46 protein-coding genes and 1 riboswitch (1 of these 47 only partly in view) are annotated in these 49889 nt (G+C 36.7%); of the genes, 25 read left to right on the forward strand and 21 right to left on the reverse strand.

The window, feature by feature from the left end; genetic code table 11:
• Positions 1 to 831 carry the 5' portion of a cytochrome ubiquinol oxidase subunit I gene (locus tag V0410_RS22760; RefSeq protein ID WP_227943934.1) on the reverse strand. The gene continues 513 nt to the left of window position 1, outside the view, so only the first 831 of its 1344 coding nucleotides appear in the window; it begins with the start codon at positions 829 to 831; the stop codon falls past the left edge of the window.
• A gap of 234 nt (positions 832 to 1065) precedes the next feature.
• Here V0410_RS22760 and gyrB point away from each other — a divergent pair, with 234 nt between their 5' ends.
• The 7 genes from gyrB to V0410_RS22795 all read left to right on the forward strand — a co-directional run bounded on the left by gyrB (position 1066) and on the right by V0410_RS22795 (position 10017).
• Positions 1066 to 3000, forward strand: coding sequence for a DNA topoisomerase (ATP-hydrolyzing) subunit B (gene gyrB / locus V0410_RS22765; RefSeq protein ID WP_227943933.1), 1935 nt, complete (start codon positions 1066 to 1068; stop codon positions 2998 to 3000).
• Between the two features lie 81 nt (positions 3001 to 3081).
• On the forward strand, positions 3082 to 3504 hold the full coding sequence (locus V0410_RS22770) for a DUF5684 domain-containing protein (RefSeq protein WP_330745753.1): 423 nt from the start codon (positions 3082 to 3084) through the stop codon (positions 3502 to 3504).
• Positions 3505 to 4011: 507 nt separating this feature from the next.
• Positions 4012 to 4323, forward strand: coding sequence for a hypothetical protein (locus tag V0410_RS22775; protein ID WP_330745754.1), 312 nt, complete (start codon positions 4012 to 4014; stop codon positions 4321 to 4323).
• Between the two features lie 50 nt (positions 4324 to 4373).
• Entirely contained in the window at positions 4374 to 6266 is a 1893-nt protein-coding gene (locus V0410_RS22780) for a DUF3857 domain-containing protein (RefSeq protein ID WP_330745755.1), read from the forward strand.
• Between the two features lie 2 nt (positions 6267 to 6268).
• Positions 6269 to 8206 (forward strand): DUF3857 domain-containing protein, encoded by a 1938-nt coding sequence (locus V0410_RS22785; RefSeq protein ID WP_330745756.1) that lies wholly within the window; start codon positions 6269 to 6271, stop codon positions 8204 to 8206.
• Positions 8207 to 8297: 91 nt separating this feature from the next.
• On the forward strand, positions 8298 to 9122 hold the full coding sequence (locus tag V0410_RS22790; protein ID WP_227943929.1) for an RsiV family protein: 825 nt from the start codon (positions 8298 to 8300) through the stop codon (positions 9120 to 9122).
• Positions 9123 to 9165: 43 nt separating this feature from the next.
• The gene (locus tag V0410_RS22795; RefSeq protein WP_110009412.1) at positions 9166 to 10017 is read left to right on the forward strand and encodes a diacylglycerol/lipid kinase family protein; all 852 of its coding nucleotides are present in this window, start codon (positions 9166 to 9168) and stop codon (positions 10015 to 10017) included.
• 158 nt (positions 10018 to 10175) lie between these two features.
• Here V0410_RS22795 and V0410_RS22800 read toward each other — a convergent pair whose 3' ends face one another.
• Together V0410_RS22800 and ggt are read right to left on the reverse strand one after the other, a co-directional pair.
• A complete protein-coding gene (locus tag V0410_RS22800) occupies positions 10176 to 11456 on the reverse strand; it encodes a dicarboxylate/amino acid:cation symporter (protein WP_330745757.1) in 1281 nt (426 codons plus the stop codon).
• Between the two features lie 170 nt (positions 11457 to 11626).
• On the reverse strand, positions 11627 to 13315 hold the full coding sequence (gene ggt / locus V0410_RS22805; protein WP_330745758.1) for a gamma-glutamyltransferase: 1689 nt from the start codon (positions 13313 to 13315) through the stop codon (positions 11627 to 11629).
• Between the two features lie 233 nt (positions 13316 to 13548).
• On the opposite strand from ggt, the gene V0410_RS22810 reads away from it, so the two are divergent.
• The 3 genes from V0410_RS22810 to V0410_RS22820 all read left to right on the forward strand — a co-directional run bounded on the left by V0410_RS22810 (position 13549) and on the right by V0410_RS22820 (position 18367).
• Positions 13549 to 16461 (forward strand): TonB-dependent receptor plug domain-containing protein, encoded by a 2913-nt coding sequence (locus V0410_RS22810; protein WP_330745759.1) that lies wholly within the window; start codon positions 13549 to 13551, stop codon positions 16459 to 16461.
• 103 nt (positions 16462 to 16564) lie between these two features.
• Positions 16565 to 17530: an NAD-dependent epimerase/dehydratase family protein gene (locus tag V0410_RS22815; RefSeq protein WP_110009408.1), complete on the forward strand. Its 966-nt coding sequence runs from the start codon at positions 16565 to 16567 to the stop codon at positions 17528 to 17530.
• 84 nt (positions 17531 to 17614) lie between these two features.
• Positions 17615 to 18367 carry a polysaccharide deacetylase gene (locus V0410_RS22820; RefSeq protein WP_330745760.1) on the forward strand — a complete coding sequence of 251 codons (753 nt, stop codon included), beginning with the start codon at positions 17615 to 17617 and terminating at the stop codon, positions 18365 to 18367.
• Positions 18368 to 18513: 146 nt separating this feature from the next.
• Here V0410_RS22820 and V0410_RS22825 read toward each other — a convergent pair whose 3' ends face one another.
• On the reverse strand, positions 18514 to 19719 hold the full coding sequence (locus tag V0410_RS22825; RefSeq protein ID WP_330745761.1) for a metallophosphoesterase: 1206 nt from the start codon (positions 19717 to 19719) through the stop codon (positions 18514 to 18516).
• Positions 19720 to 19786: 67 nt separating this feature from the next.
• A complete protein-coding gene (locus tag V0410_RS22830; RefSeq protein WP_110009405.1) occupies positions 19787 to 20860 on the reverse strand; it encodes a 3-oxoacyl-ACP synthase III family protein in 1074 nt (357 codons plus the stop codon).
• Between the two features lie 101 nt (positions 20861 to 20961).
• On the opposite strand from V0410_RS22830, the gene V0410_RS22835 reads away from it, so the two are divergent.
• From V0410_RS22835 to V0410_RS22870, 8 genes are all read left to right on the forward strand, one after another.
• Positions 20962 to 21531, forward strand: coding sequence for a hypothetical protein (locus tag V0410_RS22835; protein ID WP_034695976.1), 570 nt, complete (start codon positions 20962 to 20964; stop codon positions 21529 to 21531).
• 72 nt (positions 21532 to 21603) lie between these two features.
• Positions 21604 to 22266, forward strand: coding sequence for a bifunctional demethylmenaquinone methyltransferase/2-methoxy-6-polyprenyl-1,4-benzoquinol methylase UbiE (gene ubiE / locus V0410_RS22840; protein ID WP_232529200.1), 663 nt, complete (start codon positions 21604 to 21606; stop codon positions 22264 to 22266).
• A gap of 3 nt (positions 22267 to 22269) precedes the next feature.
• Positions 22270 to 23052 carry a type IX secretion/gliding motility protein PorT/SprT gene (gene porT, locus V0410_RS22845; RefSeq protein WP_110009404.1) on the forward strand — a complete coding sequence of 261 codons (783 nt, stop codon included), beginning with the start codon at positions 22270 to 22272 and terminating at the stop codon, positions 23050 to 23052.
• Positions 23045 to 23494 (forward strand): FlxA-like family protein, encoded by a 450-nt coding sequence (locus V0410_RS22850; RefSeq protein WP_227943922.1) that lies wholly within the window; start codon positions 23045 to 23047, stop codon positions 23492 to 23494. The genes porT and V0410_RS22850 overlap by 8 nt, the downstream gene beginning before the upstream one ends.
• Entirely contained in the window at positions 23494 to 23781 is a 288-nt protein-coding gene (locus tag V0410_RS22855; RefSeq protein WP_110009403.1) for a cell division protein ZapA, read from the forward strand. The genes V0410_RS22850 and V0410_RS22855 overlap by 1 nt, the downstream gene beginning before the upstream one ends.
• Before the next feature lie 233 nt (positions 23782 to 24014).
• Entirely contained in the window at positions 24015 to 25580 is a 1566-nt protein-coding gene (rny, locus tag V0410_RS22860) for a ribonuclease Y (RefSeq protein WP_171006220.1), read from the forward strand.
• 73 nt (positions 25581 to 25653) lie between these two features.
• Complete coding sequence (locus V0410_RS22865; protein ID WP_330745762.1) at positions 25654 to 26895, forward strand: MFS transporter; 1242 nt, start codon at positions 25654 to 25656, stop codon at positions 26893 to 26895.
• A 167-nt stretch (positions 26896 to 27062) separates the two neighbouring features.
• Complete coding sequence (locus tag V0410_RS22870) at positions 27063 to 27245, forward strand: hypothetical protein (protein ID WP_110009396.1); 183 nt, start codon at positions 27063 to 27065, stop codon at positions 27243 to 27245.
• Positions 27246 to 27324: 79 nt separating this feature from the next.
• Here V0410_RS22870 and V0410_RS22875 read toward each other — a convergent pair whose 3' ends face one another.
• The 5 genes from V0410_RS22875 to V0410_RS22895 all read right to left on the reverse strand — a co-directional run bounded on the left by V0410_RS22875 (position 27325) and on the right by V0410_RS22895 (position 32552).
• Positions 27325 to 28260: a YeiH family protein gene (locus V0410_RS22875; RefSeq protein ID WP_330745763.1), complete on the reverse strand. Its 936-nt coding sequence runs from the start codon at positions 28258 to 28260 to the stop codon at positions 27325 to 27327.
• Positions 28261 to 28414: 154 nt separating this feature from the next.
• A complete protein-coding gene (locus V0410_RS22880; protein WP_330745764.1) occupies positions 28415 to 29290 on the reverse strand; it encodes a LysR family transcriptional regulator in 876 nt (291 codons plus the stop codon).
• Positions 29291 to 29546: 256 nt separating this feature from the next.
• Positions 29547 to 30854 carry a voltage-gated chloride channel family protein gene (locus tag V0410_RS22885; protein WP_330745765.1) on the reverse strand — a complete coding sequence of 436 codons (1308 nt, stop codon included), beginning with the start codon at positions 30852 to 30854 and terminating at the stop codon, positions 29547 to 29549.
• 31 nt (positions 30855 to 30885) lie between these two features.
• Positions 30886 to 30953, reverse strand: a riboswitch (Fluoride riboswitch).
• A gap of 200 nt (positions 30954 to 31153) precedes the next feature.
• A complete protein-coding gene (locus V0410_RS22890) occupies positions 31154 to 31993 on the reverse strand; it encodes a GLPGLI family protein (RefSeq protein ID WP_330745766.1) in 840 nt (279 codons plus the stop codon).
• A 91-nt stretch (positions 31994 to 32084) separates the two neighbouring features.
• Complete coding sequence (locus V0410_RS22895; protein ID WP_002980508.1) at positions 32085 to 32552, reverse strand: acyl-CoA thioesterase; 468 nt, start codon at positions 32550 to 32552, stop codon at positions 32085 to 32087.
• A gap of 121 nt (positions 32553 to 32673) precedes the next feature.
• Between V0410_RS22895 and V0410_RS22900 the strand changes: the two genes are divergently transcribed.
• The 3 genes from V0410_RS22900 to V0410_RS22910 all read left to right on the forward strand — a co-directional run bounded on the left by V0410_RS22900 (position 32674) and on the right by V0410_RS22910 (position 34806).
• Positions 32674 to 33030: an arsenate reductase family protein gene (locus tag V0410_RS22900; RefSeq protein WP_330745767.1), complete on the forward strand. Its 357-nt coding sequence runs from the start codon at positions 32674 to 32676 to the stop codon at positions 33028 to 33030.
• Between the two features lie 146 nt (positions 33031 to 33176).
• Positions 33177 to 33365, forward strand: a complete 189-nt coding sequence (locus tag V0410_RS22905) for a hypothetical protein (RefSeq protein WP_330745768.1) — start codon at positions 33177 to 33179, stop codon at positions 33363 to 33365.
• Positions 33366 to 33468: 103 nt separating this feature from the next.
• Positions 33469 to 34806, forward strand: coding sequence for an IS1182 family transposase (locus V0410_RS22910; RefSeq protein WP_330743286.1), 1338 nt, complete (start codon positions 33469 to 33471; stop codon positions 34804 to 34806).
• 154 nt (positions 34807 to 34960) lie between these two features.
• Here V0410_RS22910 and gcvT read toward each other — a convergent pair whose 3' ends face one another.
• Genes gcvT through idi form a run of 3 tightly spaced genes read right to left on the reverse strand, consistent with a single transcriptional unit; the run spans position 34961 to position 37029 of the window.
• Complete coding sequence (gcvT, locus tag V0410_RS22915) at positions 34961 to 36037, reverse strand: glycine cleavage system aminomethyltransferase GcvT (protein ID WP_120230545.1); 1077 nt, start codon at positions 36035 to 36037, stop codon at positions 34961 to 34963.
• A gap of 9 nt (positions 36038 to 36046) precedes the next feature.
• On the reverse strand, positions 36047 to 36517 hold the full coding sequence (locus V0410_RS22920; protein ID WP_330745769.1) for a hypothetical protein: 471 nt from the start codon (positions 36515 to 36517) through the stop codon (positions 36047 to 36049).
• Positions 36518 to 36519: 2 nt separating this feature from the next.
• The gene (idi, locus tag V0410_RS22925) at positions 36520 to 37029 is read right to left on the reverse strand and encodes an isopentenyl-diphosphate Delta-isomerase (protein ID WP_330745770.1); all 510 of its coding nucleotides are present in this window, start codon (positions 37027 to 37029) and stop codon (positions 36520 to 36522) included.
• A gap of 311 nt (positions 37030 to 37340) precedes the next feature.
• Between idi and V0410_RS22930 the strand changes: the two genes are divergently transcribed.
• Both V0410_RS22930 and V0410_RS22935 read left to right on the forward strand, forming a co-directional pair.
• Positions 37341 to 37751, forward strand: coding sequence for an LNS2 domain-containing protein (locus tag V0410_RS22930; protein ID WP_002980498.1), 411 nt, complete (start codon positions 37341 to 37343; stop codon positions 37749 to 37751).
• Positions 37752 to 37837: 86 nt separating this feature from the next.
• Positions 37838 to 38797 carry a D-2-hydroxyacid dehydrogenase gene (locus V0410_RS22935; protein ID WP_110009387.1) on the forward strand — a complete coding sequence of 320 codons (960 nt, stop codon included), beginning with the start codon at positions 37838 to 37840 and terminating at the stop codon, positions 38795 to 38797.
• Between the two features lie 78 nt (positions 38798 to 38875).
• Here the strand turns inward: V0410_RS22935 and mscL are convergent, their stop codons facing one another.
• On the reverse strand, positions 38876 to 39253 hold the full coding sequence (mscL, locus tag V0410_RS22940) for a large conductance mechanosensitive channel protein MscL (protein ID WP_110009384.1): 378 nt from the start codon (positions 39251 to 39253) through the stop codon (positions 38876 to 38878).
• Between the two features lie 245 nt (positions 39254 to 39498).
• Here mscL and V0410_RS22945 point away from each other — a divergent pair, with 245 nt between their 5' ends.
• Complete coding sequence (locus V0410_RS22945; protein ID WP_330745771.1) at positions 39499 to 41016, forward strand: NAD(P)H-hydrate dehydratase; 1518 nt, start codon at positions 39499 to 39501, stop codon at positions 41014 to 41016.
• 71 nt (positions 41017 to 41087) lie between these two features.
• Here the strand turns inward: V0410_RS22945 and lgt are convergent, their stop codons facing one another.
• On the reverse strand, positions 41088 to 41876 hold the full coding sequence (gene lgt / locus V0410_RS22950; RefSeq protein ID WP_330747744.1) for a prolipoprotein diacylglyceryl transferase: 789 nt from the start codon (positions 41874 to 41876) through the stop codon (positions 41088 to 41090).
• 510 nt (positions 41877 to 42386) lie between these two features.
• Positions 42387 to 42638 (reverse strand): membrane protein insertion efficiency factor YidD, encoded by a 252-nt coding sequence (gene yidD, locus V0410_RS22955; protein WP_034695943.1) that lies wholly within the window; start codon positions 42636 to 42638, stop codon positions 42387 to 42389.
• A gap of 102 nt (positions 42639 to 42740) precedes the next feature.
• Between yidD and V0410_RS22960 the strand changes: the two genes are divergently transcribed.
• Complete coding sequence (locus V0410_RS22960) at positions 42741 to 44018, forward strand: replication-associated recombination protein A (RefSeq protein ID WP_202844003.1); 1278 nt, start codon at positions 42741 to 42743, stop codon at positions 44016 to 44018.
• A gap of 233 nt (positions 44019 to 44251) precedes the next feature.
• On the opposite strand, the gene V0410_RS22965 is transcribed toward V0410_RS22960, so the two are convergent.
• From V0410_RS22965 to V0410_RS22985, 5 genes are all read right to left on the reverse strand, one after another.
• Positions 44252 to 44689, reverse strand: coding sequence for a hypothetical protein (locus tag V0410_RS22965; RefSeq protein ID WP_330745772.1), 438 nt, complete (start codon positions 44687 to 44689; stop codon positions 44252 to 44254).
• Between the two features lie 115 nt (positions 44690 to 44804).
• On the reverse strand, positions 44805 to 47039 hold the full coding sequence (locus tag V0410_RS22970) for a DUF2339 domain-containing protein (RefSeq protein WP_330745773.1): 2235 nt from the start codon (positions 47037 to 47039) through the stop codon (positions 44805 to 44807).
• Between the two features lie 111 nt (positions 47040 to 47150).
• Positions 47151 to 47861 (reverse strand): hypothetical protein, encoded by a 711-nt coding sequence (locus V0410_RS22975; RefSeq protein WP_330745774.1) that lies wholly within the window; start codon positions 47859 to 47861, stop codon positions 47151 to 47153.
• 363 nt (positions 47862 to 48224) lie between these two features.
• Positions 48225 to 49073, reverse strand: coding sequence for a prephenate dehydratase (pheA, locus tag V0410_RS22980; RefSeq protein ID WP_330745775.1), 849 nt, complete (start codon positions 49071 to 49073; stop codon positions 48225 to 48227).
• A 269-nt stretch (positions 49074 to 49342) separates the two neighbouring features.
• Positions 49343 to 49753, reverse strand: coding sequence for an acyl-CoA thioesterase (locus tag V0410_RS22985; RefSeq protein WP_330747746.1), 411 nt, complete (start codon positions 49751 to 49753; stop codon positions 49343 to 49345).
• Positions 49754 to 49889 lie beyond the last annotated feature (136 nt).

Raw genomic sequence — 49889 nt, forward strand, 5'->3', positions numbered from 1 at the left:
CACTTCTTCTTTTTCTTCATCAGGAATTCCTCCAATCACAAATGAAGCCCCTTTTTCAGTTTCAAAATGAGCTTCCATAGCTGCCAGTTTGATAGGTTGTCTTTCTGCCACCGATTTTGCAGCAACATCTCCACTTAAAGGTGCTCCGAATGCTCCGATCAAGGCAAAACCTACGGCAATTCTAAAAGCTTTGGTATGGAATTCAATATTTCTTTTTCGCATAATCATAAAAGCGTGTACTCCTGCTACAGCAAATCCTGTTGCACAAAACGCAGCAACGGTCATATGAAGAGCCTGCGGAAACCATGCATCATTAAACATCGCTTTGATAGGATCTATATTAAGATACTGTCCATTGATATAATCGAAACCGGTAGGAGAGTTCATCCAGGAATTGGCCGCTACTACAAGAATCCCGGAAGCCAGCCCGCTTACTCCTACAAGAAATCCGCAGAACCAGTGAAACCATTTATTGAATCTTTCCCATCCATATAAAAAGAAGCCAATGGCAATCGCTTCGATGAAAAAGGCCGTTCCTTCCAGAGAAAAAGGCATCCCGAAAATCGGACCTGCATGTTTCATAAACCCTGGCCATAGAAGCCCAAGTTCAAAAGAAAGCATCGTTCCTGAAACGGCTCCCGTTGCAAAAAGGATAGCCACGCCTTTGCTCCATGCTTTTGTCAGTCCTTTGTATACTTCATTATTGGTCTTTAGGTATTTCCAATGGGCAAAAGCCATCAGAAAAGGCATCACCATACCCACACAGGAGAATATGATATGAAAGCCCAGGGAAAGTGCCATCTGAGCGCGTGCTGCGATAAAATCATCCATAAGTTCAACTTTTCAGTTAATAAATTTAAGCATAAATTATTGATGTTGAATATGATTTACAACAGTTGCTATCTCATCAATACATTTTAATTTTGTTTCTTTTACCGGCTTACCAATCCTTATGCTTTTCTAAAGAAAACTCCACATTTTTTTGACACTTTTTAACTTTCATACCTCGAAAAAAATCACGATATTTGTGAGTCTTTGCATATAGCAGGATTTTTAATTTTTAATATGAGTCAAAAACAATATACAGCTAGTAGTATTCAGGCATTGGAAGGAATGGAACACGTTCGTATGCGTCCTTCAATGTACATTGGTGATGTAGGAGTCAGAGGACTTCACCACTTGGTTTATGAAGTAGTAGATAACTCTATTGACGAGGCATTGGCAGGGTACTGCGACACGATCTTCGTTAGCATCAAGGAAGGAAACGGAATTGAGGTAAGTGATAACGGTAGAGGTATCCCGGTTGATTTCCACGAAAAAGAGCAGAAATCTGCCCTTGAAGTGGTAATGACAAAAATTGGAGCCGGAGGTAAGTTTGACAAAGACTCTTATAAGGTTTCAGGAGGTCTTCACGGAGTTGGGGTTTCGTGTGTGAATGCTCTTTCCAATGAGATGATCACTACGGTTTACAGAGACGGAAACGTTTACCAGCAGATTTATTCAAGAGGAAAAGCCCAGACAGGTGTTGAGGAGATTGGTCACAGCGAAAAAAGAGGTACCAAGCAGTTTTTCCAGCCGGATGATACCATCTTTACAGAACTAATTTATAATTACGATACATTAGCAAGCCGTTTAAGAGAGCTTTCTTATCTTAATAAAGGAATTACCATTACTTTAACGGATGAAAGAGAAAAACTGGAAGACGGATCTTTCCGTTCAGAAGTTTTTCATTCTGAAGGCGGATTAAAAGAATTCGTTGCTTATATTGATGGCAACCGTGAATCTATCATGGAACACGTAATTTTCATGGAAGGAGAAAGAGACGATATTCCTGTAGAAGTGGCAATGCGTTACAACACTTCTTTCAACGAAAATCTTCACTCTTACGTCAACAACATCAACACTCATGAAGGAGGAACTCACCTTGCAGGTTTCAGACGTGCTTTGACGAGAACCCTTAAAAAATATGCTGATGATTTAGGAATTCCACAGAAAGAGAAAGTAGAAGTTACAGGAGATGATTTCCGTGAAGGATTAACAGCTGTAGTTTCTGTAAAAGTAATGGAACCTCAGTTTGAAGGACAGACTAAAACAAAATTAGGAAACTCTGAAGTTTCCGGGGCTGTAGATAAAATTGTAGGGGAAATGCTTACCAATTTCCTTGAAGAGAACCCAAATGAAGCGAAACAGATCGTTCAGAAGGTGGTTTTGGCTGCAAAAGCAAGACAGGCTGCAAAAAAAGCCCGTGAAATGGTTCAGAGAAAATCTCCGATGGGAGGTTCCGGTCTTCCAGGGAAATTATCAGACTGTTCATCAAAAGATCCGGCAGAATCTGAAATCTTCCTTGTAGAGGGAGATTCCGCAGGGGGTACGGCTAAGCAGGGAAGAGACAGACATTTCCAGGCTATCCTTCCGTTAAGAGGTAAAATTCTGAACGTAGAGAAATCTATGCTTCACAAAGTATATGATAATGAAGAGATCAGAAATATCTATACTGCTCTTGGGGTTTCTGTGGGAACTGAGGAAGACAGCAAAGCATTGAACCTGGCAAAATTAAGATACCACAAGATCGTAATTATGACCGATGCCGATATTGACGGATCTCACATTTCAACACTGATTCTTACTTTCTTCTTCAGATATATGAAGGAACTTATTGAGAATGGTTATATCTATATCGCTCAACCACCTTTATATCTTTTAAAGAAAGGAAACAAAAAAGTATATGCTTATAACGAAAAAGAGCGTGAGGAATTTACTTTAGAAATGTCTCCGGACGGAAAAGGAGTAGAGGTACAACGTTACAAAGGTCTTGGAGAGATGAACCCTGAACAGCTGTGGGAAACTACATTGAATCCTGAACACAGAATTCTGAAGCAGGTAACCATTGATAATGCAGTGGAAGCAGACAGTATTTTCTCAATGCTGATGGGAGATGAAGTTCCGCCAAGAAGAGAATTTATCGAGAAAAATGCGAAATATGCAAAAATTGATGCATAAACCTTTTTAAAAATATAATAAAAAAGCTTCTGATTATTTAGAAGCTTTTTTTATATTTGGATAAACCAAAAAAACAATAATATGTTAACTCTTTTACAAACAGACCCTTACAACGGAGCAGATGCGGCTTCTGGTGCAGTTGCTGCAGGATTAGGGATCGGAACAATGTTCTTCGGACTGATTTGCTATATATTCTATGGATATTGCATGTACAAAATTTTCCAGAAAGCAGGAAGACAAGATGCGTGGGCTGCCTTTATTCCTATTTACAACACTATTGTATTACTGGAAATTGTGAAAAAACCGATTTGGTGGATCATTCTTTTCTTTATTCCACTGGTAAACATTTATGCATGCTGGGTGGTATATGACAGACTTGCCAAAGGCTTTGCAAAAGATACACCTCTGTACACCATTCTCATTCTCCTTTTCGGGTTTATTTTTATTCCTGTATTGGGATTGGGAAGTGACCGTTTTGACAGTAAGCTGGTCCCGAATGATTAATAAATAGAAAGAAAAAAATTAAAAGACTTCAGCAATGAAGTCTTTTTTTATTGATCATCTATAAAGTTGTAGAATTAATTGTACTTCCCTTTATTATTAATTCTACAGTATTTGAATCATATGGATTGTAAATTATTATAAATTTGAGTGCAGACAATATGAAGTTTATCCCTTCATGTTACAGAATATATATTCTTATTTCAATATAGAATGAATATAAATATTCTGTTATAACTTTTCAGAAATAAGCAATGAAAAGTTGATAATGTGTTCATTACCTTATAGGTACATTAAAAACTGTACTTTTTAAGTATTAGGTTGAAGGCTTCACATGTTGAAGCCTTTTATATTTTTTTTAACAGTTATTAAGATTTTATTATTTTTGTATAATATTAATAACGATGATGAAAATATTAGTACTGGGGGCTTTATCTACCGCCTCATTATATTTCGCACAGAGCTATCCTGCCTCTGCCATTCCTGAGAATTTTGAAAAATATGATATTGATGAAAATTAATACTAAACTTACTGTAGCAGGGAGCTGTTTTATGTTTAATATATTTTTTGCACAGCATAAATTCCTCTCTCCACCTGTTTTTGACGAAGCTGATCTGAAGAAATCTTATTCATTGATAGAAAATGACACTCCCGCTGAGATTCTCGACAATAGTACTCGATATCACATTACGAATGATAATTCTTTGGGAAAAGAATGCTATTCAAAAATTAAAATCTATGACAAAAAACGTTCAGAAGATATTATCCTTTTTTTAAACAAATTTGGAAAGCTATCTCTGAAAAAGAAATCAGGTAATTAGCTTGATAAAAAATAAACAAAATTTTAAAAATTTATTTACAATTAGCAGTAATGATGAAAATTTTAATTTTAGGGGCCTTATCTACTGCCTCATTCTATTTAGCACAGAGTTATCCAGCTTCTGCAATTCCTGAGAATTTAAAGAAAAACGCTAATCTGGTAGTCCGAAAAGATCTTACTACTGTGAATATTAATAAGATTGATGAAATAAAATATCAGATTAATACAGTAAAGACTGTTTTGAATAAAGATGGTGATGATAAAGCAGTTGCTTATATCCCTTATGATAAAGGAAACAGTATTTCTGATGTAAAAGTTACAATCTATAATGAATCAGGAAAGAAAGTAAAAAGTTATTCGAAATCAGATTTTGGTGATTTTGCCAATAACCGTCATGGAATTTTTTATTCTGATAGCAGAATTATGGTTTTTAATTATACGCCAACTGAATATCCCTATACGATAGATTTCTCTTATGAGATATCAGATAAAAATACCGTTTTTATTCCTGACTTTGTACCTTTCTATTCTACCAATACATCTTTGGAAGAAGCAGAGTTTAAAATTATCAATACATCCGGGATAGAACTTAGAACGAAAACTTATCCATCAAAGTTTAACTATGCATCAGTTACAGAAAGCAGCAGTATCAATGAAAAGATATATACATATAAGAACGTTCCTGCTATTGATGATATTGCTTTACTCCCGCAACCTGTCAAAATTTTGCCGAAAGTAAGCTTCTCTCTGGCGAAATTTAATCTGGCAGGAAAACAGGGTACTTTGACAAACTGGACAGATTTTGGTACATGGTATTATAATAACCTTGTAGAACCTGTAGCCGTTTCTACTCCGGTCATCAAAGCTGAAATTGCAGCTTTAAACTTACAAGGATCTGTGGAGGATAAAATAAAGACGATTTATCAATATATGCAGAATAAGACCAGATATATCTATGTGGGGCTGGGAATAGGTGGGTGGCTTCCAATGCTTCCAGAGGAAGTTGACAAAAAAGGATACGGAGACTGTAAAGGTCTTACCAATTATATGAAAACGCTTCTTGATGAAGCAGGAGTACCTTCTTATTATTGTGTGATTAATTCCGGAGCTTCTCAGATATCTTTTGATCCGGACTTTCCTAGAATGGGAGGAAATCATGCTATTTTAATGGTACCCACAGAAAAAGGTAATATCTGGCTTGAGAATACATCCCAGCAAATTGCATTCAACCATCTGGGTTTTAACACAACAGACCGAAATGTGCTTTCAGTTAAAAAAAATGGAATAGAACTGATCAATACTCCTGTATATTCTGCCGAGCAGAATAAAGAAAAGCAAATCCTGAAAATCAAGGTAGGAGAGGATAACAGTATTCAAGGTGAAGGAAACTTTCATTACACAGGATATCAATATGATTATAATTTAGTATTTACCGGTTTTAGCCCTAAAGAAAGAAATGATGCTGTGAAAAGATCTTTGGATATTTTAAACTTTGAAAAAGTAGAGATGAAAAACTTTGTCAATAATAGAGACAAAGCTTTTATAACCTATGACATTGATTTTAAAGCAATTCATTATGCGAAGAAAGTTGGGAACAGCTTAATATTCAGAGCGGTTCCTATATATAATGAGGCAATCCATAAAACGGATGAAAGCCGAGAGCTTCCTTTTGAAATCGGGCAGTCTTATGAAGACGAATATGAAATCAGTTTCAGCCTTCCCAATGGATATAAAATAGAAGAGACTCCCGAAAATATTAACCTCAAATCTGAATATGGGTTCTATACTTTAAATTTTGTAAAGAATGGAGAAGAAATTATTGTGAAAAGAAAAATACAAATAAATAAAGGAGCCTATCCAAAAGAAAAATATAATGAATATGTAAACTTTATCAAGAAAACAATAAACATGGACAATTCAAAAATTTTAATTACAAAAGCATAATGATGAAAAAAATAGTATTATTACTGGTTTGCTCTGCAAACCTCGTAGTTATTAAAGCTCAAAAACATGAGTTTCTAGATGCTCCAAAATTTTCAGAAGCAGATTTATCCAAAGCTAAGTCTTTATTGGATGAAAATGCGCCAGCTGAAATTTTGTACAGATCCATACATTTCAGAGTAGACGCGACTACAGGTGATCTGCACAGAGAGTATATTTACAGAATAAAAATATACAAAAAAGATAATGCAGAAGACTTATTAAATGTAGAAGTTCCACTTTATACAGGAGTCAATGAACATGAGTCATTAAACAAATTCAAGGCCTATACTTATAATCTGGAAGGGGGAAAGGTGATGCCGGTAAAGGTTGAAAAAAGTTCCAAATATAAAAGTAAGGAAAATAAAAATACAACGGTTACCAAATTTGCTTTTCCCAATGTTAAAGACGGATCGGTATTGGAATACCAGTATGAAGTGATCACACCATTTGCGTTCCTTTATACAATTCCTGAAATAGTTATTGAGATGGATACTCCATCACTTTACACAGAATATGTTATGGATACTCCAGTGAGCATTTCCTATAATATTAATTATACAGGTGGCCTTACTCCTAAATATAACGAGGTCTCAGACAGGACATTGTATGGTGCCCAATATAGAACATACAGGTTCGGCTTTGAAAATGTGAAAGGTTTTAAAACAGAGAAGTTCGTAAGAAATAGCAGAAACTTCCGTACAAAAATCAGTGCTGAACTTCATTCCACCAATTTTGGAGAACTTAAACTGTATTCATCTTCCTGGGAACAGATCAGGAAAAGACTTTATGATAATAATGATTTTGGAGGTGAGCTTAAAAAAACAAAACTGGCTAAAGAAAATATGCCGGCGGGAATAGCTGATATGAAAACAGACCTTGAAAAAGCAAATGCCATATTCAGATATGTTCAGAAAACATTTACTTGGAATAAAGATAAAGGAATCTATACAGAAGAGGGAATCAAAAAAATGATTGAAACCAAAACTGGGAATGCAGCAGAAATGAATCTTTTCTTAGTAATGCTTCTTCGTGAAGTAAACATTAAAGCAGACCCATTAATTATTTCGACTGTAGAGAATGGCCTTATTAATATTGTATCTCCCAACGTCAGTAACACAAATTTTGTACTGGCAGCTGTAGAAACAGCAGGCGCTATTCAAACTTTTGATGCTACTTCAAAACAGTCTTCCATGAACGAACTTCCTTTAAGAGACTGGAATCAATTTGGTATTTTGCTTGGTAAGGATAAAGCAGTTCAACTTCAGATGGAAAATACTAAGCCGGGAAATACCTTCCTTACCGTAAATGCGAAAATTAATGAAGATGGCAGCGTTTTCGGTGCTTATTCTGACAGAGATACCGGTGTATTTGCAATGTATGTTAAGGATGATTATGATGAAAACCCTGAAAAATATAAAAAGCAGTATAAAGAAAATTTTTCAATGGATTTTATTGATATTGATTCTAAAGTATTGGAAAATGGTGAGTTTGAAAGTACTATGAAGTTTTCTTCAACGGACCTTATTGATAAAATAGGAAAAAAAATGATTCTTAATCCAATGTTGTTTTTAAGTAAAAGTTCCAATGAATTTGATCAGACTGAAGTCAGAAAATACCCCATCGATTTTGGATCACCTTCTACCAAAATAAAAAAAGTAACTCTTGAAATTCCGGAAGGATATGTGATTGAGGAAATGCCTAAAGAAAAAAAGATTGTTACAGAAGATAAAGAAATAGAATACACCTATTCTATCGTACAAAAAGGAAATAAGCTGGAGGTAACGACCACCACAAAAGTTAACAGTTCAGATTATCCGAAAGAGTATTATCCTGCATTTAAACAAATCTGGGGCGTCGCTTCAAAATTTGAAAACCAGGTAATCAGTCTTGTTAAAAAGTAATGGCTGACGTAATCTGAGTAAAAAAATATATTTTTTTCCAAAACCATTCATCTTTTGAATGGTTTTTGTATATATACTCAAAAAATAAATTATGAAAAATACGATTGCTGTTATAGCATTATCTTCTTTCCTGGCAGTTACGGCCTGTAAAAAAAATGAAAAGGCAGGGCAAGCAGAAAAAACAGAAAATAAAGCAACTGAAGAATTTGTAGTGGACTCTGTGAAAGTCAATGATTCTACAAAAATTACAGACTCCTTAAAAGTGAGCTACACTTCAAAACTGTTGGTTTTCCCTTCTTTAAAAGATAAAAAACTACTGGACAGCATCTATTTCCAGAATGAAAAAATTAAAGACTTTTCCAAAGCCGGTCTTCAGGCTTATCTGGATAATGAAAAAAATAGTTATTTCAATTCTGTAAAAAATGATAATAAAGACTGGGCATCAGATGTTACGTATGCTCAAAACTGGTATTCAAGCTCACATATGAATCTTATTTCCAACACCAACGGTTATATGCATATCCAATATGTGGGAAGCGGATATGAAGGTGGAGCACATGATAATTACGGATTTTCCGAAAGGGTTTTTGATCTGAAAAACAGCAAAAAATTAGAATTAAAAGACATTACTTCAATGCCTAAAAATAAAATTGAAGCCATTCTGATGAAGAATATCGATAAAATGAATAGTGGTACGATGGATGGTGACGGAGAAGTGAAAAACTCAGAAATGCTTTTAGTGGATAAAATTCCGGCATCTGATAACTTTTATTTTGATGATAAAAACCTGTATTTTCACTACAGTCCTTATGAAATTGCTGCATTCGCTGCCGGAGATATTACCATTCCGGTTTCATGGGAAGACCTGAAAGGCACATTAAATGCAGAATTTAAAGAAAGAATGAAAATTAAGTAAATTAATGCTTCCAGTTCAGGAAGCATTTTTTAATTTTGCGGTAATGGACAAAGTAGCTTTTATTATCAATCCTTTTTCGGCCAAAAAAAACTATCAGCCGTTTTTGAACGAACTTAAAGCAAAGGTTAACAATCCTCTGTATTATGTGTCAGAATCTATTCCCGGGACAGATGAATTTATCCAGTCTCACTTCGGAAAGGTAGATATTTTTGTGGCAATAGGAGGGGATGGTACCATTTCTACAGTAGCCAGGAACCTTATTAATACAGAGAAAATTCTCGCCATTTTCCCGGCAGGTTCAGGAAACGGTTTTTCCAATGAAACACAATTCAGTAAAAATCTGGATGAACTTTTAGAAAAAATAAAAGCAAAAAATTCCAGGAAGATCGATACATTTACCGTGAACGACAGGCTTTCCATCAATGTTTCGGGAACAGGTTTTGACGGTAAAGTAGTTAAAGAGTTTGAAAAAACAAGCCGTGGATTCAAAAACTATATCAAAGTTTCTCTGAAAACCTTCTTCAATTACAAGCCGATCAAAGTAAAGTTTTTTGATGAGGAATATCAGCAGTATAACGGAAGATATCTGATGATGAACATTGCCAATACCCGGCAGTTTGGTAACAACGCCTATATTGCACCAAAAGCCAGTAAAAGTGACGGGCTGGTTGACATGGTTTTGGTGAAAAAGTTTCCTTTAACGTATTCTGCGCTCTTTGCTTTCAGGATGTTTACCAAAAGACTGAAAGATGATGAATATGTAACCTATCTTCCGGTTTCTGAAATATCATTTAAAGTCAATACCAAAAACTGGCATCTTGACGGTGAATTCAATAAGATAAAATCACCGATTCATGTTAAAGTACAGCCTTCAAGTTTGAACATTTTGATTTAAAGCCGGTTACTGGTGCGGGTTAATCTGTTTCAGGTTTACCAGTTGCTGGTTGTTTGGCTGCGAGTTCGGTTTATTTCGAGTTATGTTTTACAAACAACTTTGAACCTTGAATTCTATCCCTATTCCCAGCAGCCTAAAACATGCCATCTGCCACCTATCTACACTTCCAGTTTCTTTTCCACTTCAGACGGATGTTCCAGACAGTATTGAAGTTGCTTTTTATCAAGTTGTTTTTCCCAGTTGGCCACTACAACTGTAGCTACAGAATTTCCAATGACATTCGTTAATGCACGGCATTCACTCATGAACTTATCAATTCCAAGAATTAAAGTCATTCCTGCAATCGGAATTTCAGGAACTACGGCCAGCGTTGCTGCAAGCGTAACAAACCCGGCCCCTGTAACACCAGCTGCGCCTTTTGAACTTAACATGGCTACCAAAAGAAGCATCAGTTGCTTTTCGAGAGGAAGATGAATATTTAATGCCTGTGCAATAAAGAGAGAGGCCAGTGTCATATAAATATTTGTTCCGTCAAGATTGAAAGAATATCCGGTAGGAACTACAAGGCCTACAATAGCCCGTGAGCAGCCGGCTTTTTCAAGTTTTTCCATAATTCCAGGAAGGGCAGACTCTGAAGAGCTTGTGCCCAGAACGAGAAGAAGCTCTTCCTTAAGATAAAAAAGAAGTTTGAAAATATTAAATCCGTTATACCATGCCACCGCTCCCAGTACCAGGACCACAAAAAGGATAGACGTGATATAAAAGGTCCCTACCAGGAATATAAGATTCAGTACAGAGTGAAGTCCATATTTTCCGATGGTAAAGGCCATAGCACCGAAAGCTCCTATCGGGGCAAGCTTCATGAGCATATGGACGATTTTAAATACCGGAGTCGACAGATCCTGTAGAAAATCAGTTACTTTCTGGCTCTTTTCTTTTGTTAAAACCAAAGCAACTCCCATTAAAATAGCCACCAGAAGAACCTGTAGGATATTATCACCCACCAGAGGGCTGAACAAGGTCTCCGGAATAATATTCATAATAAAACCCGTAAGAGTAGATTCATGAGCTTTTGCCTGGTATTGTGAAACATCACCCGAAAGGGTAGCAGGATCAATGTTCAAACCATGTCCCGGCTGCAGAATATTTCCTACCACTAATCCGATGATAAGAGCAAGGGTTGAAAAGGTAAAAAAATAGATCATTGCTTTGATTGCAATTCTGCCTACTTTTTTCAAATCGGTCATGTGGGCAATTCCTAAAGTAAGCGTAATAAAAATTACCGGAGCGATAATCATTTTTACCAATTTGATGAATCCATCCCCCAATGGTTTCATCTTTTCTCCCAATTCAGGGTAAAATTTCCCAAGAAGAATACCCGCAATGATGGCGATAATCACCTGGAAATAAAGCTGATTGTGTATTTTTTTTGCTTTCAAAGAACAGTCGTTTTGTTTTTTTAAGGGCGAAAATTAAGAAAATTTATCTGAAAACATGACAAAAGTCATTCAAAAGAATCTGTTGAGCTTATTTGATAGATTGATTAAAAAGTCAGGGCTTCATTCGAAGAATGAAGCCCTGACTCTATTTCTGTATATTAATATATAGTTTATTCCACTGCTACAGAATCATCTCCACGGCCGTCTGCCACAGCATGGATATTTCCGTTTTCATCAAGAACAATCATTTCTGTTTTTCCGATGTATTTCGTTTTTTCAATGACGTAATTCTTACTTTTCAGTTCAGAAATAGTACTTTCCGGAAAATTATTTTCAACCGTTATGGTTTCAGGAAGCCACTGGTGGTGGAATTTTGGTGCATTGACCGACATATTTGCATTGAGTTTAAAATCAACCACATTCACAATGGATTGGTATACTGAAGTCGGTATTGTAGTGCCTCCGGGAGTTCCCACAACCATAAAAGGTTTTCCATTCTTAAGAATAATCGTTGGCGTCATTGAAGAAAGCATTCTCTTGTTGGGCTGTATTGAATTGGCCTCTCCACCCACAGCTCCGAACATATTCGGGACTCCGGGTTTGATTGAAAAGTCATCCATCTCATTATTTAAAAAGAATCCTGCTCCCGTAACTAAAACTTTACTTCCGTAATATCCGTTAAGAGTCGTGGTTACAGAAGCTGCATTTCCATCCTTATCCAATACGGAAATATGCGTGGTCTGCATCGATTCTTTCGGTTGTGCTATGATTTTACCGACTTCTGCACTTGGTGTCGCTTTGTCAAAACTAAAGCTTTTCCATCTTCCTTTCAGATAATCATCAGAGATCAGGTAAGAGGTCTTGTCCTGAATAAAATCCGGGTCACCCATATATTCAGCCCTGTCTGCGAACGCTCTTCTTTCTGCTTCAGCCATAATCTGAACTGCTTTTGTTGAGTTCTGCTGATATTTTTCAAGGTTTTCAAAACTGGCCATTCTGAGCATCTGGGCAAGTAGTACTCCGCCGCTTGATGGTAAAGGCATGGTGACAACATCATTTCCTTTGTAATCAAATTCCAATGCTTTTCTCTCAGCAACTTTATAGTTTTTAAGATCTTCCAATGTGATAATTCCGTTCCCTCTTTTCATTTCAGCAACTAAAAGTTCAGCTGTTTTTCCTTCATAAAAACCTTTAGCTCCCTGTTTCTGGATCAGTTTCAAAGTTTCAGCTAAATCTTTTTGAACCAATAGATCTCCGGCTTTCCATGGGGTATCCTTCACGAAAATGATGGAAGATTTATTATGTTTCTGGAATTTTTCCCTTTGGTTATTCAGCATTTCTGCCTCTTTATCTGTGATGGCAAATCCTTTTTCAGCAAGATCAATGGCGGGCTGAATAATCTTTTCCATAGGAAGTTTACAGTATTTCAACGTAGCAAAAAAACCTGCTACGCTTCCCGGGATGCCTACTGCAAGTCTGCCGTTCTGGGATAAATCTGTATCTGCCTTTCCTTTTTTATCAATATACATGTCACGGGAAGCCTTTTTCGGAGCTGTTTCCCTGTAATCCAGTGTGAATTTTTCACCATTATTTTTTACACCTACCAGAAATCCTCCGCCACCGATGTTTCCGGCCTGCGGATACACAACAGCAAGGGCATATTGTGTTGCGGTAACAGCATCGTAGGCATTTCCGCCCATCTTTAAGATTTTGGCTCCTGCTTCACTGGCTAACGGATGTGCAGAGACTACAACACCTTTCTTTTTTACCTGTACTTCTTTGATAATATTGATGTCAGTAAATTGTGCCCAGCTGATCTGTGCAGCCAAAAGCATCGAAGCAATTAAAATCTTCTTCATATGATTGTTTTTTCTTACAACAAAATTATTGATTTTTTTGCGTAAATGGTTGTTTTTATTATGAATATGAAAATTATACTTTACTTTTTGTATTTGTTAATATTTTTTAAATTTTATTCTGTTTATGTGTTTATTTATTTAATTTCATTGTATAATATTTAATTAATTTGGATTTTTTATGATATTATTTTCATTTTTTAAAATTTGAATCATTACATTTGAAAAAAAAATACATGAAAAAAAATTACCAGAAAATTATCTTTTTGGGAACCTTGGTCTTTGTGTCAGCCAGCCTAAATGCACAAACGAAAGATTCTATAAAAGTAAAGGCAGTAGATGAAGTTAAAATTACTGTAGGATCCAGAAATAAAAGCCGAGTTGCAACCGATACACCCGTTCCTGTGGATGTTATCAATATTGGATCACAATCTGTACTAAGTCCGCAAACCGATCTTAATCAGATCTTAAACTATGCTGCGCCTTCTTTTACTTCCAATTCAACAACTGTAGCAGATGGTACAGATCATGTTGATCCAGCTCAATTGAGAGGGCTCGGGCCGGATCAGGTACTTGTTTTACTTAATGGAAAAAGAAGGCATACTTCATCACTGGTTAATATCAACGGTTCTCCGGGTAGAGGGTCTGTAGGGACCGATCTGAATGCTATTCCTGCTTTTGCTATTGAAAGGCTGGAAGTATTGAGGGACGGGGCTTCAGCACAATATGGCTCTGATGCAATTGCCGGAGTTATTAATGTGATCATGAAGAAGAATACCAATGCATTTAGCGCAGCAATTATGGGAGGTGGATTTAATTCGAAAGGAGCTAATGATCATACCGGAGGATGGGATGGAGAGAAATATCAGCTTGATCTTAATTACGGAACTAAAATTGGTAATAATGGGTTCGTCAATTTTACGGCAAGCTTTCTGAACAGAAATGATACCAGAAGAGCCAAGTCGGCGACAGGTGATATTTTTAATGCATATAATGCTATTGAGCAAAGGGCATTAGAAAATGGAGTGAATATTTCTGCTCTTTTCGGGAATATCAATAACACTCCCAATACGCAGCAAATCATAGATTATATACATCAGTATGCCCCAAATGTAAACTATTTTACTGCTGCACAGCAGGCTGATATTCAGTCGGCAAATACAATTACAGCCCTGCAGAATCTACTGAAGGGTGATGTAACTGAAAATGAACTTGCCTACAGAGGGTTAACAAGAGACGACTTTAATATGAGGGTGGGGCAGTCCAGGTTAGGATCCGGTCAGTTTTTTATGAACTCCGAATTTGATCTGTCCTCAACAGTCCGCGGATATGCTTTTGGAGGAATCTCCTACAGAGCAGGCAATGCGGCAGGGTTTTACAGAAGACCTAATCAAAACAGAACTTCAACGTCAATATATCCTAATGGTTTTTTACCGGAAATTGCTTCTGACGTTATAGATCTCTCTTTTGCAGCAGGATTTAAAGGAAAATTAGGAAATATTAATTATGATATCAGTAACACTTACGGAAGCAATACTTTTGACTATACAATAAAAAATACGGCCAATGCATCCATGCTGTATCCTGGTAAAAGAGAGTTTAATGCAGGAGGTTTGGGATTCTCTCAAAATACCATCAATGCAGATTTCGATACAAAGTTAGACTGGTTAAAAGGATTTAATATTGCCTTTGGAGGAGAAATGAGGTTTGAAAAATACAAAATAGAAAATGGTGAAGAAGCTTCATGGGCTCTTTATGATATTAACGGAAATATACAGACTCCAGGAATAGACCCTCGCTTGAAACCTACAGATTTTTTTGGAGTTTATACTCCCCCAAATCCTAATCTTCCAATTGGTCCAAATAATCCAGGGTCGATTACTAGTGTCAGGCCCGGAGGAGCTCAGGTATTCCCTGGTTTTCGTCCTGAAAATGCTTTAAATAAAGGAAGACATTCCGTAGCTGCTTATGTGGATACGGAGCTGGATGTTACCGATAAATGGTTGGTGAGTGCTGCTTTGAGGTATGAAAACTATTCAGACTTTGGTTCTACATTCAACTATAAGCTGGCAACAAGATATAAGCTGACGGATCATATCAATCTGCGGGCGGCACATTCCACAGGATTCAGAGCTCCTTCCTTACAGCAGATTTATTTTAATGCTACAGCGACACAGTTTGTGGGCGGAACAGCATATGAAGTAGGTACGTTTTCTAATGATTCTGATGTAGCACGTATTCTTGGAATTCCACAATTGAAACAGGAAGAGTCGGTGAGTTATTCTGCCGGTTTTACGGCTAAAATTCCACAGGCGAATCTTACATTCACAGTAGACGGTTATTACATTAAGATTAAAAACAGGGTGGTCTTAACAGATCAGTTTTCAAGACCGTCAGGAACCTATCCGGCGGGAAGTGATCTTGCTAAATTACAGACTGCCTTTGATAAAGCCAATGCAAATGCTGCCACTTTCTTCGCGAATGCGATTGACACTCAGACTAAGGGTATTGAAGGGGTGATTTCACACAAAGCAAGGTTTTCTCAGTCGGTAGCTTTGAATTCTGATTTTGCAGTTACGGTGTCAAAGACGAACAAGATAGGCGATATACATGGTTCTGATATTTTAATCAATGCCGGGCAGATCAACAGGTATTATTCGGAATCCAGCCGTGTTTACCTTGAAGAAGCTATCCCGAGGTTCAAAGCTTCCCTGAATAATGCCCTTGAAATTAATAAATTCAGTGTGCTGCTAAGAAATGTTTATTTCGGAAAAGTTACCGACCCTAATACGATGGATGCTAACGGAGATGGAATTGTAAGCGGAGAAATCATTAACGGCCAGGCTGTCGCTACTGAACATCCGGTTTGGGGAGGAAAAATAATTACCGACCTGTCTTTCGGATATAATTTTAATAAAAACTTTAAACTGACAATCGGGGCGAATAATTTGTTTGACATTTATCCTGATAAAAACTACGGCCCGGCAACGGTAAAAACTCCTTCTCTGGATGCTTCCGGTAACCTTGTGTATGTCAATACATCTACTATCGATCTTTCTAATCAGAATCAGTTTGTATACTCGAGAAATGTTTCTCAGTTCGGAATGAACGGAAGATTTCTTTTTGCCAGAGTAAATCTTACTTTTTAATTACAAGCTTAGGGAATATAAAAAGGTGTACGAAAGTATACCTTTTTTATTATGGTTGACATGTTTTTTTTACTTTTGTACAATTCTAAAAAAAATCTGAAAAATGGAATCCTATACGGAAAGAATACTGATTACAGGTGCCTTGGGACAAATTGGTACCGAATTAACGAACAGACTTGTTGAAATCCACGGAGCGGAAAACGTAGTTGCCTCAGGATTGGACAGATGGCAGGAGGGAATTACCTCTGCCGGACACTATGAAAGAATGGATGTTACCAATACCCAATTGGTAAGACAGGTGATCAAAGATTACGATATTACGACAGTGTACCACCTTGCTTCGCTTTTATCCGGGACTTCGGAAAAGCAGCCAATTTTTGCGTGGAAGTTGAATCTTGAACCGCTGCTTCATTTTTGTGAAATGGCAAAAGAAGGACTTCTTAAAAAGATCTTCTGGCCAAGTTCAATCGCTGTATTTGGGAAAGGAATTCCAAAGCATGACGTAGGACAGGATGTAGTGCTGAACCCAACAACCGTTTACGGAATCTCCAAAATGGCAGGGGAGAAGTGGTGTGAGTACTATTTCGATAAATATGGTGTGGATGTAAGAAGTATCAGATATCCTGGATTGATTTCATGGAAGACTCCTGCGGGAGGTGGAACAACCGACTATGCTGTTGAGATTTTCTACAAAGCAATTGAAGACGGAAAGTATACAAGTTTCATTTCGGAGAATACAGGAATGCCGATGTTGTATATGGATGATGCTATCAATGCAACCTTGAAATTGATGGAAGCTCCTAAAGAAAGTTTAACGGTTCGTTCTTCTTATAATTTGGGCGGAATGTCATTTACTCCAAAAGAACTGGCGGAAGAAATCACAAAAGAAATTCCGGATTTTACAATCGATTATAACCCGGATTTCAGACAGGCAATTGCTGATTCATGGCCGGCATCCATTGACGATTCCGTAGCTAAAAAAGACTGGGGTCTGACGTATGATTTCGGAATTTCTGAAATGACAAAAGATATGATTAAGAATCTGAAGGTAAAATTAGCAAAGGATTAATAATATAAAGTAATACTTTAATTAAAAATATCTTTAACGTCTGATTTTTAATATTTTATAGAATTTATATAAATTTTAATTTAAATGGTATTATTGACTTTTAACATCACTTGTATTGAAGCCGGAGTAAAAAACGGCTCTCAAATTTCTGATGAAGAGCGATTAAAAATCACTGAAGATAATACCAGAGCGATTCTGAGAATTTTAGATATTCATGATGTCAAATCAAGTTTTTTTGTAGAGGTTTCTCTTACTGAAAAACTTCATCATTTAATAAAAGCAATTTCATCCAAAGGGCATGAAATTGCTTTTTATAACAAAGGTTCAAATCCTGAAGAAATTGAAAATGCCAAGAAGAATATTCAGGATCTTCTGGAAAAACAAATCAGAGGAATCCGTCAGAAAGATGTAAAAGTTTCCCAGGAAATTTTGAAGATGATGGAATTCAATTATGTCTCCAATATTGATAATGCCAATATTCTTTTTCCTTTCAAAAGACTTAGAAGAGATACTGTAATTACAGAGGAAGACGGACTGAGCATTGTCCCGGAAAGTATCTCTCCGTACAGTCAGCTTCCCTATAATGATTTTGTATTTCAGATTCTGCCGATGAAGTACTATCAGAATATGGTGCTGGAAACTTTGCAGAATGAAGAATTTGTGCTGATCTACCTGAATACATGGCAGTTTACGGATTTCAAGAAATACCGTTTTGATATTCCTTTTTACCGAAGCTTATTTTCGGGCAAAAAAATGGAGGACAAATTAGATGCCCTCCTTACTTTTCTTAACGACAGGGAAATGGCCACTTCCCGTATGAAAGATTATATTTTTTAGGTTGCAGGTGATAGGTTGCAGGGAGTAGGGAAAGAATTCAAGGTTTAATGTTTTGTGTAGCATGTAACGAAATAAACGAACTCACAACCAAACAATTCGCTACTAATAACCCGCACTCCGAATCTCGCATCCCGAAGCCCGGACCTCTAGCTCAACTCAAAAAGCGTAATCTCCGGCAGTACACCTACTCTTCCCGGATATCCCAATACTCCGAATCCTCTGTTGACATACAGTAGTTTTCCTTCACTTTCGTATAGATCAGCCCATTTTGGGTATTTATATTGTACGGGTGACCATTTGACATTCTTAAGATCCAGCCCAAACTGCATCCCGTGCGTGTGTCCCGAAAGCGTCAGATGGATATTTGCAGGGTGTTTTTTTACCACATAATCAAAGTGGGTAGGATCGTGGCTCATTAAAATCTTAGTGGCAGATTCCGGTACGCCTTGTAAAGCATCTTCAATCTTTCCGAATTGTGGGAACGGCTTCAATCCCCAGTTATCAACCCCAAGAATATAGAGTTTTTCTCCGTTTTTTTCAATGACTCTGTGTTCATTTCTCAGCATGTCAAATCCGGCTTGCTTTTCATAACCAATCAATGTGTCAAGGTTTTCTTGTTTAGCTGCAGGCGATTCCCATGTTACATAATCTCCGTAGTCATGGTTGCCTAGGACGGCAAATTTACCGTCTTTAGCCTGGATTTTTGAAAATAAGGGAATAAAAGGTTTGAATTCATCAGCAACGTTATTCACCATATCTCCGGTAAATAATACCAGATCCGGCTTCTGCTCATTAATCAGCTCAATGGCATGCTCTAATTTGCCGGGGTCAGAGAAACTTCCGCTGTGAACATCTGAAATCTGGATGATTTTATAGCCTTTAAAGCTTTTCGGAAGGTTGGCGAAATTCACTCTTACCCTTCTTACCTTATGTCTGTATTTTCCAAATGTAATCCCGTCTATGAAAAGAGCGGAAAGAACGCCGCTCATTCCCAATCCAACCAGGCTCAGGAACTTTCTTCTTTCCGGGAAGAAATTTTCCGATGGCTTGGCGAAACCAATCAGGTAACCGCCCGTTCGGACAATATCATCAATCAATAAAAATAAAACGATAAAGATCTTTGGAAGGATGAAGATTAAAAATAACGAAATCATGATCTGAGCTCTTACCATACTTCTGTCTGATCTTTGGTAGTGGGTAACTTCATACGCGAAAATTCCATACACAACTAAAGATATGACCCAGTATCCGATTCTGATCCAGAAATTATCGGTAAGTGTTTTGACGGCCTGATAAATGTACACTTCCAGAAAAAGGAAGATTGCAGCAATGATTAAAAAATTCTTTTGCATGTTCTGATCAAAAAAAAGCACAAAGAATAAACTTCCCTGTGCTTTTATATTTTTAATGGTTTAAATATTACTTTTTGGGAAATCTATAAACGATAGCATTGATGTTCATTCCGGCACCTACCGAAGTCATCACAATGTTACCATTATCTTTAAACGATTGACCCTCCATTTTTCCTTTAATTATTAAATCATACATAGTAGGAATTGTTGCCACGGAAGTGTTTCCGAAATCCTGAATAGTCATAGGAGAGATGGCATGATCATATTCTTTCACATCATAAAGCTTATGAAGTCTTTCAATCATTGCATAATCCATTTTAGCATTGGCCTGGTGAATTAAGATTTTGTCTATATCTTCAATAGAAAGACCGGCATCAGTAATGGTATCCTTGATGGCAACCGGTACATTTTTTAGAGCGTATTCGTAGATTTTTCTTCCTAACATTCTTACATACAGACGCCTCTGATCTACTTCTTTATTGATGGAAGGAGCGTTTTCAAGATAGTTTAATTCCGGTCCGTTATCACAAATTGTGTTGTGGGCAATAATTCCAACATTCTCTTCATCCGTAGCTTTTACCACTACAGCTCCTGCACCGTCTGCAAAGATCATTCTGTTTCTGTCATGCGGATCTGTTACTCTGCTTAAAGTTTCTCCTCCGATAACAAGAATGGTTTTGGCTACTTTAGCTTTAATAAGGTTATCCGCCAAAATCATTGCTTCTACCCATCCCGGGCATCCGAAAAGCATATCGTAGGTTACGCATTTTCTGTTTTTGATTCCCAGTTTGTTCTTCACTCTCGCTGCCATTGTAGGCATAAAATCAGCATATCCGTGTTCAGTAACTTCCCCGAAATTGCTTGCATAAATAATATAATCCAGGTCTTCGCCGTCTACTTTTGCGTCCTCAAGGGCAATTTTTGCAGCTTCATAACCGATTTGTGAGTTGGAAAGATCATCCTCAATGAATCTCCTGTTTTCGATTTCTGTAATCTCTACAAATTTCGCAATGGTCTCTTCCACAGGCTTTTCAATCTTTACCCCGTCTTCAGTGTAAAACTCGGAATTCATGAAGTAATCTCTACCAATAACTCTGTTCGGAATATAACATCCAGAGCCAATAATGATCGTATTCGGCATTCGTTTATATGATTTTTTTAAAGATGCAAAGTTAATAATTAATATTAATAACGGAGAATTAAAAATATTATTAAATTTGCAAAAATTGTACTTTACAATCTATGAAAAACAACTCGTCCTTAAAAGGCTTACTTATTGCAGCTGTGGCGTTTATCGTTGCCTTTGGGATCTACTTCCTTTTTTTAGCCAAGAAGAATTATTATGTTGTAGATAATCCTACCCCGAATACGTATTATTTTAAGATCAATAACGGATCTGAAGGAATTATTTCTGCGGGGCAGTATGTGCATGTGGATTTGAATAAAGGGAAAAACTCTATTCAGGTTTTTGATCAGAACAAGAAAATGCTTTACGATTCAGCATTTGAAGTGAATAAACTTCGCGGTCTGATTAATATTACCCATCAGGATTATTACGTAAATGATCAGTATTACGGATATAATCTTAAAAAGGATTCGTTGCTGGCTAACCTTGATAAAACTGTTATTGACGGAAAGGATTATTACGGAGGAGCAAGACGCTTCAATAAGCTTTACACAGAAGATTTTTATTACAATGTAGATGAAGACTATGACAAAGTGATCAAAAACATCCAGAAAGTGGAATCACGATCCAAAATCTTCAGAAAGCAGGATTACCTAAATTATTACAAAGAATATTACAAGTTTTAAGTTTTGACAAAAGATATCACCAAAGTTACTCCCTACAATTCAGAGGCTACCAAAAAAAGCCAGGTAGAGGATATGTTCGACAACATTGCACCGAAGTATGACCTTCTGAACCATGTTTTATCCATGAAAATTGACGTTTTATGGAGAAATAAACTGGTAAAATGGATGAAAAATGATAATCCGCAGGAAGTGCTGGATGTGGCTACAGGAACAGGAGATCTGGCAATTACTATTGAAAAAGGAACCGGTTCTAAAGTAGTTGGATTAGATTTATCACAACAAATGCTGAATGTTGGCGTTATTAAAATAAAAAAACTTAAATTAGACGGCAAAATTTCCATGCAAAAAGGAGATGCAGAAAATTTACCCTTCGAGGACAATAGATTTGATGCTGTTTCCGTTGCATTTGGAGTAAGGAATTTTGAAAACCTTACCAAAGGTTTGGCAGAGTTAAGAAGAGTAGTTAAAGATAACAAAAGTGTTTATATACTGGAGTTTTCAAAGGTTGAGGGTTTCATGGGACCATTTTATATGTTTTATTTCAAAAATATATTGCCTGCCATCGGCAGATTGGTTTCTAAGGATAATAGGGCGTACACATACCTTCCGGATTCTGTAAATGCTTTTCCTTTCGGGGAGAAGATGAAGCAAATTCTTTTAGATACGGGATTTAAGAAAGTTGAATATAAAAAATTAAGTTTAGGTATAGCCACAATTTATAAAGCAACAAAGTAACCTATGAATAAATTTCTATTAAAAGCACTGGTTTTAACCTCAGTAAATGTTGCCGTTTTTGCAAACGCGCAATTCAGAACCCGAAACAGAATGGACAAGTTGGAAGATTTCGACGAACAGAAATTCAGTTGGGGGTTTTATTTGAACGGGAACAGACTGGATTACCGCATTGTTTTACATCCGAAATACGGGATGAATGATAATGAAAACCTTGTTACCTCTAAGGAAAGCTATAGTTTCGGTGCCGGGCTTATTGCAAAATGGAGACTGAATGACTATCTTGACGTGAGAATAGAACCAGGTTTACAGTTTGCACAAAGACAGTTGACTTTTAATACTCAATCCAATGACATATATGCAGGAGGATCTTTAACGAATGATCCTTTTATGCCATTCCCTTTACAGGAAAAGGATAAAGTAAGAGAAATTAAATCTACGTTGATCGATATTCCGGTACTTTTGGAGCTTCACGGCCAGAGATGGTACAATTCAAGACCTTATGTTGCAGCAGGGGTGAATTACGTTGTAAACCTTCAGTCTAACGCTACTTCTACAGACGACAACATGCAGGGAATCTACAGATCTACTACGCACAACTTTGCATGGTCTGCAGAAATGGGAATCCAGTTTTATTTCAACAAATTTAAACTGACTCCTGCCGTAAGAGGAACATTCTTCATGAACAATGAAAAAGTGGCGGATAACGCTACTACACCTCCTTACTGGTCATCTGCAATCTCTACATTGCAGACAAGAGCAGTAATGTTCGTTCTGAAATTTGAATAAAAAATATTTCAATGAAAAATACACAGGAGGTGCGCTGGCACCTCCTTTTTTATTGTTATATCAAAATATAGAGTGTTTTATTTTTGTTAGTGTTATTATTTTTTTATTTTTGCTTTTAGTTAGAATATACAAACCTGAAATGCTTCAAGATTTAGAAAACAATTTTTCAGAATTAGAGAGAAAGATTTCGACTCTGCAAAAGAACTATAAAAATCTTACGGAAAATTTAAAAGAATTAAGTATTGAGCATGAAGAGTTGAAGAAGAAATATGATGAGGAAAGAAGAAAGAATCAGGTATTAGCAGAAGAACAAAAAAATATAAAACTTTATTCAGCAATATCAGGAAATCCTGAACACAATAGGTTAATGAAAAACCATATCAACAGATTGGTAAAAGAAATTGATTTCTGTATTGCTCAGCTTCAAAACAGTGGATTATAATGGAGATAAGGAGAATAACCGTCAACATTGCAGGAAGAGTGTATCCGCTGAACGTACCGGCAGCAGAGGAAGAAACTTTGCGTAAAGTAGGGAAGCAGATCGAGAATATGATTAAAGATTTTGAACAAAACTTCGATGTAAGAGATAAACAGGATGCTTTGGCAATGTGTGCCCTTAAACTGGGAACCAATGCGGAAGTAGTATCTCTGAACTACGAAAAAAATATTAATTCTACCAACGAAAGGTTAAAGCAGATTAATCAGTCGTTGAATGAAATCGGGAAATAGATTTTTTTTCCTGAAAATTACTGCCTACAATAATTCTAACACATTAAAGGTAAACTCAACGCTAAACAATTACCGAACAAATGTCCATTGAATGGCGTGCCGGACTTCCGGATTACAGACAGTGGAAATCAGTTCAAATCGTGTTGATTAGGAGTTTACTCTCAATCTCTGGATTATTGTGGGCTTTTTTTATTGAACAAGGATATGAATACAATTAAAACTCAATATAAATTATGATAGAAGTTATAGTCGGTGTTGTTTGTTTGGTAATCGGAGCTGTCGTGGGAATGTTTTTTTCCAGAAGTTCTCTGAATACTAAAGCAAAATTCATCATAGATGATGCCAAGAAAAATGCCGAAAACCTTATAGAAAAAGCTAATGTACAGGCTGAATCCATAAAGAAAGAAAAGAATCTTCAGGCTAAAGAAAAATTCCTGGAACTGAAATCACAGCATGACGCTGATATTCAGTCCCGCGAAAAGAAAATGCAGGAAGTTGAGAAAAGAATCAAAGACAAGGAACACAAGCTGAATGACGAGCTTAGCAAGACTGGGAAGCTTGAAAAAGATCTAGACAGACAGATTGCAGATTATGCCAAGAAGAACGAGATTCTGGATAGAAAACAGCAGGAATTAGATACGGCTACTGCCAAAAAAGTAGAAATACTTGAAAAAATCTCTAATTACACCGCTGAGGAAGCTAAAGCAGAATTGGTAGAAACCATGAGAGCAGAGGCCAAAACAAGAGCACAGGCACATGTTCAGAGCATCATGGAAGAGGCTCAGATGAATGCTAAAAACGAAGCGAGAAAGATCGTTATCCAGACAATCCAGAGAATCGGAACGGAGCAGGCAATCGAAAATTCAGTATCCGTTTTCAACATCGAATCTGATGAAGTAAAAGGTAGAATTATCGGTAGGGAAGGTAGAAATATCCGTGCTTTGGAAGCTGTAACCGGAGTAGAAATTATCGTTGATGATACTCCTGAAGCTATTCTTCTTTCATGCTTTGATCCGGTAAGAAGAGAAATTGCAAGACTATCCCTTCATAGATTGGTAACCGATGGTAGAATTCACCCGGCAAGAATTGAAGAAGTGGTAGAAAAAACAAGAAAACAGATTGAGGAGGAAATCATTGAAGTAGGGAAGAGAACCATCATTGATTTAGGAATCCACGGATTACACCCTGAACTGATCAAAATCGTAGGTAGAATGAAATACCGTTCTTCTTACGGACAAAACTTACTACAGCACTCGAGAGAAGTAGCCAACATTGCTGCAACGATGGCTGCTGAATTAGGATTAAACGTAAAATTAGCAAAAAGAGCAGGTCTTTTACACGATATCGGTAAAGTTCCTGAGCAGGAATCAGAATTACCACACGCCCTTTTAGGTATGCAGTGGGCTGAGAAATACGGTGAAAACCCTGAAGTAGTAAATGCTATCGGAGCTCACCACGACGAAATTGAAATGAAATCGTTATTATCTCCGATCATTCAGGTTGCCGATGCGATCTCAGGAGCAAGACCGGGAGCAAGAAGACAGGTATTGGAGTCTTACATCCAGAGATTAAAAGATCTTGAATCTGCAGCATTAAGCTTCGATGGAGTATCCAGTGCTTATGCTATCCAGGCGGGTAGAGAACTGAGAGTAATGGTAGAGAGCGGAAAAGTAAATGACGAAGTAGCGTCTCAGCTTTCTTACGATATCTCTGAGAAAATCCAGAATGAACTGACTTATCCTGGGCAGGTAAAAGTAACAGTAATCAGAGAAACGAGAGCTGTCAATATTGCCAGATAATAATCAGAAAAAGATATTTGATAAAAACCTTTCAAGAAATTGAAAGGTTTTTTATTTTTATCAAAACTTAAAAATGCAAGAACTGTCCCTGTCTTCAAAACTGAAGTACATTTTCTCTATTCCCGTTATTATTTCTGCCCTTGGCTATTTTGTAGATATCTATGACCTCCTTTTGTTTGGTATCGTTAGAATACCCAGTTTAAAAGCTTTAGGGCTTAATCCGGATGCGGACGGAACTTTTATTCTGAACTGTCAGATGGTAGGCCTTCTTATCGGAGGGGTGTTCTGGGGAATTTTTGGAGATAAGAAAGGAAGGCTTTCCGTACTTTTTGGATCCATATTAGTGTATTCTTTAGCCAATATTGCCTGTGGTTTTCTGCCTTATTTTCCAAAAGAGCATTTGGTATACCAATATGCTGGCTTAAGGTTTATTGCAGGTATCGGACTTGCCGGAGAGCTTGGAGCCGGAATTACACTGGTTTCTGAAAGTCTGCCGAAGAGTTTAAGAGCCATCGGGACCTCGGTTGTTGCCGGTTTTGGATTAATGGGTGCCGTTGTAGCTCAGCTGACTGTAGAGCTAGCCGGAGGATGGAATATTTCTTACATTATCGGTGGGATAATGGGAATTATGTTATTGATACTGAGAATAAGCGTATCGGAATCCGGAATTTATAAGAATCTTGAGCATAAAAACATCTCAAAAGGAAACTTTCTCTCCTTTTTTACCAATAAAGACAGACTGATAAGATATTTAAAATGCATTGCAGTGGGACTACCTACCTGGTATTGTATAGGGATTCTGGCTGTTTTAGCCAATCAGTTTGCCCCTGAATTGGGCATAAAGGATATCAACCCCGGAAAAGCCATCATGTGGGCTTATGTAGGTATTTCTGTCGGTGACCTGTTGAGTGGTTTTATTTCCCATGCTTTAAAATCACGTAAAATGGCCATCTTTTATATGCTGATCTTTACGCTGATCGGGGTGGCAATTATGTTATTCGGGAATACCAACACGGAAACCAGATATTACCTGTTTTGTGTATGGCTGGGATTTGGAACAGGATATTGGGCTATGTTTGTAACGTTGGCAGCAGAACAGTTCGGAACGAATATCAGAAATACGGCAACAACTACCGTTCCTAACATGGTAAGAGGTCTGGTACCGGTAATGATATTTGCTTTTGATGCTCTTAAAGGACATTTCCCGGTTGTGGAAAGTGCTGCCATAGTAGGAGTGGTGGTATTCGGGCTGGCATTTTATTCTTCACTTACCATTTCAGAAACCCATGACAGAGATCTTGAATTTACGGAATAATTTAACTTGTTTAATAAATAACATAGTGCTATTCCTTATTTTGAACATAATAATAGGGTTATTATCAATAAATTATTCAATTTTACATTAATTTTTGTTGCGAGTATTTAATATTTGTTTAACTTTGAAAGGTAACTAAAACTATATTTTTAATCAAACTAAATCTCATGAACATTATGAAAAACGCTAAAAAATTAAGAAAACAGGATCTGAAAAACATTACCGGAGGAATAAGCGGAAACCCTGATTTATCACTTTGCGGATGCAGCTGCTCAGGAGCAGTAACCGGACCTTGGTATTGTGTACAATATATTGGCTGTCCACAGGTTTATACTTGCGGAGAGATCTAAGAAATTATTTCAATTAGAAATAAACATTTCCACATTTAATATGCAGAACCCTTTTGATTTCAAAAGGGTTCTGCTCTTTTTAATGGATAATGTAAAGAAGGCTGCCGATGCTTATCGTTACCCATAGGATAATTGCCATTACCAAAGGTTTTAATCCGATTGATTTTAGTGTTTGAACAGAAAGGGTAGAACCAATCAAAAATAAAGTCAGATTCAGACCGGATTTTGCCAGAACGGTAATTGAAGTACTGAAACGGTCAAGAAAGGGAAAATAAGTATTCAAAAGGATTGCTACAATGAAATATCCAATAAACCAGGGAATCTTTATTTTGGAATCTTTACTTTTAAAAATAAACATGGTAATCAGTGAAACAGGAATAATCCATAAAGCACGAGCCAGTTTTACTGTGGTGGCTATTTTCAAAGCTTCATCTCCATATTTACTGGCAGCACCCACTACAGAACTCGTATCGTGAATTCCCACTGCACACCAAAGCCCAAACTGCTCCTGTGAAAGATTCAGCAGGTGTCCTATTGCAGGGTATACAAACAAGGCAGCCGAATTTAATGTAAAAACAATAGCCAGTGCAAGAGAAATTTGTTTTGTATTAGGTTTAATGATGGGAGAAACAGCAGCAATAGCACTCCCGCCACAAATAGCAGTTCCTGCGGAGAGAAGATAAGATAAAGGTCTTTCCAGTTTAAATAATTTTCCCAGAAAATATCCTAAAACCATAACGGTGACAATACTTACAACAGTCAGCATCAAGCCTGTTTTTCCGGCATGAAGCGCTTCATCAAGCTTCAGCCCGAATCCAAGACCTACAATTGAAATCTGCAGCAGTAAATGAATATATTGATGAAGGTGTTTTTCAAAAGGATTTCCGATAAAGACAACCAGGAAAAAACCCAGCGCCAGGGCGATTGGAGAAGATATAAAGGGGGTAAGGCATAATACAGCCAAAACAATAAAAAATACTTTCCTTGTTATTTCATTTTGAATGAAATCTTTCATAATGCGAACTTTTAAAATGAGTATCAAAAGTCCGGAAAATAGTATTACAAAGTAAATCGTATTTTGTTATATCCGATAACTAAAAGTTATACCTTTGCTTATTGCTTATTGCTTATTGCTTATTGCTTATTGCTTATTGCTTATTGCTTATCGCTTATTCTGCAAACCTCAAAAAAAGTTTGATCAGTTCAGATTGTTCTCCTTTGGGAAGGATAAAATGAAAATCTCTTTCGATACTGAAATTTTTAATATCAATCACTGTAAGGATGTTGTTTTTTAGCTCGTTAAGGATAGTGCTGATAGAAAGAAACGCCATACATTCCGAGTGTAGAAGGTAATTTTTAATACTTTCACTGCTTCCCAGCTGTATGACAGTATTCAATTCATGGATATTAATTTCCTTTTCTTTAAGCCTGTTTTGGATAAATTCCAGCGTCCCGGAACCCTGTTCCCTGAAGATAAAATCCAGCTGATAAAGATCTTTTAAGCTTAATGTTTTATGGGCAAGAGGATGATCTGACTTTGCGGCCAGTACAATCTCATCGGGCTTAAACGTTTTATATTCAAAATAAGAAGACTGTGATTCTCCTTCAATAATGCCCAGATCAATTTTCTCCTCTTTTAAAAGGGTTGAGATGGTTTCTGTATTTCCTGTCAGCAATTCAATCTTAATATCTTTATAATACGAATTGAATTTGGCTAAAATCTCCGGTAAAATATACTGTGCAACGGTTGTACTCGCCCCGATAATCAATTTTCCCTTATGCTGCTGACTGATCTGGCTGATCTCAAATTCCATGTCACGGTAGATGTTTCTGATCTTTTCGGCATGTTCAAACAAAATTTTTCCGCTTTGAGTCAGTTGGATAGAAGTTCCTTTACGGTCAAATAGCTTAGCACCTATCTGAGTTTCAATCTCTTTAATATGCTTGGTAACAGCGGGTTGGGAAATGTGAAGCTCCTCTGAAGCCTTCGTGAAACTTAATCGGGTAGCCACCGTATGGAAAACTTTTAATCTGTAATCGAACATGGGGGTAAAATTACGAATTATAGTTGGAAATGGTGAAGAGAGTTTGAGAGTTTGAGAGTGGAGGGTAATGAGATGCGAGTTGCGAGTTTCAGGGTTTCGGGTTTCGGGATTTTGGGTTCAAGATGTTATAAGTGAAGAAGAACAAAGAACCATTAAAAACCAGCATCCAGCAACAAAATAAACAAATAACTGTGACCTCGCACCTCGCACCTCGCATCCCGTAACTCATAATCCGCACCCCGAATCTCGAAACCCCTTATAAAAAATCCGAAACAGACTTGTCCTGCTGACTTTCAAATCTTCTGTTTTTTGCCTCTCCAATCTTTTGTTTTGTATAAATACTGTTATGACCGGAAAGAAGATAAGAAACGACACACGCAATAGCTACATAAACACCGCATTCTGCCCCGAATAATTCAATTCCCATCAGCATACAGGCTAGAGGAGTGTTGGTAGCTCCTGCAAATACGGCTACAAACCCCATTCCTGCTAATAATCCGAAGGGTAAAGGAATGAATAGTGACAGAGCACTGCCTAAGGTAGCACCAATGAAGAACAAAGGTGTCACTTCTCCACCTTTGAATCCGGCCGAAAGCGTAACAATGGTAAAAATCATTTTTAAAGCAAAATCATACAGTGGAAGCTGCTTTTCGAAAGATTCCACAATTACAGGAACGCCCAGTCCGATATAACGGGTTGTTCCCATCGCAAAAACGGCAAGTGCTATAATAATTCCTCCTACCACAGGACGAAGCGGAGGGTATTTGATATTTGATTTAAAGACAGAGCCCATCCAGTGGATGATTTTACTGAATGCAGCAGCGCAGATTCCAAAAGCTATTCCCGCCAGAATGCTATATAGAATTGGTAAGAACTCAAGTTTAGGAATAAAATCAATATGGTAATGGGTATGTTTTACATTCCAGAGATTGGTAGCCCAGTCCGCCAGAATGGCAGAAGCAAATGCCGGAAAGATCGCATTGTAACGAATCCTTCCGATCAGAAAAACTTCAAGACCAAAAACGGCTCCTGCCAGCGGCGTTCCGAAAACAGAGCCAAATCCGGCTGCAATAGCAGCAATAATTAATATTTTTCTTTCATTTCGGTCAAGTTTAAAAGGTTTGGTGAGCTGATCTGCGATAGCACCTGCCATCTGAAGAGCTGTTCCTTCACGGCCGGCAGAACCTCCGAAGAAATGCGTTGCAATGGTTCCCAGATACACAAAAGGAGCCATTTTAAAAGGAATAATTCCCTTGGGTTCATGGATGGTATCAATCAACAGATTATTTCCAGCCTCAACATCTTTTCCGAAATAATAATAAAGAAGTCCTATCAGAAATCCTGCAGCAGGAAGTAAAGCAATCAGCCAGAGATGATTTTCTCTGAAGTTTGTTGCCCATTCTAAAGACTGAAGAAATCCTGCAGAAGCGGTTCCTACCAATACACCAATAATGATACTGATACACAGCCATTTTAAAATATAAGGAATTGCCGGAAATTTTCTGAAGAAAAAACGAGTATGAAAAACTGCTTTTTTACCTGGTGTTCTTTGACTTTTTGACATAATAATCCTGATTAGTTATTTGTTAATAATCTTTTAATCAGGCGTCATCAGCTTTTGTAAAGCGGTTGGGTAAGGAAGAACACCATTTCCTTTTGAGAGTACAAATATATGAATTATGATAAAAAGATAAAAGATAAAAGATAAAAGATAAAAGATAAAAGATAAAAGATAAAAGATAAAAGATAAAAGATAAAAGATAAAAGATCTTATGTTAAAATTCAATAGGGGTGGGCTTTAGCCCAGCCAAATAAATTTTAAATCCCATTGGCTTTAGCCCAAACTTAAAAATAACCATAGCTTTAATATACCGGATAATGCATCGCCTTATTGATTTCAATCGGGTTATTATATTTTCTGATGACCTCCTGCATGCTTTTGGTCTGGGTATTCAGTTCATCCACATTATGAATTTCCTTTCCATTGATATTAATTCTAAGGTCATTATTGGATTTGCTGATATTATTTCTTTCAAAAGCAAAAGGATCATTATAAAACTCCATAAGCAGCTTATATTTTTGCTTTTCGTTAATAGGGATTGCCTTATTGCCAAAGCTGGATTCCAGGAAATCTGAAGTAGAGGGGACTTCCGGAAGTTCTCTGCTTTTAACGAGAGTATATAGGAAATTTTTCTTAGCATCTGATAGCTCAAAGATTAAACCAGGTAATCCACGCAGTTTGAATGGCCCTTCATTAAATGGAATGTCTTTACAGAACCAGGCCGTCCAGCTTCTCCCTCCAAATTTTGCAGTTGCTTTTTGTAAAGTATAGTTTTCTACCTTTTTAATCTCATCAGCAATGGTCCAATTGATCTTATCCGTTGTTTTAAATGTGTAATATCCATTTTTAATGTTGATGAAATTTTCATTATCAAAAGAATTGATCTTTCTCTTAACCACCTGTCCGGTCATATCCGTATAGCTGAAGTTCGTTCCGAATTTTTTATTCAGTGAGTCTCTGATGGCGAGATCTTTTCCATAGAATTTTACTTCCTTCGGGGTGATATCCAGGATCATATTCACTTTTTCATATCCAGCCTCGGTAGAATCCATTTTATACTGAAGCTCATAAATAAACCGGTGTGTCTGAGACTGCACCAAAGCTATTACAAGCAATGCTGTTAAAGTAAAAAAACTTTTCATATCATGTGATTGGTCGTTTTTTGTTACTGGTTTCCCAAAACCTTAAACCTTGAACTTTAAATATTGCAATCTCGCATCCCGAAACCCGCTCTTACAAAAAAGGTTTCATTTCATCTTCAATCTGCGTTCTCAGCTCCATCAGGCGTTTGGCATACATTTCAAGCTGTTTTTCTTCCTCTGTTTCCGGTGTCCATTTTGGTACAGGGAGTTTCTTCCCATTTTCATCCACGGCTACAAATACGATAATACAATGTGTTTTCTTCTCAAAGTTGGGCTGTTTTAAATTTCTTGAAAAAACATTGATAGCGATATGCATGCTTGAAGTTCCGGTATAGATCACCTGGGCATCTACTTTTACTACTTCCCCTATTTTTATGGGATCATAAAAACGGATTCCACCCACATAGACGGTAACAGAATAATTACCACTCCAGGTTGTTGCGCATGCATAACCGGCCTGGTCAATCCATTTCATAACACTTCCTCCATGTACATTTCCTCCGTAATTTACATCTGAAGGTTCCGAAATAAACTGAAAAGTAATTGGCTTGTTCTGCATCTTTATAAAATTTGAATAAAGTTATTTAATAATTTCCAAAGTTTTAGATTAAATCCTACTTTTGAAAGACGAAACTTTCAATGAAAGAGAATTTTAACCTATAACAGATTTAGAACCCGTAATGAAGAAAGTATTTTATCTCAATACATGCGATACATGCAGAAAAATTTTAGCCCAATTTGACCTTACAGACTGGGAACTTCGTGAAATCAAAAAAGAACCAGTTACAAAAGAGGAATTGGCGGAAATGTATAAAAAAACAAAGTCATACGAAGCATTATTCAGTAGAAAATCCACTCAGATCAAATTGAGAGGTCTGGATGTAAAATCTCTAACAGAAAAAGATTTTAAAGAATTGCTGCTGGACCATTATACTTTCCTGAAAAGACCTGTATTTATTACCGATAAAGAGATTTTCGTGGGTAATGACAAAAAAAATGTTGAAGAACTGCAGAAGTTCTTTGGCGTAAGCGAATAAAACAATTGTAAATAATTGATCTGTCCGGCTCTATAATGAATTCATCATGGAGCCGGACGTTTTTTTATTTTGTGGCTGTAAGTGTTTGATTTGTAGCTGTTTTATAGCTTTTAATGTTTATATTTATCTTCACAAAAATTTATAATATGAAAACACACTTTTCAAAAACAAAGAATCTGAACAGATCAGCCTTAAAGGAAATTAATGGTGGAGAGAAAACCCTTCCGGTTAACTGTAATACATTATGTTTTCCCGCAGGCGGAGTGCTTTCCAATACTCCCGGCGTAGGGGATGCCTGTTCTCCCGACAGGAAAATCTGCTGCATCTGTTATTAAGCAAAAAAAGAGGCTGTCTCAAAAGTGAGACAGTCTTTTTTTTGAGCATAAAAAAAGGAAAGCTTTTGCTTTCCTAATAGTTGCAAATTGATTAATTTGCTGTGTGTTAAGTAAATCAAAGGTAGTCTTTAAAGATTATAATCCCAAGCAAAATTTTCTTTTTCCTCCTGATTTGTCGGAGCTGATAGAAAATAATCATCCTGTACGAACTGTTTCAGCTGTTATAGATGGTCTGGACATCACTAATTTACTCCGTAATTATAAACCCGGCGGCACATCGGCGTATCATCCCAAAATGCTTTTGAAAGTATTGGTTTATGGCTATTTGTGTAATATTTATTCGAGTAGAAAGCTGGAGCAGGCACTCAAAGAGAATGTTCATTTTATGTGGCTAAGCGCCATGAACCGTCCCGATCATAATACTTTGAACCGTTTCAGAAGTGAGAGGTTAAAAGGAGAACTCAAAGAGATCTTCGCACAAATTGTATTATATCTGGAGAAAGAAGGTCTGGTAAGCCTGCAAACCATCTTTACAGATGGGACTAAAATAGAAGCCAATGCCAATCGTTACACATTTGTATGGGGAAAGGCTATCAAAAAGAATAAAGAACGTATAGAGTCCCAACTTGAGGATTTGTGGAACTACACTCAGGAAATAGCCAGGGAAGAAATGAAAGATACTTCGGAGGTAACCTTTAAGTCTATGGACAAAGAAAAAATAAAATCTGTTATAGAAACGATAGATTCTACTTTAAAAAAGAAGAAAATTTGCTCTAAAGTTCGTCAGAAGATTAATTACGCAAAAAAGAACTGGCCTGAAAATCTTGAAAAATATGAGAACCAAGAGGCTATTCTTGGGAATAGGAACAGCTATTCAAAAACAGACCCTGATGCTACTTTTATGCGCATGAAAGAGGATCATATGCGTAATGGGCAGCTCAAAGCGGCTTACAATCTTCAGTTGAGTACCGAGAATCAGTTTATCATTAATTATACTCTGCATCCTAATCCTGGTGACACTAAAACCCTTCTTGCTCATATTAAGAATTTTGAACACCTTTATCATAAACCTCCCAACGAAATAGTGGCTGATGCAGGATATGGCTCAGAAGAGAACTATATTTTTCTCCAAAAGAGAAAAGTCAAAGCCTATATCAAGTATAATTATTTTGATAAAGATCAGAAAACCAAAATTATAACATCTTCGCCCTCTAACCCAAAACTTTCAAAGCTCCGGCATAAGGTTCATAAGCTTCTCAATACAAAACGGGGCATAATGCTTAGAAAACAAAGGTGTCACGATGTAGAACCTGTGTTTGCTCAAATCAAACATAACAAAGGATTTAAAAGATTTTTTCTCAGAGGACAAAATAAAGTCGAAATAGAAACCGGCTTGATTGCTATTGCGCATAATCTTAGAAAATTGGCTCTGGCAGGGTAAAAAAACCTTCCTTTGTTTTATTCTACCATAATAACTCAAAAATATGATCTAAAAAAAATAAATTCATTGAAAAATATAAGTTACAAAAAAATACGACCATAAAAAAGGCTGTCCTTTTGAGACAGCCTCTTCTCTTTTTGTTATTTTTTTTCAATTATACAAAAGGAGCTTTCACCACTTTTGCAGGAATGTTCTTGTTTCTCACCTGAATAAAGATTTCAGATCCTAATTTGAAATGAGGTTTGTCTACGTAAGCAAGACCTAATCCTACTTTTTTCATTGGAGACTGTGTTCCTGAAGTTACTTTTCCAATCACGTTTCCTTCAGCATCCACCACAGGATAGTCATGTCTTGGAACTCCTTTATCTGTCAGTTCGAAACCAACTAATTTTCTTGTAACTCCTTCTTCTTTCTGTTTTGCGAAAACATCTTTGGAAACAAAGTCTTTATCAAACTTAGTAATCCACCCTAAACCGGCTTCAATCGGAGACGTTGTATCATCGATATCATTTCCATACAGGCAGAATCCTTTTTCTAATCTTAAAGTATCTCTGGCAGCCAGTCCGCAAGGAATAATTCCTTCTTCTTTACCAGCTTCCATTACGGCATCCCAAAGTTTTTCAGCACTTCCGTTATTGAAATAAATCTCAAAACCACCGCTTCCTGTGTATCCTGTGTTTGAAATAATCACATCGTTTTCGCCCGCAACAGTTCCTACAGTAAAATGATAGTAAGGAATTTCTGAAAGATTTACGTCCGTAAGCTTTTGAAGAATTTCAGTAGCTTTAGGCCCCTGAACTGCCAATAATGACATCTCATCAGAAGCATTGGTCATTTTAGCCCCGAAAGTATTGTATTTTGAAATATGATTCCAGTCTTTGTCGATGTTGGATGCGTTGACTACTACAAAATATTTGTCATCTTCCATTTTGTAAACGATAAGGTCATCTACAATTCCGCCGTTTTCATTCGGAAGGCAAGAATATTGAGCTTTTCCGTTTTCAAGTGCATCTACATTATTGGTAGTTACATACTGCAAAAGGTCTTTTGAACCCGGCCCTTCGATGAAAAACTGTCCCATGTGGGAAACATCAAATAATCCCGCTTTTTCTCTTACTGCAAAATGCTCCTCTGTAACCCCTGAATATTGAACAGGCATTTCAAAACCTGCGAAAGGTACGATCTTAGCTCCCAAAGAAACATGTTTGTCGTACAAGGCTGTTTTCTTCATATTTAATTTTTATTTCTTTATTTTAAAACTGTTAAAAGTCTCATTGAATAGGGTCATATAGTTTCCGTTCCAGAATTTCTGGCCACAGTTGATGGAAACCAAATATAAGTTTTTATCTTTTTGAAAAGCTCTGGTTACCCAGAACAGCTTCTCTTTTTCATCAAAGTGCTCATAGAAATATTCTGTATATCCTTTCTGGCTCTTTTTTTCTTTTACTTTATCCTCCGGGTCTTGTGATTGATAAAGCGCCAGCATAAATTTTTTTACCTCCTCTTTGGGAAGGGGAAGATCATGATATTCCGAAATGGTAATTGCGCCTATCTGACTGGTAGGGAAAATATTAACAATTTCACTGTCGTTGGTAGATTTCCAGCCTTCAGGAACAGTAATAGAATAATTGGAATTTTCATAGATCTTTGCTTTTTGGGCAAAAAACAGACTTCCTGTAAAAAGTGCAGAAAAAAGCAATATTTTTTTCATCGTTAAAAATGGTGTTTATATTCTTCGAGGATGATTTTAAACCATTCCGTAAAGTTTTCAGGATGTTCGGAAATTTCTTTATCCAGATTTTCCATGGAAATGAATCTTACTTCTTCCACTTCTTCTTTATTCAAATTGAAAGCAGCTTCATGATTTCCCACAAACACATGATCCAGCTCGTGCTCCCAAAGGCCACCGCCTACATCTGCTTTGTAAATAAAATGGAATTTTTCTGAAAGTTCTGCTTCAATTCCCAGTTCTTCCTTTAGTCTGCGTACCGCTCCTTGCTGATAAGTTTCCCCGTCACGCGGGTGCGAGCATACCGCATTGGTCCATTGGTTAGGAGAATGGTATTTTCCTGAAGCCCTTTTCTGAAGAAGCATTTCTCCTTTACTGTTGAAAAGAAATACAGAAAAAGCACGGTGTAACAGGCCATTGATGTGAGCCTGCTGCTTTTCCATCAGCCCTAAAACCTCATCTTCAGGATTTACTAAAACAACAAATTCTTCCATTCCTACAAATGTAAGAGTAATAAATGTATTTTGGAAATTTTTAGATAAACATCATGCGTTTTGTAATCATGTTAGTGGATGCAGTAACGAAAGCTTATAGCAAATTTGTAAAATCAATTAAAACTTTATCTACACTCTGATTTTCCTCTAGAGAGAAAAAGTGAAAAATTTTAACTATTTGCAATAAAATGGCTGGTAATTTATTAAAATTATTCTTTAAATAATTTTTTTGCAGCATAATTTTAATATAATTAAAATTGATAATGTCTCGTAATTGTAAAAACGCTAACTTTGTTTTTTAATATTTAGTAATGGAATTAGAATACATTGAACACATTAGTCCTATTCTAAAGGATGGAATAAAAAATTACTTAATAGATATCGACGGAACCATTACCGATGACGTTCCCAATGAAGAGCCGGAAAGAATGGTTACCTGCGAACCCTATCCTGATGCTCTGGAAACGATCAACAGATGGTATGACGAAGGACATCAGATCTGCTTTTTTACTTCAAGAACCGAAAATCTGAAACAAATTACGATCGACTGGCTGGATAAGCATGGCTTCAAATACCACAGCGTGCTTTGCGGAAAACCAAGAGGAGGAAATTATCACTGGATAGACAACCATCTGGTAAGAGCTACAAGATACAAAGGAAGATTTACGGATTTGGTAGAAAAACAAGTGACCATTGAGGTATTCAAAGAAGACGGCGAATAAAAATATAATTCAAAGATTTAAAGATTAAATGTGAACCACTACCTTTAATTTTTAAATCTTTCATTTTTTAATATACTTGATATTTTATGAAAGTTTTAGCAAACGACGGCCTGGATCAATCTGGAATAGATGCATTGACAGAAAAAGGCTTTGAGGTAATCACTACAAAAGTTCCCCAGGAATTTTTAGTAGATTATATTAATGAGCACAAAATCCGCACATTATTGGTGAGAAGTGCCACACAGGTAAGAAAAGATATTATTGATGGCTGTCCGTCCATCGATATTATTGGAAGAGGAGGTGTTGGTATGGATAATATTGACGTAGATTATGCAAGGGAAAAAGGGATTCATGTGATCAACACTCCTTCAGCATCATCGGAATCTGTGGCTGAGCTTGTTTTCGCCCATTTGTTTTCCGGGGCGAGATTTCTTCAGGATTCTAACAGAAAAATGCCTGTTGTAGGAGATACTGAATTTGCAGGTCTTAAAAAAGCATATGCTGCAGGTATCGAACTGAGAGGAAAAACCATCGGTATTGTGGGAATGGGAAGAATCGGCCAGGAAGTGGCAAGAATTGCTTTAGGACTTGGGATGAGAGTGATTGCTGCTGATAATAACGTCGGAAGAGCAAGTATCAAAGTGAAATTTTACAACAACCAGTTCATCAATGTTGATATCGAAACAGAGCCGTTACAGGATGTTTTAAAACATTCGGACTTCATTACTTTACACGTTCCTGCACAGAAGGACGGTTATATGATCGGAAAGGATGAGTTTGAAATAATGAAAGACGGAGTGGCTGTGGTAAACTGTTCAAGAGGTGGAGTTATTGATGAAGCAGCTTTAATTCAGGCTTTGGATTCAGGTAAAGTAAGATTTGCCGGTTTGGATGTTTTCATTAATGAGCCAACACCATCCAAAGAGATCCTTACTCATTCTAAAATTTCTCTTACCCCTCACACGGGAGCTTCTACTCTTGAAGCGCAGGATAGAATAGGGCTTTCCCTGGCAGAGCAGATTTCAAGTATCTTACAGATTCAATAATTTGAAAAAGATCATAAATAAAGCACTCCAGCCTTAGACCGGAGTGCTTTTTTATTTTTAAAACTGTTGTTTAAAAGATTAGATATTTTTGCTTTTCAGCAAATCTCTGATCTCCATCAGTAATTTTTGATCTTCTGTAGGTCCGGCAGGAGCAGGAGCCTCTTTCTTGTTCACTTTGTTAGCCAGTTTGATGATCCAGAAAAGAACCATTGCAATACAAAGGAAACTGATTACTGCTGAAAGGAAGTTTCCATAGGCAACACCATTCCATGTAAGTTTTGCAATGTTTTCTGCGCCGGCGGCTTTCAATGCCGGGTTGAGTATAAGAGGAGTGATTACATCTTCCACTAATGAGGAAACAATTTTACCAAATGCTGCCCCAATGATCACACCGACAGCAAGATCGAGAACATTGCCCTTAAAGGCAAACTCTTTAAATTCTTTTACAAATCCCATAATTTATATTTTTTTAATTAGTATATACACAAAAATATAATTAAAAAATGTAAAAAACACTACGTTTAATCGTTTTTTATTCCCAAAATATTGAAATTTAAGCTCATTTCCTGCTAACAGTTTTAATGAATATTTCAGCATTGTAACAATACATTATTTCATTAATGATGACTTTTTATTTTTATTAATGAGGTGATATCATAATGAAAAATCTTTTGTAATTTGCTTAAAAGTTTGTTTCATCTATGAAAATTTTCACCGCAGAACAGATACGCAGCTGGGATCAGTTTACGATTTCCCATGAGCCGGTTTCTTCTATTCAATTAATGGAAAGAGCTTCAATGGCTGCTGCTCATTGGATTTCGGAACACTGTAAAAACCATAAAAAACTGGCTGTATTTTGTGGTAACGGAAATAACGGAGGTGACGGCCTGGCTGTCGCAAGGCTACTTTATCTGAAAGGTTTTGATGTAGATGTATTTGTAAGCGATTCCAAAAGGAAATTTTCAGAAGATGCTTCTGTTAACCTGAAAAGACTCCGCGATTTGTCGGGAATTTCAGTCAGAAAATTTGATCCCGAAGAACACTATAATTTTGATGAGAAAACCATTATTGTAGATGCTCTTTTCGGAACAGGATTATCCAGACCGTTGGAAGGTGATTATAAAAGGCTTGTTGAACAATTAAACAGCAAAAAAAATAGTAAAATATCCATCGATATTCCTTCCGGATTGTCTGCAGATGAAATGGTTGATAATAATCCGGTTATTCTGAAAGCTGATTATACACTGACCTTTCAATGTTGGAAAAGAACCTTCCTTCATCCTGAAACAGGGAAATATACCGGAAAAGTAGTACAGCTGGATATTGATTTAAGCAAAATATACGCAGATACAACTGATTCTGATTACTCTGTAATTGATGATCAGCTGGTGGGATCGATATTTATTCCAAGACAGGAGTTTTCTCATAAAGGCAGTTATGGTAAGGCAGCCATCATAGGAGGAAGCTATGGAAAAATAGGAGCCGCAGTGCTGGCAACACGATCAGTTCTCAAAACCGGAGCAGGGCTGACCTTTACACTCGCTCCGGAATGCGGATACAATATTTTGCAGACTTCATGCCCTGAAGCTATGTTTATAAAAGGAGGGGAGCAGTTTATCACAAATTTTGAAATGGACAAAGATGTTACCTGTGGTGCAGGTCCTGGTTTGGGAACGCATTCCGGTACAGAGAAAGGCTTTTTGAGTTTTCTTAAAAACTATTCTCAGCCACTGGTTCTTGATGCAGATGCATTGAATATTATTTCAAATGATCCAAAAAATTTGAAACTCATTCCCAAAAAATCAATCATAACTCCTCATCCGAAAGAGTTTGAAAGACTTTTCGGAAGTACAGATAATTCTTTTGAAAGACTTGAACTGGCAAGGAAAAAGGCAAAGGAACTTGATCTTTATATTGTCCTTAAAGACCACCATACCCAGGTTGTTACTCCGGAGGGAAAAGTATTCTATAATATAACCGGAAATGCAGGTCTTGCGAAAGGAGGAAGCGGAGATATTCTTACCGGAATTCTCACTTCGCTTCTGGCTCAGAAATATTCTGAAGAGGAAACCTGTATTCTGGGGGTATGGCTGCATGGCAGCGCTGCCGATATTGCTTCAGAAAAACATTCAAAAGAATCGATGCTGCCTACTGATGTCATTGATGCCTTTGGGTCTGTTTTTGAAGAACTGAACAGGAAAGCGGGGAGAAATCTGTAAGTAAACAGCTAATAAAAAAGGCAAATCTGTATTTCTACAAATTTGCCTTTTTATTTTTCAGCTTAAATGGCTTATTCCGGCTTCTCGTTTTCTGCCTCAGTGATCTTGAATTTCCTGGAAACGATCATGATGACAACACCTGCAATCATAAAAGGAATCGAAAGAACCTGACCTGTATTCAGACCGCCAATCTGGATGAATTCATCTCCCTGTGGCTCTTTAAGGAACTCAACAAAGAACCTGATCGCCCAAAGAATGATGAAAAACAGACCGAATAACCATCCCTGCTGGTATTTTTTATTTGTTTTTCTGTACAGTATCCATAGTAAAATGAAAAGAAGAACATATCCTACCGCTTCAAATAACTGGCTTGGGTAACGGGGTACAGTAAGACCATACTCACTGCTTTGTTGTGGGAAAAGCAAAGCAAACGGAGAATTCGGGTCCGCTGGTTTACCAACGATTTCAGAATTGAAAAAATTCCCCATTCTTACAAACGCACCTCCTAAAGCTACGACAATACCTAGTCTGTCATATACCCAAAAAGGGTTTTTCTTAATGATTTTAAATGAATAATAAAGCGTGGTGAAAATCAGGGCAATTGTAGCACCATGGCTCGCCAGTCCTGAAAAACCTGTGAATTTTAAACCGTTTTTTGTACTTATCGGTAAAAATACACTCCAGAAATCCTCTTTAAATAGTTCCGGCTGATAAAAGATAACATGTCCTAATCTTGCTCCCAGAATAGTCCCGATCAATGTCCATGTGAACAGAGGTTCAAGGTATTTCTGGTTCACATTATCAATCTTAAAAATTCTCGTCATCAAAACATATCCGAATCCAAAGGCAAAAACAAACATCAAACTATAAAAGTGAAGCGTAAATGATCCGATGTGAATACCTTTTGAAGGATCCCAGATTTTAAATGAAGTCTTAAGTTCTACTTTATCAGAATCAGTGATAGGTTTTACAGTCTTTACTGCATATTTAAAAGTGGTGATATTTTCTTTGGTAACACCTGTATCAATCAACTTAAAGTTTTTATCAAAAAACTGATATCTGGAATCCTTGTACTTTGCTAAAGTGGAAGCCCCAAAATTATAATAAGCAGGTTCAAAATTGGATTCATTAAGAATCACAACGAAAGACTGGTTCTTGTCTGATTCTCTGTCCGGGAAAGCTGTAAGGTCTCCCATTTCTGTGGTAGAATAGATTTTTACAGGAACATTACTTCCATTGATATCTAAAGTTCCGTCAGATAAACCTCCAGGGTATTCCTGTGCAAAAAGAAGCTGCGTGATGAACGCAAACAGCACAAGATAAATTCTGAAAAAGAGTGTATTCATTTTTCTATTGATTTAATAGTTTGATTATTGACATTTATGTTTGGGTGGAACAGGATCATAACCGCTTCCTCCCCAGGGATGACATCTTAAAATTCTTTTAAATCCCAGCCAGAAACCTTTAAAAACACCATGTACCTGAAGCGACTCAATCATATAGTGGGAACAGGTAGGTTCGTAACGGCAGTTTTTGGGAAGTAAGGGCGAGATGAACCATTGGTAAAATTTGATCAAAATTACCAGCGGAAATGTAATGATTTTATTGAATGTAAGTTTCAAAACAATGCAAAAATAGGGTAAAAAAATGAAAATTAGTTTAATTTTGTTATAAGTTTCGGAGATCAGAAATCCGGGACATTGATCTTAAAAAATAGAATTACTTTGAATCAAAATATCCCATTAGCTGAAAAATTAAGACCCAAAACCCTGAACGATGTTCTTGGGCAGGAGCATCTTACCGGCGACAAAGGAACAATCAGAAAGATGATTGAAAACAATACCCTGAATTCGCTGATATTCTGGGGACCTCCGGGAACGGGGAAAACAACACTTGCTGAAATTATTTCTGAGCAGTCGGGGAGAAAGTTTTATAAGCTTTCCGCAGTTTCTTCCGGCGTGAAAGATGTGCGTGATGTGATTGAAGATGCCAAGAAGCAGAATTTATTTTCCGGAAAATCACCGATCTTGTTTATTGACGAGATCCACAGGTTTAATAAGTCACAGCAGGATTCATTATTGCATGCGGTAGAAAAAGGCTGGATTGTTTTAATTGGAGCAACTACTGAGAATCCAAGCTTTGAGGTGGTTTCAGCACTGCTTTCAAGAAGCCAGGTCTATGTTTTAAAAGCTTTAAGCTATGAAAAACTGGAAGAACTGATTGATATCGCATCAGAAAGATACAATAAAGATGAAGGAACAGATTTTAAAATCCTTGAGAAAGAAGCTTTCATTCAGTATTCCGGTGGTGATGCCAGAAAACTGATCAATTCCGTAGAACTGGTTTTGAACCAGTATAAAAATTCGGGTACAACGGAAATCCTGAATTCTGATGTTCTTGAAGTTCTTCAGGAAACGATGGCTTTGTATGATAAAAACGGAGAGCAGCATTATGATATCATCTCAGCCTTCATCAAATCTATGCGTGGAGGTGATCCGAACGGAGCGGTATATTGGCTGGCAAGAATGATTGCCGGCGGAGAAGATATTAAGTTTATTGCAAGGAGAATGCTGATTCTGGCTGCGGAGGACGTAGGTCTTGCTAACCCCAATGCTTTGGTGGTTGCCAACAACTGTTTTCAGGCGATCAATGTGATCGGGAATCCTGAAGCGAGGATTATATTAAGTGAAACAGCCGTATATCTTGCGGTTTCCCCTAAAAGTAATTCTGCGTATATGGCGATTAATGAAGCGTTGGCTCTGGTAAAGCAGACCGGAAATCTGCCTGTACCTCTTCATTTGAGAAATGCACCTACAAAATTGATGAAAGACCTTGATTACGGAAAAGAATACAAATATGCCCATTCTTACGAAGGAAACTTTGTAGAACAGGATTTTCTTCCGGAAGAAATTCGAAATGTGAAACTATATGAGCCAGGAAATAATTCTACAGAAAAGAAGATTTACGAGGAGCTCAAGAAAAAGTGGAACAATAAATACTAAAATAAAAAAGGATGCTGAAAAAACGGCATCCTTTTTATATTAAATCGGTTTTTTTAACCTATACCATTTCAGCTATTATAAAGTGAAAATGGTGGTAAATATTTTTAAACCATTAAGGAGACTGAAGAATTAAAGTATAGTTAAGATAAATCATGCTGATTTTAAGGTAAAGCGAAGCTTATCTTAATAATCTTAACAGCTTAATATGATCTTAATGTTTCAAAAAAATCAAATTATTCGGTAGTGTAAATAAACAATGTTTTCTTACCGTTGTAATCTTTTGTTTCTGTTCTTTTCTTGATTTCAGGATAAATCCAAGTGTTGGTGTCCGTAAATTCATATCCTTCAATAAATACAGGATTGTCTGCCGGAATATTGTATTGTGCATTCATATTGGATAACGTCACTCTGTCAAGTACATTTTCTCCGTTCTTGAACTTATATTCGGTCACTCCTTTCGTAAAAACAGAACTGTATTTTTTTAAGCTTTGGGGAAGACTGGCTGGAGTATTGTATACTTTAGAAACCTGTAATACGTTCTTTTTTGTATTGAACAATTCTACTGTCCCAATGGCGTTATCAGCTACTGCGAACTTTACGGAAGGATTTTTTTGCTGGGCCAATAAAGTAGCAGAGGACAGTATTAAAAAAGAATAGAGTAGTTTTTTCATAATTGGAATGTGTAACTGTTAAAAACGTGATAAATATAGTTATTTTTTATAAAATCTGAATAAAATCTTGAATTGTTTTACATTCTATTTAGAAATGAAAACTTTTTTCTGATTATCAGTTTGTACTTTCATTTTTTTTCTCCTTTTTATCTACCATATTTCTGATCATATTTTTCAGTCGCTGGAAAGTGAAAGAGCTTAATAATAAAATAACTCCGAGAGCAATAAAGGCACTGATTCTTGAGATATTATCCATTTGCCATACATCATAACCATAAAGTTTCAATACCATCAGGCCAACCAATGCAAAGCCGATCTTGTTATATTCCTGAATATTCTTTTTCAAACCTGTATAAATAAAAATACTGGCAAGAATTGTCCAGATAACAGGCAGATAAAGAATATTGAAATGTTCACTTGCTTTATAAGAATGTGGAAGATCATTGGAAACCATTAAAATATATGAGTGATGCAGCTCGCAGCTTACAGAAATGATTAGTGCCAGAGCCTGTATCCAGTAAGAAATCTTTTGCTTATGAAACGCTGAAGTAGGAATAATTCTGTATCCTATATATATAAAAGGAATCCATTGCAGTAGATGAAGGAAATAAAAGCTTAAATGGAGCTTTTTTGTTAAGACAGCGGTCACAACCGGAAGAGTCGAAACCGATGTATTTATTACGATCAGGAAGAAAAACAGATAAATCAGTAGGTTTTGAACATCATTTCTGATGCTCAGCAGTTTCCTGAAAAGCAATAAAATAAAAATATAATAAATGCTGAATAAAAGTCCTGTGCTGGTAATGGCTGACCATGGCATTTCCGAAATGTGATAAGTGATTTCAAGAAGAAAAGTAATATAGATAACCCCATAACTGATCACAGTAATAAGATCTTCAAAAAAGTTATTGCTCTTTTCCTGTGTCTCTTTCACGGTGTTCCTTAGCAAATACAGATTAATCATAATAGAAACAATAGTAAAGGAACTGGTGATGAATGGAGGATTGAATATGATATTGAAATCTTTTGTTCCAAAATATTCAGTCCAGGTTACAAGCTGGGCGATCATTACCAATGGAAACAGAATATAAAAGAAGGTTTTGAAAATCTTATGACCTGTTTTTTTCCAGATAAAAAGAAGGAGGGTAGTTTCTATGGCCCAGATACTGGTGATGAGATGCGTTTTAAACTGAATAGCAACCGCAATGGTTATAAGGCTGGTAACAAGCCCTGCCAATACAGAATAAGCTACTCCAAAGCTTTTGCGGGTATATTCTCTGAAAAGTAAAATAGCATTTACAGCAGCAAAAATAAGCGGGAAAACAATCGGGGGTTCATATTTTAATGTATCAAAAATGTAAAGAAGCCCCAGAATACTTGAAAAATTAGCGAGAGCAAGTATTAAAATATCAGAGGTTGAGAGGATATTTCTTCTGAAGTAATCATACAGGGCAAAAATGTAGAAAATCGCATAACTGATCAGATAAAAAGTAATGCTTAAAAGCTCCGGGCTTTCATGGGTCCAGAATAAAAGGTAGCCTGTTGTAAAAATATAAGCTGTCCATCCCACACTTTTCCAGTGCTGCAGAAAAGAGGCTGCCAGCATTCCCGTATTTAAAAGAGTAATATAAATAAAAAGGAAAAGATAATTACTTTGTCCTGTACTGATCATGAAAGGAGCTGCAAAACCTCCTATCAGTGAAAAGATAATCAATACTTCACTTTTATAGTAATAGGACAGGATGATAGAGGCTGCGGTAATCAGTGCCGTTATAATAAAAGCAGTATTTTGGGTAAACAGATGATATTCACGAAAGGCAATGGTTGCTGTGAAATACAGAACAGCAACACCGCCTCCTGTAATGATGGAAGAAAAAGCCTGATAATTTTTTCTGAGAAAATGCCCGGTGATGATGATTCCTGCTCCGGTACAAAAACCGATTCCCGCTCTTGCTGCTTCGCCGATCCAGTTTTTATCAATGGCATATTTTACAAAATAACCAATTCCGAGAACAAGGGTAAAAATTCCGATAATGGTAAGTGCATTTTGTTTTAAAAAATCAGAAACAGGAGCAAGCCAGTCTTTTTGAACTGGTGTTGAGGTTTCTTCACTTTTTTCACGGTATGGTATATCTTCCTGCTGAACCTGTTGAGGTACCTCTTGCTGCGGAATCAAACTGTTTTCTGTTGAGGTTGTCTTATGAATTACTTCTGTCTGAGCCTGAGTAGTCTTGTTGATCTTATTATGAAGATCTGAAATCTCCTTTTCCAATTTTCTGATTTTGCTGTTCAGATTATTGAAAATGACGAAGATAATGATAAAGATGATAACTGCAACAAACTCATTCATTTCATTAGTTTTTATCAAATATAAAGAAATGTATCAAATGTTATTTAAAAATTAACCCATCGCGGTATAAGCGATGGGTTAAATGGTATAGATAACTAACAATATGTTTTACTAGTTTGATACTTTGTAAATGTAGAATGACGCAATACTGGATCCTAATAATCCTGCCGTGATAACACCGGAATCTACAAGTCCGAAAGAAACTTTGTCACCCGCCTGGAATGAATACAAAGAATTGATGCTGGAATCGGAAAGTGTTAAGTTAACTGCTAATGCAAGATTAACTCCACTGAATGGACGAGTGTCTATCAAAGTGGTTACTGCAGATCTCGTTCTTGCGATAGCAATACCAGGTGCTCCAGACAATAAGGAAGCCTGTAAACCTGTACCATATCTGAATGCAAATCCAACCGCATATACTCCGGTAGAAGGAATATTATAAGAACCATCAGCATTGGTAAATAACGCAGCGGTTCCTATAGTTCTGTCGGCTTGTACAAAGCTGACAGGCTGGTAATCAGAAGGCAAAACACCTAAGTTCAAAAGGGTTATACCAGTTGTTTTTTTCGCAGAATATACGGAAGTGTTGGTTCCGGCAGCTGCAGTTATTAATGACGGGTCAACTGAGAATACCTGGGTGGTTCCCTGATTAATTCCTAAAATCTGATATCCGGGTAGGGATGTAGCTGCAGGGGTATCACGAACTTTCAAGGTTCCATTAACATCTAGGGTTGCAGATGGGTTGGCTGTATTGATACCAACCTGTGAGAATAATGGTAACGCTGCACATGCTAACATTAAGCTGTAAAGTTTAGTTTTCATGATCAAGATTTTTAAATTAGTTGCTAAGCAAATATACAACAAAAATTATACCCGACATTGTGAAATCTTTAAAATTAACATTATTATGATGTAATATATTTAAACATATGTTTATATTTTAGTTAATATTTGGACATAATTTGGTTACGACTTATTATATTTATTTTTAATTTAATGTATTGTTTATCAGTGTTTTGTTAAAATATAATTCTCCCTGTTGTGTGGGTTATTTATTGGTTTAAACAGAAGGTGTTATCCATAGATAATTTATCATAAAAGTTTTTTTGAATTTGATATTTCTTAATTGAATAAAAAAAAACACTGCCGTAACGACAGTGTTTTTGAACAGATTTATTTGTTTTCTTAGCTTTCCAACAGGAATTCTTTATAATTCCCAAGAAAATCTACATTAGCGTTGATTGATTCGAGCTCTTTGAGTGCGTTTTCATGCAATACTTCATTCCATGGTCCTTCAACATTGATAAAAAAGAAATAATTTCCCAAACCTGTTTTTAAGGTTCTGGATTCTATTTTGCTAAGGTTCATTTTTCTCCATGCAAAAACCGATAGAACCTGATGTAAACCTCCGGGATGATCTTCCGGAAGCGTGATGAGCATTCCTGATTTCTCACCCAGTATTTCCAGTTGATCATTTTGATATTTGTTCTGTTCTTTGGAAATAATGATAAACCGGGTATGGTTTTGTTCAAAATCCTGAATATTACGGTTCACAATTTTTAAGCCATATAAATTGGCAGCAAACTGATTGGCTACGGCGGCAATAGGAGTCTCCGGATTCTCGGAAACAAATTTTGCGGCCGCTGCAGTGGAAGAAAAATCCTGTTTCGGAATCTCTTTGTAATGAGTGTCCAGAAAATGGAAGCTCTGTGCGAGAGCCTGTGGGTGAGAATATATTCTTTCAATAGTCTCAACAGAATTTTCCGGATGAATCATCAGATGATGCGCAATAGGCATTACTGCTTCTGCTTCTATCTTAATAGACGGAGTCTTATATAAATAATCCAGCGTCATCGATACGGTTCCTTCGATTGAGTTTTCCAAAGGTACTACTGCTTTTACTACCTCTCCGTTTTCGACGGCATTAAAACAATCCAGAATGCTGGCTTGCGGTACTATTTCGTCATCAGGGAAAAGCTGTGCTGTAGCAAGCTGGGTAAAACTGGCATGAGGTCCCAAAAATGCAATCTTCATAGTGTAATATATAAGGGATGATTAAAATAATGGTACAAAGGTGCGAATTAATTCATAAACAGAGAGGGTGTAGAGTTTAAAGTGTAATGTTTTTAGTTGCGAGTTGCGAGTTGCGAGTTACGGGTTGCGAGTTGCGGGTTTATTTTGTGACCGGATAATTTGACATAGATATTTTAACTCTATTGAAAATTCACCAGTCACCTTTATAAAACCTCTACCCAATATTTCGTCGGGTATCTCCCTAATTCCTGCAACCTACTACCTGCAACCTATACCTTCCAGTTTTTCTCAATCAGTTCCATCAGAAAATCCGGACACCTGATCACTTTATTGGTTTTTGCATCCAGAAAGAATAGAGTAGTGGAAGCTTCTGTTATTTTAATATGCTCTTCATTGTAAATTTCATATTCAAATTCGATCCTTACCCCCGGAATTTTTTTAACATAAGTATGGATTTCTAATTTTTGATCATACAAAGCAGGGCGGATATATTTAATTTTGTAGTCCGAAACGGGAAGCCAAATTCCTTGGTTTTCAATTTCATCGTATGAAATTCCTATGCTTCTGAAGAGTTCAACTCTCGCTACTTCGAAGTACGTTGCATAGTTTCCGTAGTATACGTATTTCATTGGATCTGTTTCTGCGTAACGTACTCGTATTGAGTGTGTTGTGTGTATCATTTTAGGCGTTAAATTATACATACAAATATATTTTTAAATAATCAATACCTGCAATATTTTTTTTTGAAAAGAAAAAATTGGACCTTTGTCTTCCTTCTAAACACAGTACAAACAAAGAATAATCGGGGCTTAAAAA

The sequence above is a fragment of the Chryseobacterium sp. CP-77 genome (assembly GCF_036362765.1).
In the GTDB taxonomy this organism is placed as follows: domain Bacteria; phylum Bacteroidota; class Bacteroidia; order Flavobacteriales; family Weeksellaceae; genus Chryseobacterium; species Chryseobacterium cupriresistens.

Coding starts and splice junctions, on each gene's coding strand:
- gyrB (WP_227943933.1), top strand. CDS start 1,066: ATGAGTCAAAAACAATATACAGCTAGTAGTATTCAGGCATTGGAAGGA.
- V0410_RS22770 (WP_330745753.1), top strand. CDS start 3,082: ATGTTAACTCTTTTACAAACAGACCCTTACAACGGAGCAGATGCGGCT.
- V0410_RS22775 (WP_330745754.1), top strand. CDS start 4,012: ATGAAAATTAATACTAAACTTACTGTAGCAGGGAGCTGTTTTATGTTT.
- V0410_RS22780 (WP_330745755.1), top strand. CDS start 4,374: ATGATGAAAATTTTAATTTTAGGGGCCTTATCTACTGCCTCATTCTAT.
- V0410_RS22785 (WP_330745756.1), top strand. CDS start 6,269: ATGAAAAAAATAGTATTATTACTGGTTTGCTCTGCAAACCTCGTAGTT.
- V0410_RS22790 (WP_227943929.1), top strand. CDS start 8,298: ATGAAAAATACGATTGCTGTTATAGCATTATCTTCTTTCCTGGCAGTT.
- V0410_RS22795 (WP_110009412.1), top strand. CDS start 9,166: ATGGACAAAGTAGCTTTTATTATCAATCCTTTTTCGGCCAAAAAAAAC.
- ggt (WP_330745758.1), bottom strand. CDS start 13,315: ATGAAGAAGATTTTAATTGCTTCGATGCTTTTGGCTGCACAGATCAGC.
- V0410_RS22810 (WP_330745759.1), top strand. CDS start 13,549: ATGAAAAAAAATTACCAGAAAATTATCTTTTTGGGAACCTTGGTCTTT.
- V0410_RS22815 (WP_110009408.1), top strand. CDS start 16,565: ATGGAATCCTATACGGAAAGAATACTGATTACAGGTGCCTTGGGACAA.
- V0410_RS22820 (WP_330745760.1), top strand. CDS start 17,615: ATGGTATTATTGACTTTTAACATCACTTGTATTGAAGCCGGAGTAAAA.
- V0410_RS22825 (WP_330745761.1), bottom strand. CDS start 19,719: ATGCAAAAGAATTTTTTAATCATTGCTGCAATCTTCCTTTTTCTGGAA.
- V0410_RS22830 (WP_110009405.1), bottom strand. CDS start 20,860: ATGCCGAATACGATCATTATTGGCTCTGGATGTTATATTCCGAACAGA.
- V0410_RS22835 (WP_034695976.1), top strand. CDS start 20,962: ATGAAAAACAACTCGTCCTTAAAAGGCTTACTTATTGCAGCTGTGGCG.
- ubiE (WP_232529200.1), top strand. CDS start 21,604: ATGTTCGACAACATTGCACCGAAGTATGACCTTCTGAACCATGTTTTA.
- porT (WP_110009404.1), top strand. CDS start 22,270: ATGAATAAATTTCTATTAAAAGCACTGGTTTTAACCTCAGTAAATGTT.
- V0410_RS22855 (WP_110009403.1), top strand. CDS start 23,494: ATGGAGATAAGGAGAATAACCGTCAACATTGCAGGAAGAGTGTATCCG.
- rny (WP_171006220.1), top strand. CDS start 24,015: ATGATAGAAGTTATAGTCGGTGTTGTTTGTTTGGTAATCGGAGCTGTC.
- V0410_RS22865 (WP_330745762.1), top strand. CDS start 25,654: ATGCAAGAACTGTCCCTGTCTTCAAAACTGAAGTACATTTTCTCTATT.
- V0410_RS22870 (WP_110009396.1), top strand. CDS start 27,063: ATGAACATTATGAAAAACGCTAAAAAATTAAGAAAACAGGATCTGAAA.
- V0410_RS22875 (WP_330745763.1), bottom strand. CDS start 28,260: ATGAAAGATTTCATTCAAAATGAAATAACAAGGAAAGTATTTTTTATT.
- V0410_RS22880 (WP_330745764.1), bottom strand. CDS start 29,290: ATGTTCGATTACAGATTAAAAGTTTTCCATACGGTGGCTACCCGATTA.
- V0410_RS22885 (WP_330745765.1), bottom strand. CDS start 30,854: ATGTCAAAAAGTCAAAGAACACCAGGTAAAAAAGCAGTTTTTCATACT.
- V0410_RS22890 (WP_330745766.1), bottom strand. CDS start 31,993: ATGAAAAGTTTTTTTACTTTAACAGCATTGCTTGTAATAGCTTTGGTG.
- V0410_RS22895 (WP_002980508.1), bottom strand. CDS start 32,552: ATGCAGAACAAGCCAATTACTTTTCAGTTTATTTCGGAACCTTCAGAT.
- V0410_RS22900 (WP_330745767.1), top strand. CDS start 32,674: ATGAAGAAAGTATTTTATCTCAATACATGCGATACATGCAGAAAAATT.
- V0410_RS22905 (WP_330745768.1), top strand. CDS start 33,177: ATGAAAACACACTTTTCAAAAACAAAGAATCTGAACAGATCAGCCTTA.
- gcvT (WP_120230545.1), bottom strand. CDS start 36,037: ATGAAGAAAACAGCCTTGTACGACAAACATGTTTCTTTGGGAGCTAAG.
- V0410_RS22920 (WP_330745769.1), bottom strand. CDS start 36,517: ATGAAAAAAATATTGCTTTTTTCTGCACTTTTTACAGGAAGTCTGTTT.
- idi (WP_330745770.1), bottom strand. CDS start 37,029: ATGGAAGAATTTGTTGTTTTAGTAAATCCTGAAGATGAGGTTTTAGGG.
- V0410_RS22930 (WP_002980498.1), top strand. CDS start 37,341: ATGGAATTAGAATACATTGAACACATTAGTCCTATTCTAAAGGATGGA.
- V0410_RS22935 (WP_110009387.1), top strand. CDS start 37,838: ATGAAAGTTTTAGCAAACGACGGCCTGGATCAATCTGGAATAGATGCA.
- mscL (WP_110009384.1), bottom strand. CDS start 39,253: ATGGGATTTGTAAAAGAATTTAAAGAGTTTGCCTTTAAGGGCAATGTT.
- V0410_RS22945 (WP_330745771.1), top strand. CDS start 39,499: ATGAAAATTTTCACCGCAGAACAGATACGCAGCTGGGATCAGTTTACG.
- lgt (WP_330747744.1), bottom strand. CDS start 41,876: ATGTTTGTTTTTGCCTTTGGATTCGGATATGTTTTGATGACGAGAATT.
- V0410_RS22965 (WP_330745772.1), bottom strand. CDS start 44,689: ATGAAAAAACTACTCTATTCTTTTTTAATACTGTCCTCTGCTACTTTA.
- V0410_RS22970 (WP_330745773.1), bottom strand. CDS start 47,039: ATGAATGAGTTTGTTGCAGTTATCATCTTTATCATTATCTTCGTCATT.
- V0410_RS22975 (WP_330745774.1), bottom strand. CDS start 47,861: ATGAAAACTAAACTTTACAGCTTAATGTTAGCATGTGCAGCGTTACCA.
- pheA (WP_330745775.1), bottom strand. CDS start 49,073: ATGAAGATTGCATTTTTGGGACCTCATGCCAGTTTTACCCAGCTTGCT.
- V0410_RS22985 (WP_330747746.1), bottom strand. CDS start 49,753: ATGATACACACAACACACTCAATACGAGTACGTTACGCAGAAACAGAT.